General features: G+C 45.8%; 45 protein-coding genes (1 of these 45 running past the window's edge). 21 read left to right on the forward strand and 24 right to left on the reverse strand.

Annotation, left to right across the window (positions count from 1 at the left end):
* Positions 1-1015 carry the 5' portion of an acetamidase/formamidase family protein gene (locus tag LEPBO_RS0104370; protein ID WP_017286316.1) on the reverse strand. Its footprint begins 314 nt before the window's first position, so 1015 of the gene's 1329 nt are visible here — the first part of the coding sequence; it begins with the start codon at positions 1013-1015; its stop codon lies off the left edge, out of view.
* 253 nt (positions 1016-1268) lie between these two features.
* Between LEPBO_RS0104370 and msrB the strand changes: the two genes are divergently transcribed.
* A complete protein-coding gene (gene msrB, locus LEPBO_RS0104375) occupies positions 1269-1685 on the forward strand; it encodes a peptide-methionine (R)-S-oxide reductase MsrB (protein WP_017286317.1) in 417 nt (138 codons plus the stop codon).
* 87 nt (positions 1686-1772) lie between these two features.
* Here the strand turns inward: msrB and LEPBO_RS0104380 are convergent, their stop codons facing one another.
* Positions 1773-4463 (reverse strand): beta strand repeat-containing protein, encoded by a 2691-nt coding sequence (locus tag LEPBO_RS0104380; RefSeq protein WP_017286318.1) that lies wholly within the window; start codon positions 4461-4463, stop codon positions 1773-1775.
* Positions 4464-4682: 219 nt separating this feature from the next.
* On the opposite strand from LEPBO_RS0104380, the gene LEPBO_RS36135 reads away from it, so the two are divergent.
* Entirely contained in the window at positions 4683-8234 is a 3552-nt protein-coding gene (locus tag LEPBO_RS36135) for a response regulator (RefSeq protein ID WP_017286319.1), read from the forward strand.
* Between the two features lie 29 nt (positions 8235-8263).
* Here LEPBO_RS36135 and LEPBO_RS0104390 read toward each other — a convergent pair whose 3' ends face one another.
* On the reverse strand, positions 8264-10093 hold the full coding sequence (locus tag LEPBO_RS0104390) for an ABC transporter ATP-binding protein (RefSeq protein ID WP_017286320.1): 1830 nt from the start codon (positions 10091-10093) through the stop codon (positions 8264-8266).
* Positions 10094-10112: 19 nt separating this feature from the next.
* Here LEPBO_RS0104390 and LEPBO_RS0104395 point away from each other — a divergent pair, with 19 nt between their 5' ends.
* The 9 genes from LEPBO_RS0104395 to LEPBO_RS36150 all read left to right on the forward strand — a co-directional run bounded on the left by LEPBO_RS0104395 (position 10113) and on the right by LEPBO_RS36150 (position 19912).
* On the forward strand, positions 10113-10940 hold the full coding sequence (locus LEPBO_RS0104395; protein ID WP_017286321.1) for an ABC transporter permease: 828 nt from the start codon (positions 10113-10115) through the stop codon (positions 10938-10940).
* A gap of 9 nt (positions 10941-10949) precedes the next feature.
* Positions 10950-12206 (forward strand): ABC transporter ATP-binding protein, encoded by a 1257-nt coding sequence (locus tag LEPBO_RS0104400; protein WP_017286322.1) that lies wholly within the window; start codon positions 10950-10952, stop codon positions 12204-12206.
* Positions 12207-12266: 60 nt separating this feature from the next.
* Positions 12267-12974: an FkbM family methyltransferase gene (locus LEPBO_RS0104405; RefSeq protein WP_172410474.1), complete on the forward strand. Its 708-nt coding sequence runs from the start codon at positions 12267-12269 to the stop codon at positions 12972-12974.
* Positions 12971-13744, forward strand: coding sequence for a glycosyltransferase (locus LEPBO_RS0104410; protein ID WP_017286324.1), 774 nt, complete (start codon positions 12971-12973; stop codon positions 13742-13744). Before LEPBO_RS0104405 ends, LEPBO_RS0104410 begins: the two co-directional genes overlap by 4 nt.
* Complete coding sequence (locus LEPBO_RS0104415; RefSeq protein WP_017286325.1) at positions 13741-14727, forward strand: glycosyltransferase family 2 protein; 987 nt, start codon at positions 13741-13743, stop codon at positions 14725-14727. The genes LEPBO_RS0104410 and LEPBO_RS0104415 overlap by 4 nt, the downstream gene beginning before the upstream one ends.
* Positions 14706-16307: a glycosyltransferase gene (locus LEPBO_RS36140; protein WP_017286326.1), complete on the forward strand. Its 1602-nt coding sequence runs from the start codon at positions 14706-14708 to the stop codon at positions 16305-16307. Before LEPBO_RS0104415 ends, LEPBO_RS36140 begins: the two co-directional genes overlap by 22 nt.
* Before the next feature lie 65 nt (positions 16308-16372).
* On the forward strand, positions 16373-17866 hold the full coding sequence (locus LEPBO_RS0104425) for a glycosyltransferase family 39 protein (protein WP_017286327.1): 1494 nt from the start codon (positions 16373-16375) through the stop codon (positions 17864-17866).
* The gene (locus LEPBO_RS36145; RefSeq protein ID WP_017286328.1) at positions 17863-19068 is read left to right on the forward strand and encodes a polysialyltransferase family glycosyltransferase; all 1206 of its coding nucleotides are present in this window, start codon (positions 17863-17865) and stop codon (positions 19066-19068) included. The genes LEPBO_RS0104425 and LEPBO_RS36145 overlap by 4 nt, the downstream gene beginning before the upstream one ends.
* A gap of 28 nt (positions 19069-19096) precedes the next feature.
* Positions 19097-19912, forward strand: coding sequence for a glycosyltransferase family 2 protein (locus tag LEPBO_RS36150; RefSeq protein ID WP_017286329.1), 816 nt, complete (start codon positions 19097-19099; stop codon positions 19910-19912).
* A 63-nt stretch (positions 19913-19975) separates the two neighbouring features.
* Here LEPBO_RS36150 and LEPBO_RS0104440 read toward each other — a convergent pair whose 3' ends face one another.
* Genes LEPBO_RS0104440 through LEPBO_RS0104465 form a run of 6 tightly spaced genes read right to left on the reverse strand, consistent with a single transcriptional unit; the run spans position 19976 to position 30535 of the window.
* Positions 19976-21742: a S8 family serine peptidase gene (locus LEPBO_RS0104440; protein ID WP_017286330.1), complete on the reverse strand. Its 1767-nt coding sequence runs from the start codon at positions 21740-21742 to the stop codon at positions 19976-19978.
* 57 nt (positions 21743-21799) lie between these two features.
* The gene (locus LEPBO_RS39770) at positions 21800-23899 is read right to left on the reverse strand and encodes a protein kinase domain-containing protein (RefSeq protein WP_017286331.1); all 2100 of its coding nucleotides are present in this window, start codon (positions 23897-23899) and stop codon (positions 21800-21802) included.
* A 4-nt stretch (positions 23900-23903) separates the two neighbouring features.
* On the reverse strand, positions 23904-25868 hold the full coding sequence (locus LEPBO_RS39775) for a protein kinase domain-containing protein (RefSeq protein ID WP_017286332.1): 1965 nt from the start codon (positions 25866-25868) through the stop codon (positions 23904-23906).
* A 59-nt stretch (positions 25869-25927) separates the two neighbouring features.
* A complete protein-coding gene (gene hpnH / locus LEPBO_RS0104455) occupies positions 25928-26941 on the reverse strand; it encodes an adenosyl-hopene transferase HpnH (RefSeq protein ID WP_017286333.1) in 1014 nt (337 codons plus the stop codon).
* Between the two features lie 10 nt (positions 26942-26951).
* Entirely contained in the window at positions 26952-27938 is a 987-nt protein-coding gene (gene hpnA, locus LEPBO_RS0104460) for a hopanoid-associated sugar epimerase (RefSeq protein WP_017286334.1), read from the reverse strand.
* Positions 27935-30535, reverse strand: a complete 2601-nt coding sequence (locus LEPBO_RS0104465; protein WP_036044390.1) for an efflux RND transporter permease subunit — start codon at positions 30533-30535, stop codon at positions 27935-27937. The genes hpnA and LEPBO_RS0104465 overlap by 4 nt, the downstream gene beginning before the upstream one ends.
* Before the next feature lie 71 nt (positions 30536-30606).
* On the opposite strand from LEPBO_RS0104465, the gene LEPBO_RS0104470 reads away from it, so the two are divergent.
* Positions 30607-31227 carry a nucleoside phosphorylase-I family protein gene (locus LEPBO_RS0104470; RefSeq protein WP_017286336.1) on the forward strand — a complete coding sequence of 207 codons (621 nt, stop codon included), beginning with the start codon at positions 30607-30609 and terminating at the stop codon, positions 31225-31227.
* A 17-nt stretch (positions 31228-31244) separates the two neighbouring features.
* Here LEPBO_RS0104470 and LEPBO_RS43595 read toward each other — a convergent pair whose 3' ends face one another.
* Genes LEPBO_RS43595 through LEPBO_RS0104480 form a run of 3 tightly spaced genes read right to left on the reverse strand, consistent with a single transcriptional unit; the run spans position 31245 to position 32041 of the window.
* Positions 31245-31505, reverse strand: coding sequence for a type II toxin-antitoxin system VapC family toxin (locus tag LEPBO_RS43595; RefSeq protein WP_017286337.1), 261 nt, complete (start codon positions 31503-31505; stop codon positions 31245-31247).
* Between the two features lie 27 nt (positions 31506-31532).
* Positions 31533-31670 (reverse strand): hypothetical protein, encoded by a 138-nt coding sequence (locus LEPBO_RS43600; RefSeq protein WP_017286338.1) that lies wholly within the window; start codon positions 31668-31670, stop codon positions 31533-31535.
* A complete protein-coding gene (locus tag LEPBO_RS0104480; RefSeq protein ID WP_017286339.1) occupies positions 31670-32041 on the reverse strand; it encodes a type II toxin-antitoxin system HicB family antitoxin in 372 nt (123 codons plus the stop codon). The genes LEPBO_RS43600 and LEPBO_RS0104480 overlap by 1 nt, the downstream gene beginning before the upstream one ends.
* A 218-nt stretch (positions 32042-32259) precedes the next feature.
* Between LEPBO_RS0104480 and LEPBO_RS42800 the strand changes: the two genes are divergently transcribed.
* From LEPBO_RS42800 to recJ, 3 genes are all read left to right on the forward strand, one after another.
* Entirely contained in the window at positions 32260-32421 is a 162-nt protein-coding gene (locus tag LEPBO_RS42800) for a hypothetical protein (RefSeq protein ID WP_154660822.1), read from the forward strand.
* A 225-nt stretch (positions 32422-32646) separates the two neighbouring features.
* Positions 32647-34365, forward strand: a complete 1719-nt coding sequence (locus LEPBO_RS0104495; protein ID WP_017286342.1) for a site-2 protease family protein — start codon at positions 32647-32649, stop codon at positions 34363-34365.
* Positions 34366-34447: 82 nt separating this feature from the next.
* A complete protein-coding gene (recJ, locus tag LEPBO_RS0104500) occupies positions 34448-36691 on the forward strand; it encodes a single-stranded-DNA-specific exonuclease RecJ (protein WP_017286343.1) in 2244 nt (747 codons plus the stop codon).
* Between the two features lie 165 nt (positions 36692-36856).
* Here the strand turns inward: recJ and LEPBO_RS0104505 are convergent, their stop codons facing one another.
* Both LEPBO_RS0104505 and LEPBO_RS0104510 read right to left on the reverse strand, forming a co-directional pair.
* Positions 36857-37297, reverse strand: a complete 441-nt coding sequence (locus tag LEPBO_RS0104505) for a hypothetical protein (RefSeq protein ID WP_017286344.1) — start codon at positions 37295-37297, stop codon at positions 36857-36859.
* Between the two features lie 66 nt (positions 37298-37363).
* Complete coding sequence (locus LEPBO_RS0104510) at positions 37364-39112, reverse strand: N-acetylmuramoyl-L-alanine amidase (protein ID WP_026148417.1); 1749 nt, start codon at positions 39110-39112, stop codon at positions 37364-37366.
* A gap of 173 nt (positions 39113-39285) precedes the next feature.
* Between LEPBO_RS0104510 and LEPBO_RS0104515 the strand changes: the two genes are divergently transcribed.
* The gene (locus LEPBO_RS0104515) at positions 39286-40920 is read left to right on the forward strand and encodes a CTP synthase (RefSeq protein ID WP_017286346.1); all 1635 of its coding nucleotides are present in this window, start codon (positions 39286-39288) and stop codon (positions 40918-40920) included.
* A gap of 74 nt (positions 40921-40994) precedes the next feature.
* Here LEPBO_RS0104515 and leuD read toward each other — a convergent pair whose 3' ends face one another.
* Genes leuD through LEPBO_RS0104530 form a run of 3 tightly spaced genes read right to left on the reverse strand, consistent with a single transcriptional unit; the run spans position 40995 to position 43095 of the window.
* Positions 40995-41597, reverse strand: a complete 603-nt coding sequence (leuD, locus tag LEPBO_RS0104520) for a 3-isopropylmalate dehydratase small subunit (RefSeq protein ID WP_017286347.1) — start codon at positions 41595-41597, stop codon at positions 40995-40997.
* A 24-nt stretch (positions 41598-41621) separates the two neighbouring features.
* A complete protein-coding gene (locus LEPBO_RS0104525; RefSeq protein WP_017286348.1) occupies positions 41622-42089 on the reverse strand; it encodes an ATP-binding protein in 468 nt (155 codons plus the stop codon).
* Between the two features lie 19 nt (positions 42090-42108).
* Complete coding sequence (locus LEPBO_RS0104530) at positions 42109-43095, reverse strand: exopolysaccharide biosynthesis polyprenyl glycosylphosphotransferase (protein WP_026148419.1); 987 nt, start codon at positions 43093-43095, stop codon at positions 42109-42111.
* A gap of 771 nt (positions 43096-43866) precedes the next feature.
* Here LEPBO_RS0104530 and LEPBO_RS0104545 point away from each other — a divergent pair.
* Positions 43867-44199: an STAS domain-containing protein gene (locus LEPBO_RS0104545; RefSeq protein ID WP_017286351.1), complete on the forward strand. Its 333-nt coding sequence runs from the start codon at positions 43867-43869 to the stop codon at positions 44197-44199.
* A 40-nt stretch (positions 44200-44239) separates the two neighbouring features.
* Here LEPBO_RS0104545 and LEPBO_RS0104550 read toward each other — a convergent pair whose 3' ends face one another.
* Together LEPBO_RS0104550 and LEPBO_RS36170 are read right to left on the reverse strand one after the other, a co-directional pair.
* Positions 44240-45418 carry a SpoIIE family protein phosphatase gene (locus LEPBO_RS0104550; protein WP_017286352.1) on the reverse strand — a complete coding sequence of 393 codons (1179 nt, stop codon included), beginning with the start codon at positions 45416-45418 and terminating at the stop codon, positions 44240-44242.
* Between the two features lie 134 nt (positions 45419-45552).
* Positions 45553-46254, reverse strand: coding sequence for a PTPA-CTERM sorting domain-containing protein (locus LEPBO_RS36170; protein ID WP_017286353.1), 702 nt, complete (start codon positions 46252-46254; stop codon positions 45553-45555).
* Positions 46255-46475: 221 nt separating this feature from the next.
* Between LEPBO_RS36170 and LEPBO_RS0104560 the strand changes: the two genes are divergently transcribed.
* Positions 46476-46880, forward strand: a complete 405-nt coding sequence (locus LEPBO_RS0104560; RefSeq protein WP_026148420.1) for an NIL domain-containing protein — start codon at positions 46476-46478, stop codon at positions 46878-46880.
* On the opposite strand, the gene LEPBO_RS0104565 is transcribed toward LEPBO_RS0104560, so the two are convergent.
* On the reverse strand, positions 46867-47553 hold the full coding sequence (locus LEPBO_RS0104565; RefSeq protein WP_017286355.1) for a hypothetical protein: 687 nt from the start codon (positions 47551-47553) through the stop codon (positions 46867-46869). The two genes, LEPBO_RS0104560 and LEPBO_RS0104565, sit on opposite strands and share 14 nt — an antisense overlap.
* 137 nt (positions 47554-47690) lie before the next feature.
* Positions 47691-48635: a ParA family protein gene (locus LEPBO_RS0104570; RefSeq protein ID WP_017286356.1), complete on the reverse strand. Its 945-nt coding sequence runs from the start codon at positions 48633-48635 to the stop codon at positions 47691-47693.
* A 346-nt stretch (positions 48636-48981) separates the two neighbouring features.
* On the opposite strand from LEPBO_RS0104570, the gene LEPBO_RS0104575 reads away from it, so the two are divergent.
* On the forward strand, positions 48982-50142 hold the full coding sequence (locus LEPBO_RS0104575; RefSeq protein WP_017286357.1) for a helix-turn-helix domain-containing protein: 1161 nt from the start codon (positions 48982-48984) through the stop codon (positions 50140-50142).
* A gap of 303 nt (positions 50143-50445) precedes the next feature.
* Entirely contained in the window at positions 50446-52665 is a 2220-nt protein-coding gene (gene psaB, locus LEPBO_RS0104580; protein WP_017286358.1) for a photosystem I core protein PsaB, read from the forward strand.
* Positions 52666-52826: 161 nt separating this feature from the next.
* On the opposite strand, the gene lptC is transcribed toward psaB, so the two are convergent.
* The 3 genes from lptC to metG all read right to left on the reverse strand — a co-directional run bounded on the left by lptC (position 52827) and on the right by metG (position 56355).
* Positions 52827-54050: an LPS export ABC transporter periplasmic protein LptC gene (lptC, locus tag LEPBO_RS36175; protein ID WP_071596141.1), complete on the reverse strand. Its 1224-nt coding sequence runs from the start codon at positions 54048-54050 to the stop codon at positions 52827-52829.
* Between the two features lie 14 nt (positions 54051-54064).
* On the reverse strand, positions 54065-54682 hold the full coding sequence (locus LEPBO_RS0104590; RefSeq protein ID WP_017286360.1) for a LabA-like NYN domain-containing protein: 618 nt from the start codon (positions 54680-54682) through the stop codon (positions 54065-54067).
* 74 nt (positions 54683-54756) lie between these two features.
* A complete protein-coding gene (gene metG / locus LEPBO_RS0104595) occupies positions 54757-56355 on the reverse strand; it encodes a methionine--tRNA ligase (protein WP_017286361.1) in 1599 nt (532 codons plus the stop codon).
* A 540-nt stretch (positions 56356-56895) separates the two neighbouring features.
* On the opposite strand from metG, the gene LEPBO_RS0104605 reads away from it, so the two are divergent.
* Positions 56896-57609, forward strand: coding sequence for a PEP-CTERM sorting domain-containing protein (locus LEPBO_RS0104605; protein WP_017286363.1), 714 nt, complete (start codon positions 56896-56898; stop codon positions 57607-57609).
* Positions 57610-57671: the final 62 nt, after the last annotated feature.

The raw sequence follows: 57671 nt of genomic DNA on the forward strand, positions 1-57671 counted from the left end.
CTTCAGCCACATGACACATGCCATAATCCTGCATGTACTGCCGGGCTTCCTTGCTGCTCAAGCGCTTCCACTCAGAGACAAATTTCACGGTCTCTTCTTCGAGTTTGTCGATCGCTTTGTTTAAATCGCGATCGTAGCCCATCGTGATCCAATGCGTCGGTGTCTCAATGCGAGGAAAACTCAACGGCATTTTTTTCATCACTTCAACCGTGATATTCAATTCACTAAAAGCCGTCTCGATCGCCGTTAAATTAATCTCTCCATTGCCTTGCGCTGCGTGAGAATCGCCCGACCATAACAATGCGCCATCGACAAATACAGGCAGATAAATCGTCGTGCCTTGCACAAGCTCTCGACAGTCCAAATTTCCTCCATAAGCACCTGGTGGAACCGTACTATATTGACCACTCTCAGCCCGTGCCACGCCAATAATTCCAGGAAATGGGCGGACTGGAAGTTCAATACCTGGAAGGAATTCAGTCATTCCACGACCCAAATCGAGATAGAAATGTTTGACTTGAGCTTGAGTAAACTTATCTGGAAATTGACCGAGTTTTAAATTGCCCGGTAAGTTCCAATTTGCCCCGTAGCTGCGAGGAACAATGCGGTTGATTTTAATCTTCAAAACATCGCCCGGCATTGCACCTTCAACGAAAATCGGCCCCGTAACCGAGTGAGGGCCTCGACCCGGAAAATCGACCCGAAGTTTGGTAATCGCTTCGATCGAGCTTCCTGGCAAAATCTGATTCAACGATGCCATCATCGTCTCCATCACCACCGTATCCCCGGATTTGATGCGGGCACGAGGCGGTTCTGCATTGTTAAACCAACCCCATTGCACCGTTTCAGAATTTGCTGGAAGCAGATAAACACCGCCTTGATACTGACCCACATAGCCCTGTTGTAGAGCGTTGATTTCAGGGCGTTTAGAAGATTGAGCATTCACGTGAGGAAACATCGATACAGCAGTTGCAGTTGCAGCACTACCTAACAAAAAATCGCGACGCTTTGGCATATCCAGCAATAAATCGTAGAGAAATCCGCCTTACATTATTTCCAGGATTAAGACAGAAAAAATGTATTAATAATTACTGCAACCGAGGACACAATTTCATCTTACAGACAGGCGAGCCTTTTCCAGTTCCTCCAACAGCTTGGCTCGACGTTTCTCGCTGATAGGGCGGGCATCCGTCCTGTCCAGGTTTCATGCAGAGGAACCAGATTTGCTAGACTTACAGAAGAAAAGACACGTGAATTGAGACAGCATTGTGAACACTCAAAACAACTCATTTGAGATCAACAAAACGGAAGAAGAATGGAAAGCTTCTCTGACTCCAGAGCAGTTTCGGGTGTTGAGAAAGCATGGCACAGAACGAGCAGGAACCAGTCCTTTAGATAAGGAATACGGCAAAGGAACTTTTAAGTGCGCGGGCTGTGGAACGCCGCTATTTTCGTCTGAAACTAAGTTTAATAGTGGAACGGGCTGGCCTAGCTTTTATGCGCCGCTCGAAAACGCGATCGAGGTGAGTATTGATCGATCGCTATTTATGACCCGTGTTGAGGTACATTGTGCAAAATGTGGCGGACATTTAGGACATGTATTTGAAGATGGGCCGCGCCCGACTGGACAGCGCTACTGCATGAACGGTGTCGCGTTAGAATTTGTGCCAGAAGGCGAATCTTAATGTGAGAAGTTGGAGTTTTCCAACCTCCAATTTCGGTTGGGTGGCTTATTCCTTAGTGCGATCGCAACTTCGAGATCGCACTCACACTTAATATTTCTGGGGAGTCGCAGCACAGGTAGCACTTGAAAAAGTCTTTGCAGGTTGGGTTGCGACTATTTCGACCTTTCCAGTTTTGAGATTGCGATACCAAGTTGTGGCTTCCATCAATGCGATTGGTTGAAGCATTGCCTCAGCGTTGTGCTTCGCGTTGATTGCCAGTCTTGGAAAATGAGACAAATCGCGGACATCATTCCAAGTGCGATCGTGCCTTGTATCTTGCATCGGATTGATTGGAACTCCACCCCGTCCGGTGACGACGAAGCTGCTGCCTTGATTAGCAGCACAGGTTGCTGTGATTTGCTGAGTTGGATCGAGGATATCCGTAGACAGTTGAATCAGCCCAGAATTCGGATCAACCCCCGCATTGTTGACTTGAACCGTGCCATTGATGCCAAATTTCGAGCTTGCAGTAATGTCGTTCTCCGGCGTTAAGCGATCGCGATATTGCAGTCCAAGAATGTTCTGAGTTGTGATTTGAATATTTCCGCCACGTCCTTGCTCAGCGTTTGCCACGATGTCACTATTGCCCAGACCCAAAATATTTGGGGCATTGATGGCAATATTGCCGCCTGTAGAAAGCCCTGTCGCACTCGTAATGATCTTACTATTCTGTCTGAGCAAGAGTAATTCTCTTGCCTGAAGTTGAATATTCCCTTGATTTCCCCCGTTCACTTCTGCCTGAAGATTTGCCCCATTTTTGAGCAGAATACTACCTGCACTGAGATTCAGGTTACCTGCATCTCCTGTGCCGCGATTGCTGACCGATAGTTCTGCACCGTCTACTCGGATTATGTCTGCTTGGAGATTGACTGAACCAGCAGCAGAGGAACCAGCCGCTGCAGAAGAAATTGTACTCAGTAAGATACGCCCATCAGATAAAGGTTGAGAGACCCCTTGAACATCAATGTTTTTCGCTTGGAGGATAATGCTGCCCGCAGCTCCTTGCCCTTCTGCTGCACTAGTGATTTGTCCGCCATTGAGGACTCGCAAGTTGTCTGCAGTGAGGTTGATAGTTCCACCTGATCCCACCGCACCATTGCCTAGCGACGCTGTAATACCAGTCAAACTTCTACTAAAGCCATCAATCTTGACATCGCTAACCTGCACATCCTTGGCTCGAATCGTAATACTGCCTGCTGTGCCTTGTGCCCCCGGTCTTGGTCCAAAGAATGTGTTACTCGCTCCTGCCAATTCACTAGTAATCGATCCACCATTGGCTAGGATCAAACTTCCTGTCTCGATCGTAATCTGCCCACTTTGTCCTCTTGCTCCTGCTTCGATCGAAGCGAGTACAGCACTAGTAATTCCGCCATTCGGGTTTATCCCTCGAATTTCAAGGCTCTCCGCAGCCCGAATTGAGACTTCTCCTGCAGTGCCATTCCCGCCCAACAAACTGCTACTGATGCGACTCCCATCAAGCACGCGAACTCGTTGGGCATCCACTGAAACTCGTCCACTCTGATTATTGTTTCTAGCCGTAATCAATGTGCCAATTGAATTAACGATACTTAACGAAAAAGCTGTTTCATATCCCACTAAATCGACATCAGTAGCATGAATTGAAATATCTCCCGTTCTAGAGTTATTACCAGAAGTCGAGGACTGAAGCCAAGCACCATTGGCTAAGCGTAAGCGTAGGGTGTCGATCTTGATATCGCCTGCTCGACCAGTCATGGGTGGTCCTGGTGGTGCCAAAAAGCTAAATTGATTGCCCACCGAGGTGTTGATGCCTGATAAAAGAAGTTGTCCAGGAGAAGACATCCCTAGAAGGTCAACAAATTCTGTCGTCTGAATCGTGATGCCCTTACCTTGTCCAGCCGAGGTTGTGGAACTCATATTCGACCCATCCTGTAAGGTCAATCCCCGACCTCGAACATGGATTGCTCCACCATTTACTCCTCCTGCATCAATGCGTGAACTTTGCCGCAACGAAATATTGCCCCAGTTCGCCTCTGCTGTAGAACTGTTCAGTTGCCAGGGTTGCTTGTTCATAGCAATTTGAGCATTTTGTGCTGCCCACAGTTCAACTTGTCCATCTGGAGCTTTTAATGTCGCACCCGTCAGGTCGATTTGACTCCCTGCTAGGGCAAGAGTTCGTCCAGTCTGAACCTGTAAGCCTGACGCTGGATTCTGAGGTTGTCCTTGCACTTGAATCAATCCGGCATTAGCTCCTAATTGCAATCCAACTGGCACGCTGATCGTAAGTAAAGGCGGCTCTGTTGGATTAGTCACGTGGAACTTCATCCCATCTGCAAAGAAGATGCTATCCGCTGTCGTCGCAGTAAAAGAGCCACTGATATTCAGGGAAGCGTTAGAACCAAAGAGAATTCCGGCAGGATTAATCAGAAATAAATTCACAGCATTGCTGTTGTTGATGGTGCGAATCACGCCATCAATATTTGAGACACTTCCCCCGGTCACGCGACTGAAGATGGTAGAAATGTTAGGCGTATTCATTAGGTCGAAAGGTGCAGAGCCACCTGTGGGAATTGAAAACTCGCGGAAGCTGTGGAAGAGATTGCTGCCTGCTGCGCTGCCGTTGGTTATGGTAAAAGCGTTGCCTGATCGATCCACCTTGCTACTCAGTGTGTTATCCGGTATAATTTGCTGGGCTTCGGCCTGATTTACGAACGTTAACCAACTGCCGAAGAGTCCAAGGAAAATCAGCAATCTCAGCATGTTTTTTCTCTCGTATGGGGATTAAGCTCAATATGCCCCCATTGAAGCTAAAATTTCTATGATTGAATTCAAAGCACGAGTGATAGTTGTACCGATTTTTTAGTGAAAACTACCATTTTTGCGACACAATCCCAACTTTTGAAATTTCTCTATCCCAGGCTAGATGCATCAACTTGAGTCATACTTGACAATTAACCAGCTTGCTCGGAAACAATTGCAATGTTGAACCGTTTGAGAATTGGGACAAAGATCGGCGCGACATTTGGGATTGGGCTAGCAATTTTTGCAGCGATCGGAGTTGTCTCATATAGTGGAACCCGACAACTGATTGACACTTCAGAATCAGTGACGAAGACCTACCGAGTTTTGACCGCCTTAGATGAAGTTTTTTCCTTGGTCAAAGATGCAGAAAGCGCAGTCCGAGGATATTTGCTCAGACCTGAACAGGAATCCCTAGAACCCTACAATCTGGCTCGTTCAACGATCGAGAATCGCATCGAATCGCTTCGCCAACTGTCCTCAGATAATCCCGCTCATCAGCAGAGCCTCGATCGATTGGAGCCGCTGATTGAGCGTCGCTTAGCGATCATGGAAAAGCGAATTGAAATCCGAAGAAGCCAAGGGCTGGAGACAGCCTTACGACCTGACGTAGTTCCAAGTGCGATTCCTGTAATGCAACAGATTCAGACTGTGATTACAGACATGAAAAAGCGGGAGCAAGTTTTGCTCGATCGCCGATCGACAGCCGCAAATCTTGCTGGACAAAATACATTGAATAGCATTGCATATGGAATTCCGCTTGGATTTGCACTGCTAGGTGTTCTGGGCTTTTTACTCAACCGGAATATCTCCAAACCGCTGACGCACGTTTCCCGCACAGCAGAGAAAATTGCAGATGGAGATTTATCGATTCAATTGCACCCATTACCGCGAGCGGATGAAGTTGGGGTTTTGATCCGCACGTTTAATCAGATGGTAGAAAATCTGAAAGCGAGCTTGGAAAAGAGCGATCGCCAAACCTGGCTACAGTCGAACCTGGCAGAATTTGGGCATTTGATTCAAGGCGAGCGAGACTTAGAAACCGTTTCGCGAATGATGCTCTCTTACATTGCTCCCTTAGTTGAGGCTCAGCAGGGCGCATTTTATGTCATGGATTCAGAACACCATGTTCTGAGATTGCTCAGTAGCTATGCTTATCACGACCGCAAGCATCTTTCTAATCAGTTTCATTTGGGAGAAGGGCTAGTTGGGCAATGTGCGCTAGAAAAACAGCGAATCTTACTCACTCAAGTGCCGAGCGATTATATTCAGATTCGGTCGGGATTAGGAGAAAGCACTCCAACGAATCTGATTGTCTTGCCTATCTTATTTGAGCAGCAGGTCGTATCCGTGCTTGAACTTGCTTCCATTCACGAATTTAGTGAGCTACATCTCACCTTACTCGATCGATTGACCCAGACAATTGGTGTCGTGTTGAGAGCGATCGAAGCAGATGCACAAACGCAGCGCTTGCTGATTGAGTCGCAAGCATTAGCCGAAGAACTCAGAGTTCGACAGCAAGAGCTTCAACATAGTAATGAAATTCTGCAAGAGCAAGCAACGGCTTTAGAAGAGTCAGAACTGAAACTGCAAGAGCAACGAGAGGAACTCAAAGTCTCGAATGAAGAATTACAGCAGCTCAATGAAGAACTAGAAGAAAAAGCAGAATTACTGGCAGTCCAAAAGCGTCAAGTCGAGCAGAAAAACGGCGAAATCGATCAAGCCCTACTAGCACTGCAAGAAAAAGCAGAGCAGTTAGAAATTTCCTCGAAATACAAGTCTGAGTTTCTTGCCAATATGTCGCATGAGTTGAGAACTCCGCTCAATAGTTTGCTGATTTTGGCAAAGATTTTGAGTGACAATGCAGAACAGAATTTAACCGATCGACAAGTTGAATATAGCCGTACCATCTATGCTGCGGGGAATGACTTACTCACACTGATTAATGATATTTTGGATCTTGCTAAGATCGAATCGGGTACCGTTGCGCTCGAAGTTGAACCTGTAAACTTAGCTGAGATTCAGGCAACGCTCGATCGCTCATTTCGGCAAATTGCGACCAGTAAAGGCTTAGATTTTGCGATCGAGCTACAAAATCCAGAAGTGATCCACACCGATAGTAAACGCCTTCAGCAAATTCTCAAAAATCTGCTCGCAAATGCCTTTAAATTCACTGAACAAGGCAGCGTGAAAGTTCAAATCGGACTCACGCCAAATTCTCAGGTCTTCTTTGCGGTCAGGGATACCGGGATTGGAATTCCCCCTGAGAAGCAACAGCTTATTTTTGAAGCCTTTCAGCAAGTTGATGGCACAACTAGCCGAAAATATGGCGGGACAGGTTTAGGGCTTTCCATCAGTCGGGAATTAGCGCATCGCTTAGGCGGCTCGATTCAACTCACCAGCCAATTGGGTCAGGGCAGTACTTTTACCTTGACTCTGCCTTGCTCGTTCAATCAAGATCCTCAGCCAATTCCAGCACCGACTCCCAAGCCTGTCCCCCTTACTACACCCGTTCCGTATGCTGAAATAGAAGACGATCGTGCGGTCATTCATCCCAACGATCGCATTCTCTTAATCATCGAAGACGATGCAAACTTTGCCAAAATTCTAATTGACATGGCTAGGCAGCAGGGTTTCAAAGTGCTGTGTGCTTTGAGAAGTCAGCCAGGACTTGTACTCGCACAGCAATTCAAACCTCATGCCATTCTGCTCGATTTACATCTCCCTGATTTAGATGGCTGGACAGTCCTCGATCGCTTAAAACATGAGCCAGAACTACGCCATATTCCGGTTCACATTTTATCGAGTGATGATCAGCGACAGCGAGGCTTACAACTCGGCGCGATCGCTTACTTACAAAAGCCTGTGTCCTCTGAAGAGTTAGACACCCTGTTTAACGAGATTCAAGTGTTTATTGAGCGGCGCGTCAAGAATTTGCTCGTGATTGAAGATGATCAAGTTCAAGCTCAAAGCATCATGGATCTGATCGGGAATGGAGATGTCAAAAGTATTGCTGCATCTACTGCTCAGGAAGCTCTCGCCACATTACAGGCGCAGCAAATTGACTGTATTGTGATGGATTTAGGCTTACCGGATATGAGCGGGTTTGATTTGATCGAGCAGATCAAGCACGACGAAGCTTTGTCTAAAATTCCCATCATCATCTATACCGGAAAAGAACTGTCTCGCCAGCAAGAAACGCAACTCAAACGCCTAGCTGAGACGATTATTATCAAAGATGTGCGATCGCCAGAACGGCTATTGGATGAGACCGCATTGTTCTTACACCGAGTTCAAGCGAACTTACCTAAGCCGAAGCGTCAGATCCTCGAAGAGCTATATCAAGCCGATCCCGTCTTAGGGGGTAAGAAAATTTTGATTGTCGATGACGATGTGCGTAATATTTTCGCGCTCACCAGTCTGCTCGAACAGCATCAGATGGAAGTTCTGTATGCTGAAAACGGACGCGAAGGTGTTGAGACTCTGCAAGCGAATCCAGAAATTGATATTGTGCTCATGGACATCATGATGCCAGAAATGGACGGATACGAGACGACTCGCGTGATTCGAGAGCAATCAGAGTTTCGATCGCTGCCAATTATTGCGTTAACCGCAAAAGCAATGCAGGGCGATCGAGAAAAATGCATCGAAGCAGGAGCATCAGACTATATTACTAAGCCTGTTGATACTGAACAGTTGCTTTCTTTGTTGCGGGTTTGGTTGTATCGGTAGTTGTTCATTTTGGGAAATGGGGAATCGTCCTATTGATACCCCGCTGCCTGAATTGCAAACAGATGGGCATATCGTCCGCCTAATTCAATCAACTGTTCATGGCTTCCTTGTTCCAGCACTGTTCCAGCAGACATGACGAGAATTCGATCCGCCATGCGAACCGTTGAAAATCGGTGCGAGATCAAGATTGCCATTTGATCGGGAGTCATTTCTCGAAAGCGATCGAAGATTTGCACCTCTGATTCGGCATCCATTGCGGAAGTTGGCTCATCGAGAACGAGCAAATCAGCACTCGATCGCATAAATGCCCGTGACAATGCAATCCGCTGCCATTGTCCACCCGATAGCTCTCGTCCTGTTTTAAACCATCGACCCAATCGAGTATCAAAGGATTCGGGCAGATCTTTAATAAATGAAATCGCATTGCCTTTATCAGAAGCGACTTGCCAGCGATCGCGATCGTCTAAATTCAGCACATCGCCCACGCCAATATTTTCGCCAACGCTGAATTGATATTTCATGAAATTCTGGAAGATCACCCCAATTCGACGTTGCAGGGCTTCGAGATCCCAGGCTTGTAAATCTAACCCATCAAGTAAAATCCGACCTTCAGTTGGCGTATACAATCGCGTCAGTAATTTGATCAGCGTGGTTTTTCCAGAGCCATTTTCACCGACAATTGCTAACTTTTCTCCGGGCTGTAAATGGAATGAAACGTCTTTTAGTGCAGGCTTATCAGCTTCGGGATAGTAGAACGTCACATGCTCAAATCGTAAGCCATCACCCGGCAAACTTCCGCGAGTGGCACTGCCGAGCGATCGCGGAATTTCCTGACCGAGAAACTCATACAGATTCGACAAATACAGCGAATCCTCATACATTCCACCAATTGAACTGAGAATCGAAGCAAACGCACTCTGTCCTTGTCGGAAGACCACGAGATACATGGTTAGCTCACCCAACGAGATCTGACCTGCGATCGTTTCCCAAACAATCCAGACATACGCCCCATAAAATGCAGCCGAACTGACTAAACCCAGTCCATAGCTCCAAAGTCCGCGCCGAATCGTTAAATCGCGATCCTCAGCATACAGCCGATGAAAGATCGCCCGATAGCGATCGAGCAACATGCCTCCTAACTGATACAGCCGAATCTCCATTGCCGGGGACTCATTGCCGATCAACCATTCTAGATAGTTCTGTTCTCGCGTCTCCGGGGTTCTCCAGCGGAACAATCGGAATGCTTCTCCGGCAAAGCGGGTTTCTGCCACAAAAGCTGGAACAGCTGCAATCATCAACATCACAACTGCCCAAGCCGAGAATTGAATCAACAGCCCGCCATAGGTAATCAAGGTCAGCGAATCCTGGACTAATCCAAATGTTCGACCGACTAAGCTCAAGGGGCGAGTCGAAGCTTCCCGCCGAGCGCGCGTCATCTTGTCATAAAATTCAGAATCTTCAAAATGTGCCAGATTCAGTGTGAGTGCCTTGCCGAGAATTAGTTCATTGACTTTCTGCCCAAGTAAGACTCTGAGCAACGACTGAGAAAGCACTAAGCCTTGTTTACTACCCGATTGAATCGCGACCATGACGGCTTCAAATCCGAGATAGCCGATCGCAGCCATACGATCGCTTTCCAGTCTAGTCTGAGAGGCTAAAACAACGGCATCAACAATCAATTTGCCTACATATGCCACCACCGCAGGCACAAGCCCACCGACTAGAGTAAACAAGGCGAGTCCGATCGTTAAACGGCGATTCGTTGTCCAAACGAGTGCGATCGCTCGCCCACAATAGCGGAAAATAGATAAAAATTGGGAGATGCTTCCAATGAAGCGTTGAAATCGTCGAGTTTGCATTCTTCTACAATAGCGTTTGATGAAAAAATCGAGACTGGTCATTGAAGCAGGGCAAACTGAAAAGCAATATTGGCGGGACTTGTGGCAGTATCGTGAACTGTTCTATTTCTTATCCTGGCGAGATATCCTAGTTCGTTATAAGCAAACTGCGATCGGGATTGCTTGGGCACTGATTCGCCCGTTTCTGACGATGATTGTGTTCACGGTTCTGTTTAGCAATCTGGCGAACTTGCCGACACAAGAAGATACGCCTTATCCGATTTTGGTTTTAGCTGCCTTACTGCCTTGGCAATTTTTTGCAGCGTCCTTGGGACAGACGAGCCAGAGTTTGGTCAGTAATGCGAATTTGATCTCGAAGATTTACTTTCCGCGATTGCTGGTTCCAGCGAGTGCGATCGCAGTGAATTTCGTTGATCTCTTAGTGTCTGGAATGTTGCTATTGGGAGTGATGATTTGGTATCAATACATTCCAACTTGGCGAATTTTAACCCTGCCATTTTTTGTCTCGATCGCAGCATTGGCGGCGTTTGGAGTTGGCTTGTGGTTTGCTGCAATTTATGTCCGGTTTCGCGATGTGGCGCAGGTAATTCCGTTTCTGATTCAGCTTGGGCAGTATGTTTCTCCGGTTGGTTATAGTGTTGAAATTATTCCGGCACAATGGCGATTGTTGTATTCACTCAATCCGATGGTTGGTGTGATTGATGGCTTTCGCTGGGCAATTCTTAAGGGTGAACCGTCGTTTTATCTGCCGGGGTTTGTTTTAGCCTTGGGGGTAGTGGTACTGTTGGTGTGGACGGGAATTCGCTATTTCCGAAGTGTTGAGCGAACCTTTGCGGACATTATCTAGGAGTGTGATGTGTCAAATTTAGTACTTCAGGTTGAGAATCTGAGTAAGTGCTATCAGATTGCACATCAGTCGAATGCGCCTAATTTTTTGCTCAGAGATGTGATTGCAAGTTCCGTCAAATCGTTGTTCAATCGGAACGCTCAGAAGCGATCGACCGAAGATTTTTTGGCATTAGATAACGTTTCGTTTTCGCTGCAAGCAGGCGATCGCTTAGGAGTCATTGGGCGAAATGGAGCAGGAAAATCGACGCTCTTGAAGCTGCTGAGTCGAATCACCGAGCCGACTCAAGGCAGAATTGAGATGATAGGCAGAGTTACAAGTTTACTAGAAGTTGGAACTGGCTTTCATCCTGAGCTAACCGGACGGGAGAATGTGTATCTCAATGGCGCGATTTTGGGAATGAGTCGATCGGAGATTGCGCGCAAGTTTGATCAGATTGTTGATTTTGCTGAGGTTGAGCGGTTTTTAGATACACCTGTCAAACGGTATTCTTCGGGGATGTATGTGCGCTTAGCATTTGCAGTAGCAGCACATCTAGAGCCAGAAATTTTGATTGTGGATGAGGTTTTAGCCGTCGGAGATACCCAATTTCAGCAGAAGTGTCTGAATAAGATGGAAGAGGTGGGAAAAGAGGGACGAACTGTTTTGTTTGTCAGCCACAATATGCAGACGATTAGCGCTTTATGCAATCAGGCGATCGTGCTGGAGGCAGGACAGGTTGCGTTTCATGGAGAAGTACAAGCCGCGATCGACGTTTATTTAGAAAACTCTTATCAGTTGATGAGCCGGATTCCTTTGCTGGAAAGACGCGATCGTACGGGTTCAGGAAGAGTGAAAGTCTCTAGCTTTCGCGTCTTAGATGCACAAGGACAAGCTGTTGAAATTCTTCAATCTGGCTTAGATTATGAGTTTGAGTTTGGCTATGTCAACTACTCAGGTCAAGCTTTAGAGAGTGTGATTGTTAGCTTTGCCGTTTCAGACGATAAAGGACAAACTATCCTATTGCTCAGAACGAGTTTTACAGATAGTAACGTTGTTTTGAATGCGAATTCAGGCGTTGTGAGATGTCGATTAAATCAGCTACCGTTAGCAAACAGCACGTATCGCTTACCTATCTTCTTCTCTTATCGCGAATCTGAAGTACTGGATTATCTACAAGATGCAGTTTCGATTGTGGTAGAAGGCGGGGATTTCTTTGGGACTGGAAGTGCAGGATTGCCTCAGAAGTGTAAGATTTTGACAAAAGCAGAATGGCGGAGTTTTTAACCTATGGGAATTCGGTCAAAAATTCGGCAATTTCTGAAAAAAAGATGTCCCTGGAAATTTGTGCGATCGCCTTTTTTGAGGTATTTTGCATTCCAAGATCCAATTGATTGCATTTTCTATGCTCTCTCGCTAACTCAGCAGCCATTTTTTATTCAAGTTGGAGCCAATGATGGAATTAATGGCGATCCAATTTATCCGTTTATTTTGAAGTGGAATTGGTCGGGAGTTAAAGTTGAGCCTGTTCGTTATATTTTTCAGGAGTTAGAGAAGAACTTTAAAGATTTCTCCAATATTATTTTGGAAAATAGCGCGATCGCTCATACAAATAACTCCCAAAAATTCTACTATTTAAAGCAAGACAGTGCTGCACCTGAATGGTATAGCCAGCTTGGTTCATTCTCGCTCCCAACGATTCTAAAACATGCTCAATGGATTCCAGATTTAGAAGAGCGACTAATGACAAGCGATGTCCCTTGTTTGACCTTTGAAGAACTTTGTGATAAACATCATATCCATCATATTGATGTTATCCATATTGATACAGAAGGATATGATTTTGAAATTATTAAACTCATTGACTTTGAAAAATTTAGACCTGCGATCGTGCTTTATGAACATAAGCATCTAAACGTATCAGATCAGCACTTATGCCGTCAGCATCTTGAAAGTTTCGGTTATCAGTTTATTTCAACTTCAAGAGATACGTTAGCCGTTTTAGAATCGCCTCAACTTCACAAAGCTTGGAATATCGTAATAGGTACAAGATGAGTATTCGAGTTTTTATTGGTTCTGGAGAAGCCAGTTTAGTCGAGCGCAAGGTTTTAATCTATTCCTTACGGAAACACGCGCAGCAAGATTTAGATATTTACGTTTTGAACGGGACTCATAATGCGATCGAGCGAAATGATCAAGAACCGGTTCCTGCGCCGATGTCGCTCAAAATTAAATATCAAAACGTCACTGAATTTAGTTTGTATCGCTACCTTATCCCAAAAATTTGTAATTATCAGGGCAAGGCAATTTATCTCGACTCAGATACAGTTTGCCTCACCGATATTTCAGAGTTATATGAGATCGATTTAGGCATTCACCACTTTCTTGCTAAACAAGAATATGGTGGAAATTGGGGATTAAGCGTAATGCTGATGGATTGTGAAAAGTGCTATTTTGATCTCGATAGGTATTTTCTTGATATCGAAAAGCAGCGCTATACTTACACAGATTTTAATCGAATGAGTTCAGCCTTTCTGAAGCATCATCCTTTCGCGATCGCTGAACTTGACCCCAACTGGAACGTATTCGATTTTCACAATTCGGAAACGAAATTGATTCACTATACCAATCTATTTACTCAACCTTGGAAAGCTTACAATCACCCCTACGGCGAATTGTGGTTTCAATACTTTCATGAAGCGATAGATGCAGGGATTTTGACAGAACGGGATATTGAGTTAAGCGTTTTACGATCGTATATTCGCCCCGATATTCGAGAAGGAAACTTTTCTAGAAAATCTTTACTGAGCCGAATACTGCGATGAAAACTTCTGTTTTAATCAATAACTATAATTATCAGACCTATGTGATTGATGCGATCGAGAGCGTTCTCAATCAATCAGCCCAAGCCGATGAAATCATTATTGTAGATGATTGCTCAACCGATCAATCTGCCCAAGTCTTACAAGATTTTCTAAATTCAAAGTCCCCCATTCTGGGAGATTTAGGGGGCACGATTCCCTCTAATCGAAGCCCAAATATCAATCTCATCTTAAAAAAGAAAAACGAAGGACAACTTGCAGCATTTCAAGACGGATTCAACGCTGCCACAGGTGAGCTTATTTTCTTCTTAGACGCAGACGACGTATACCAAGAAACCTATATCGAAACCGTTCTAAACTTTTACCAAAATCATCCAGCTTGTGACTTTCTATTTACCAGTTCAGAACTTTTTGGTAACGAAGAAAGAATTGCAACTTGTTACACCCACACTCGTGATCTTGGCTATTCAAAAATCAGCACCCTATATCGAAGAACTTGGATTGGACATCGCACTTCCACCCTTTCGATGAAGCGGCATGTTCTCGAAGCAATCTTTCCCATTCCTTACTTAGAAGATTGGCGAATTCGAGCCGATGACTGTGTAACTTATGGAACATCGATCGCGAATGCCCACAAATTTTACCTCAATCAACCCCTCGTAAAATATCGAGTTCATGGCAATAATGGGTACTACGGACGCTTAAAAACACGATCGCCCGAATATTTTCAACAGTATGAACAAGCGATCGAGCGTTTGTTCAAATTCTGGATTAAAAAATTCAATTACTCCGAAGACATTGATCAATTTGCAGGTGAGGAGTTCCGTTCAATTCCTCACCCAACTCAACAGGAATTTGATACGTTTCAATCCATCATTCGGTGTACAAACCTGCCTAAAATTCGCAAGGGATTCATGTTAGTGTTGGCGTATCTCTATTTCCTTCGTCACCGCAATCCTTCCGAATGTTCACCCCAAAGGAACTGATACTGCGCCCGAAACCCGCTTCACTCTCAGATTTCGACCTTACTCAGCCCTCAACTCGCATCATCGCCTGTCCTGATCCTCCCATCGAAGCTGTTCGAGCAGGTCACGCGATCGCAATTCCTGACAACACTTTCAACATTCGTCCCCTCCTCAAACAGCTTCCATTCCAGCCCGATCTCGTCAGTCTGTCTGCCCGTGTCATGACCTTTCTGCCGCGCGGACTCCACACGTTGAACTGTCCAACTGTAATGAAATTGGGAGACACTTTTCACTTAGGCGATGGTGGGTTGAGTCGAATGGTGAGCTATTGCAAGCATCTCAATTGTGATTACCACTGGACATATCAAAGCCCTCAGCATCTTCACTTCTTTACTGAGGCAGGACTAAGAAATGTATTTTGGTTGCCTGGGTCGATCGTCATTGATCCATATATTCCTCAACTCTCAGAGAAGCAGTACGCCGTTATTTTTCGCGGTTCTGAATCAGAATTACACCAGTATCGAACCCATATTTTGAATGTAGTCCGAACATCTGGAATTGACATAGATGTATGCCAAAAAGACTACACTAGCTCTCTAGAAGACTATGCAAAAGCACGGATTGTTATCAATAGTAGTTTGAATGGAGATCTGAATCGGCGTGTGTTTGAAGTGCTGATGGCAGGAGGTTTTTTACTCACCGATCGCATTCGTCCGCAGTCTGGACTCTTTGAACTCTTTGAAGAAGGCAAGCATTTTGAATGCTACGGCAATGAGACAGAACTCATCGAGAAAATTCAGTTCTACCTTGCTCGTCCTCAAAAAGCGAACCAAATTGCCCAAGCTGGACATGAGCATTTTCTCACTCATTACTCTCAACCAACAGTCCAGCAACAACTATATCGATCGATTTTCAACAAGCTCGAATTTCCCAAACACGATCGACGATTGCACACCTCAACCCGGCTTCAAACTCGTCTCAAACTCTACGAACTCATTCAAGAACTTCATCGCATCTATCCTAAACTCAAGATTCTGTGTTGGCGAACTTGCTCAACGATCGTCGCAGACCTTGCAGACTTACCTCGTGCTGAACTGACTCACGTTGTTGACTCTGAGCAACTCGTACAGACCCAAACAGACTATCTACAGGCAGGGCTGCAAGTCAATGTACAAGATCTGCAGCCTGATCCAGGTGGAGAATTTCAAATTGTAGTCATGAGTGGAGTGGATCGTGCCTTAGAGCAGCAGATTCAACAGAGTACAAATCTACTTTGCGATCGCGGTTTTTTCATCATTGTTCAGCCCTTTAACTTCTTTGCAATCCCACAATTGAATCAATGGATGAGAAATCAGAACTGTATTCCAATTCAGTTATCCATTCGCTTGTTCAATCAGAACTATGATCTAGCACTTGAACAGCATGGACTACTTTATCAAAAACTTTCTGCTCAAGCTGATTCAGCAAGGTTGCAGGACAAAGCAGACTTAGTAATAACTGAGATTCGAGCCAGTAGAATAATAAAAACTCAGATCAAAACGGCTCCAATCATTCGTTGCATTCTATCTCTAATTCGGAAGCTGCGATCGCGCTTTCGCTAGTTCTGAAGTCATCGTCACACCTGTCAATGAACATAAAATCGATCCAACCCTTTAGGCTTCTTGTTGTGATCCTATTGCTGCTTGGTATTTTTTTCCGATTTGCGTCCCTCGGAGAACGACCTTACTGGCATGATGAGGCACATACGTTACTGAGATCATCGGGCTATACGCTCACAGAAATTACAACTCAAATTTTTAATACTCAAATCCTCGATCGCGATCAGGTGCTCAAATTTCAACAGCTTTCATCTGAGAAAACTGAATTTGATGTTGTACGCTCTTTAGCAACTGAAGAACCGCATCGAGCACCTCTGTTTTATACACTTTTACATTATTGGATGCGATGGTTTGGCAACGATCTCACTTCACTCAGAATATTACCAAGCCTGCTAAGCTTGCTCGTTTTTCCAGCGATCTACTGGCTCTGTCTTGAGTTATTTGGTTTGCCATCTACTGGATGGATCGCGATCGCACTGGTCAGTGTTTCGCCATTTCAGGTTTACTATGCTCAAGAAGTCAGAGAATATTCTCTGTGGGCGGCAACGACTTTGTTTACTTCCGCTGCATATCTTCATGCAATGCGATCTCCAAAAAAATTAGCTTGGAGCCTATATAGCGTTTCAATCATTCTATCGCTATATACGTCTCTGTTATCGCTTCTGATTTGGGTAGGTCATTGCATTCATGCGATCGCATCTCAGAAAGTGAAACTGACGAAACCTATGAGTGCTTTTCTCAAAGCTTCATTCCTTGGATTCCTTGGATATTTACCTTGGCTATTCTTTGTAGCCGTGAACCTGTCACAGGTCGAAAGAAGCAATGCTTGGATGTTTCAACCGACTCCGCTCCACACGTTGCTAGAGAGTTGGGTGACGAATTATCAATTTATCTTTCTGAAACGCAGTCTAGCGGGTTCTTGGAGCTTTTTATTTACAACTGCGATCGGGCTTCTCACCTTTCTTTCCGCGCGATCGCTGATTCTCCGTACCCGAAAAGCAACCTGGGTATTGATTGCACTTTTAGTTTTACCGTTACTCATTACTTTTGTTGTTCCTGACTTGATCTGGGGCGGATTACGATCGACGAATGGGCGCTACTTTGTCCCGTGCTATTTAGGGATTCAGCTTGCAGTTGCACATCTGTTTGCAACTCAGCTAAAAAATGGCTCAAATCTTCTACAGAAAGCATTTTGGCGGTTCGCATTGGTCAGTATTCTTACCGCAGGTGTGCTTTCATGTACGGTGCAGATGTTTCAAAATCGCCTGAGTGAAGATTTAGCGATCGCATCGATGATCAATCAAGCTGAAAATGCGATCGTCGTTAGTGCAGAAGAGTCTTATCAGGGAGGCGGCACGATCGGCGATATCCTAACATTAAGCCATCTCGTTCAGCCGAGTACAAAATTCCAGCTTGCGATTCGACATCAAGTTCCATCGCTTCCAAATCAACCGAATTTATATCTCTATAAACCTCTTACCTACCTAAAACAGAACCTCCAGCAAACCTATACACTCCAACCTATCTACAAAGATAAGCTCTTTCAACTTCTTCCCAAATGAAGCGAATTATCACCTGCCAAGGAAGTATCCAACTCATTGCTGCATTATCAGCGCTCTTGCATCGAGGGCAGTTGAGAGACTCCCAAAATTACCTCGTCATCTATGAGCTTTATGCTCCTGAACAGCAGCATTATGAGTTTGCAACCTTTATCGAGCAGATGGCGAGATCGATTTGTGAATGGGAGGAGATCGTCTATCTCACCCCTGATCAACTGAATGCAATTGGTCACAAACTCGACTCGACTCGACCCGCTCAAATTTATAGCCAAGTTCATCGCTGGCTCGGACTCGATCGAGCCGATGAAATCTATCTCTGTCGCAACTGGCAATTGACGAATCAGCTTTTACTCAATGCCTATCCCTCTGCTTATCGAGTCTGCTACGGTGACGGCATCGGGCTTTATTTCTCAGAGCATTCAGCCGTCGTTCGTCGCCCGTTTACGCCGCCTCCAACCCGTGATCAAATTTTCGATTGGACTTGGTGGAAACTACGATCGCTCTGGCATCGAATTCGTGAACGCCTGAAGTTAAAAACAAAGCTCTACTCTCTGCCTTTTGATATTGGCTACTTTGTGCTGCCTGACATTTTTGGAGAAACGCCACCCATGCCAAGCGTCAAGCTTGCGCCAGTGCAGCTCCTCAACTTGTTTGAGCAATTCACCTCATTTGTCGATGACGATCGCGTAGCTGAAATTCAATCCATCATTCAAGATTCGCCAGTTTCAATTCTACTCACTTCCAACTTTTCAGAAGGAGAACGCTTACCTCAAGCTCGTGAAATTCACGCCTACTATGAATTTCTTAGCTCACACAGCATTCCACCCGATAGTGTCTTGATCATCAAACCTCATCCTAGAGATGATCCCAATAAGATTAAAGAATTGCAGAAACTATGTTCTCATTTATATCGTGAAGTCATTCTCCTGACTGATTCAAATCTGTTCTTTTTACCCTTTGAAATTTTCTTTCTCAAAGCTTTTACTCAAAAAAAGCAGAACATTCGTATCTTTGCCGTCAGTTCTGCTTTTTTGTCCTTACAGCTTCTCTTCGATCTACCAAGCTTCATTGGATTCGGAGCAGATTTAACTACACAATCGTTTTATCCAGACTTTGTGGATGCCCGCTTAGAGCATGAACAAACCTTACATGAAGCTTGCTATCGTTTACAGTCCGCTTTGAATTCTCAACAAGACGTGCTATGAATCGAACACCAGGTTTTGTGCGATCGCTATGATTAGTATTGTGACTCCTGTTTACAATGGAGAGCAGTTCATTGAGTCCTGTCTTCAAACCGTCATTGCTCAAGCGTGCGATGAAATTGAGCATCTCATTATTGATGGCGGTTCAACAGATAGCACAGTTAGTATCATTCAAAAATATGCGAACTGCTATTCTCACATTCGCTGGATCTCTGAACCGGATCGAGGTCAATCCGATGCCATGAACAAAGGCATTCAACTTGCAAAAGGCAATGTGCTGACGTTTCTCAATGTTGATGACTACTATGAGCTAGATACTCTAAATCAAGTTAATCAGCGCTTCAAAACGCTACCTGAACCGAGCTTTATCGTGGGAAACTGTCGAATCTGGAACGATCACGGAGAAGTGATTGATATCAATAAGCCTTCTAAGTTGCGCTTGTTTGATCTCGTTCTCGGGTTGAATATCAATCCCTATCCTTGTAATCCTTGCGCTTATTTTTATCATCGATCGCTGCATGAGCGAGTTGGAAATTATGCGATCGAGGATCACTATTCGATGGATCTAGATTTCATTCTCCGCGTGGTTCAAGTGGCTCACGTTTACTATGTTGATGAAATCTGGGGGAACTATCGCAGAATTGCAGGAACGAAAACGTTTATTGATATGGAAAGTGGAGAGTGCGATCGCCGAGTTCGACAAATTCTAAGAAAATATCGACAGCATCTGACTCCAGTTGAGCAATTTCAGTGGTACATCTGGAAAATTTGGCATCAATGCCGCACGATTGTCTTTTCAGCTTTAAGACTCTGTTTTAGAACGATTAAACGGTTCTTTCGTAGATAAATAGAACATCCCCCATTGCTTCTGAGCCGAATGCAATGGGGGATTTTTGAAAAAATGCCTGAGCTATTCTCGCGCTGCCAGTAAGCCAAGACCTAGCGACAATAAAGCATTCACGCCGAGATAGCCCCGTGCGATCGCGCTGCTTCCTAGCCATTGCATTTCGGGTAGAAAGACTGCACTCACGGCTAAGCAAGCTGCAACTCCGAAAGTACACCCGATCGCAAACCATTTCAACGAAGGATGTCCTAACAAACCAGCAAGCAGCAAGAAAGGAATCAGAACACTTGCAGAGATTGGATTCAGCAGATTGGAATTGAGAATCGTGCCAACCAACTCAGGAATCGAGCTACCTGCTAAGCGGAGTGGAAACTGAGGCAGATTCGTGATAAAGATGCCTCGCAAGAAGAACAATCCGCAACTTCCGAGCACCAAGCCCCAATATAGCGAAGCGCGATTTCGAGGCATCTGAGCAATAAATACTTGCGAGAATGCGATCGCAACTCCGAACATGAGAAGCTTCAGACCGAGGTTGAAGGCACTGCCATCAAACCAAATACGACTGAAGAAACCACTCCAAAGCTTCGGAGATAACCACCAAAAGAAAGGACGGTCTTTCAAGGCTAAATTGACGGCTCCTTTTGCATCGAGTCTGCCTGAGCCATAGAAATTTTGCGGATCATCTTGAACTGCGATCGCGCTCTTTTTCAAAATTCCTTCAATCCGATCTGGGTCTTGTGTACCTAGTGAGTGAACCAAAGCTGCAACGCCTGCTACATGAGGAGCAGCCATACTGGTTCCTTGAAAGTATTCCAACACGGATTCCCCTGTAGCTGGATTAATCGTGTTCTGCAAAATTCCACCACTCTTATTTGCAGAAGATTGAATTGAACCTCCTGGTGCAGCAATATCAATTCCCGTGCCATAGTTCGAGTAGGGCGCTTTCTTCGTTGTCGAATCGTAGGCTGAAACAGCGATTACGTGAGGATACCGGGCTGGAAACTCAGCAACACTCCGTCTCGAATTGCCTGCCGCCGCAACGATCGTCACTTTTTTACTATGAGCGTACTCGATCGCTTCTCGCATCAGTTGGCTTTCTCCCCCACCGCCTAAGCTCATATTAATGACATGTGCCCCGTGATCGGCTGCCCAACGAATCGCTTCTGCAATATCTGCTGTCGTTCCTCCACCCCAGGCTGCCAGGACTTTCAAAGGCATAATGCTCGCTTCGTAAGCAACACCTGCTACCCCATAGCGATTGTTTGTAGACTGAGCGATCGTGCCTGCAACATGCGTCCCATGACCATTATCATCAGAAGCATCTGAGCGATCGTTGACGAAATCATAGCCTTCAACGAATTGAGTTTCTTTTAAGTCAAGAACTTGGCTCACCCCAGTATCAATCACAGCAACGACGGTTCCCTTGCCTCGCGTATGTTTCCAGCTTTCTTCAATATTGATGCTTTGAAAGTTCCACTGTTTGTCATAGTCGGGATCGTTCGGCTTGCCCGTCGTTTTGTAGATGTAGTTCGGTTCCACAAATTCCGTATACTTGCCGATATCGGAGTTTTTGAGTTTCCGAAGTAGTGCTGCATCGCCTTTCATCACAAAGACGTGATCAGCTTGAGAAAATTCACTGTTTAGGCGAATGTCGCTACTGTAGCCAGATTTTAGTTCGCTGAGTTCGCTAGAGAGTTCCTCACTGGTCAGCGACTCACGGAAGTCGAGAATAATTGAATCAAAAGTCCCAGGTTCAGTCGCAAAGGCTTGGAAAGATAAAACGGATAGCAAAAAGCTGAATACGCATAACCCGATCAGCAGTAAACGTCGCATAATACTGGTTGGTGGGAAAGAGAGTCTCTCTCAAGATTCCCGTTGAAACGCTTGAAATTATCCTCGATTCGGTTTGAGGTATTGCATTAAGGCTTCGGTATAGCGAGTCGTTCCGTGTTCAGTGGTTGGGGCAAGTTTTCGCGATCGTGCTAAGCAAGCCTGTGCCTCTTTGAGATTGTGCATCATTGCAAATGTCCAGGCTAATTCTGCGTAAATTTCGGCGCTGAGAGCCGGATTGTGTTTTGCCAATTTCAGCACATGTCGATAGAGATCGATCGCGGTCGTAAAGTCCCCTTTGCATTGCAGCAAATCAGCATGGCGGCAATGATTTTTTATGGCAAGTAATGCCTCATCAGGAGGGGGAGTCTCGAACTCTGCGATCGCATCTGCTAGGCTTCCGCGCCATTGATTATACAAAATTAGGGTATAGCGCTCATTGCCTGTAGTTTGATCAGATGGGCATGGGGTTCCATACATTGCGATCGCTTGTGTGAAATTGTCTTCTTGAAGCGCGATCGCGAAATTGGTTCTCGCTGCCCAATAGCTCGGAGCAATTTGTAATGCTTTCTGAAAAAAATCTGCTGATTTGGAATGCTGGTTTAGACGATGCTGAATTACACCTAAATTGTTATATGCTTCTGCACTAGCAGCATCGAAGATCAAAATTGCATGAAATAGTGTTTCAGCTTGAGCGAGTTGATCGCTCTGATAGCACCTAATTGCGCGTTGAAATAGAGCATCTAAAGTCGTGAGTCTACTATCTTGAATTTGCTCGAATCTTTCTTTGGCTCTTTGTTTTGCTGCTTGAATGAAGGTTTGAAGTTCATGAACGAGCCACCGTTGTTCAGTGGGTGAGAGGTATTGACCAAACTGATATACTTCTTGGGTGCGCATTCTGATGACACCGACACTCTCTCCTTTACGAGTTTTTTCGAGATGAATGTCTTCAATTTCCTCAAGAATGAATGAGATCTTTTGGTAGAACTCGAAGCGTTTTAGCATTCCTGCCAGTATGAGCGTGTAATCATTAACGCTCAAAACTGTGGGTTTGATTAAAGTCTGGAGATCTCTCGCAAAGCAGATTCCGGCTAGGGCTGTGACACAAGGGAAGGTAACTAAGATTAAACCGTAGTAGCCAACTTCTGACATGTTTAATCGACTGACAGCCACGATCCGAAAGAGAATGAATGCCGTGAGTAAGTACAGAAGAACAAGTCCGATTCTGATCCGGATTTTATCGGCTTTGCTCGATTGAAAGCTTTGCCCTGAAAAGTGGATGTGTAAGGCACGATCGCTCTTAATTAACGAGACTTTTGTATTGCGCGGACGTTGCGGAGAGGGACTCGATACAAATTCTTCTTTCGGATTGCGACCTTGCAAAGCCGACAGTGCTAAAGCCGCAGAATTAAATCGGTCTTCCTCTGCTGCTTCAATACAGCGCTTTAACCAACGACTAAACTCAGCAGAAATCCTCAAATTCGGCGGAATTTGTAACTGGAGATCATCTGATGTTTGTAACTGATTGGGGTCTTTGCCTGTGAGTAAATAAAGTAGGGTTGTTCCCAAAGCATAAAGGTCTGTCGCGCAAGTTGCTTTTCCGCGAAACTGTTCCGGAGCCATGTAGCCCAGTGTGCCGACAACCGTGCTGCCCCCGGTTACAGTTTGGCGATAGGTATCTTGAACGGCTCCAAAATCAACAAGATAGATATTGCCTTCTCGATCGCGCAAAATATTCTGGGGTTTGATATCTCGATGGAGAATGGGCGGTAGAAAAGTTTGCAGATAAACCAGGATATCGAGCAGTTGAAACGCGATCGCTTTCGTTGTGTCTTCGTCTGGTCGCCAACCTTTTTGAATCCATTGGGCTAGTGTTTTCCCAGGTGCGAGAGCTTGCACAATGCAGAATAAACGATCGTCTTCGGTATCAATTTCAAACGAATCGATATAGCGAGGAATGGCAGGATGATTCAGTTGCTTGAGAACTTTCACTTCTCGCTCAAACAAATCGAGTGTTTTCCAATCCGACGTTTGACGCAGTGAAACAACTTTCAGTGCAACATACTGCTGAGTGTGCAGATCCTCAGCTTTATAGGTCGTTCCAATGCCGCCTTGACCTAATGTTTCTAAGATTTTGTAGTGCGAATGAATGATATCCATAGGTTTAACGGTTTCGATTGTACTCACTGTTTCGCTGACTCGGTGCTGAGCCAATGCCCATGAGTTTGTTGCTTAGTTCTGAATCATCGCGAGGCTGACGAGGATATGCATTTTCGCTTTGCCAGTTTCTCTCAGCTTGTTCTTGCTGCCGAATCCTTTCTTCTTCTCTTCGTCGGGATGGGTTAACGCCCGCTCGTTCATTGAATGCCAGCCGGATTGCTTCTCGCATGGGTCGATTCTTGCCTCCCATGCTCGCTCGTTTCAAAGGAGTGATCCCTTGTAGATTCGACTGATGAATGTTAGCTCCAACCTGTAACAACTTCCAAATCGTCTGTACATCTTGATCAGACTCCACTCGGTCTACCAGAAAATTTAGTAAGGTATTGCCACCGCGATCGAGGGCATCCGCATAGGGTAGGAGTTCCAAAATTTCTTCAGGAGTTAGAAACTTGAGTTCATGGAAATGGATTTGATTGAGCATGTCTGGAGTGAGCTTTTGCTGTTTCGCAATCATTGAGCGAAACACACCTGCATCTGAATTTGCCACAGCTCTCTGAAAGACTTCTGAGAGATTGACATAAGTACTAACATCTCCTTCTGTAAGGCTCTGCACCAGATTGAGCCAGCCTCGTTGGCTTGCAGTTTGAATCAGAGTTTCGATGAGTTGTTGCTTCTGATCTTTAATCTGCGATCTCCGACTGATGTGTTCTACAAACAGTTGAGCATTGGCTTCAGAATTGATGTAATCGATCGCGGTTTTGCCTTTTTTATCTTTCAGGCTGATATCGATCTGATTCAGCGCGAGAATTGCTTTCAGCGCTTCTGGCTTGCGTTGTGCAGCCTCATGAAGGGGAGTTTGACCTTGATGATCGCGATACTGCAAGTTGCCGCCTTTTGCGACGATTTGTTGGATTGAGTCAGCTTCTCCTAAAGCGATCGCTTGATAGATCAAAGTTCTTCCTTCAATGTCTGTCGCATTTGGGTCTCCACCTTTACTTAAATACTCTTTGATGGATAAATCTCGATGATCGATAGAAGTATAAGCAGATTGAGTGAGTCCAACTTTATTGATAATTGCGTAGCGATAGTGATCGGTAACGACTAAAGCAATGAGCGTTAAGGCACTCATTGCCCCGATTCCGATGGAGAGCTTTGAAGATTGTTTGGGTGGAGGTTGGAGTTGAGAGATCGCGATTTCTGCTGATGCAAACCGATCTTTCGGCGCGGGTTCTAAAATCTTTTCTAACCAATCTGCAAAGTGCGGTGAGAGTTGAAGTTGCGATCGAAACTCAATTCTCAACTTTTGAACAGGTAAATCGGCAGGCGATCGACGAGTTAGTAAAAAGAGTAATGTTGTGCCTAAACCGTATAAATCAGTTGCCGCAACGACTTGACCACGAAACTGTTCAGGAGCCATATAGCCGTAAGTTCCGACGACTGTACTACCCTGCATGAATGTATTGTGATACGTACTTCCAACTGAGCCAAAATCAACTAGAAAAATTTGACCATCAGCGCGACGAATTAGATTTTGCGGCTTGATATCGCGATGAAAGACAGGTGGATTCAGGGTGTGGAGATAATTGAGAATCTCTAAGACTTGTAGCGCGATCGCTCGAATCTCTGCTTCTGTCCCGTGCCAACCTTGCTGTACCCAATCAAAAAGAGATTTGCCCTTGGCGAGTTCTTGAACGATGTAGAAATTGCGGTCACGCTCAGTCTCGACGACGAAATACTCTAAATATTTGGGAATGTTCGGATGATTGAACTGCTGAAGAATCTCAGCTTCACGTTCAAATAATTCGATGGTTTTCCAGTTAACGGCTTGTCGTAAAACAAGCGTTTTTAAGGCAACTTGTTTCTGTGTCGTCTGATCCTTTGCCAGATAGGTGATACCTGTGTTGCCTTCACCCAAGCGTCCCAAGATTTGATAACGCCGCTGAATAATATCACCAGACTGATGAACCATAGCAGAAAATTCTGGAGCATGATGTGAAATGTCACTCTCCAGAATTCCCGATTTTGCTGCTATTTACCCAATACAGAGGTCATAGCACGTCCAATATTGTGTGGTTGCATCGCGTCGATCGCAGCCGTTGGCTCATATCCGCAGTGCACCATACAGTCTGCACAATTTGGATTGCCGCTCTTGCGACCGTACTGGCTCCAGTCCGTCTTATCCAATAGCTCTTGGAAGGTTTTGTAATAGCCATCATTCAAGAGATAGCAAGGCTTCTGCCAACCCAAAACGCTATAGCTCGGACTACCCCAAGGCGTGCATTCATAATCCTTCTCGCCCATGAGAAAGTCTAGGAACAGTGGATTATGGCTAAAGTTCCACTTCTTCCCTTTTTTCATCGGTGCAAGGATTTGACGGAACAGAATATGCGTCTGTTCACGCTTCAAGAAATGGTCTTGATCAGGTGCCCATTCGTAGCTGTAGCCTGGAGAAATCTGCATTCCATCGACTCCCAGTTCGGTGAGAAAATCGAAGAATTCGTGCATTTCTTCAGGATTGGCACCCTCGAAGATGGTGGTGTTGGTATTGACCTGGAAGCCGCGTGCCTTCGCCGCTTTAATCGCTTTGACAGCCGTATCGAATACGCCTTTGCGATCGACGCATTGATCATGCCAATCGCGCATCCCATCGAGATGCACCATAAAGGTGAAATAGGGCGAGGGCTTGAACTTGTCGAGGCTCTTTTCGAGTAGGATGCCGTTGGTGCAGAGATAAATGAATTTTTTACGATCGATTAATCCCTGAACAATTTCCCCAATTTGAGGATGCAGAAGCGGTTCACCACCTGGGATCGAAACCACAGGTGCGCCACATTCTTCCGCTGCTCGGAAACAGTCTTCCGGGGAAAGATTTTGTTTGAGAATTTCAACGGGATGCTGAATTTTTCCACAGCCCGTGCAAGCGAGATTGCACCGGAACAATGGCTCTAGCATCAAAACCAAGGGAAATCGTTTTCGACCTAGTAAACGTTGTTTGACTAGGTAAGAGCCGATTCCGACGACTTGCTGTATTGGGACTCCCATCGCTATCTCCTCACTCGGTTTGAATTAAATTCTCTTGAAACCAGTCTACGGCATCTTTCAAAGCGATGTGAATGGGCGTTTGGGGAAGCCCCAATTCACGAATTGCTTTACTTGCATCGTAGTACATTGGCTGTTTGGACATTCTCACTCCATCGACTGGAATTGAAGGTTTTTTCCCAAATTTCGTGAGAATCGTTTCGTCAATCCAGGCGACAGACAGCGGAATCCAGACCGGAATCGATCGAGCCGGGGCACTCAGTCCGGTAATCTGACTTAATTCATCAAGCAATTGTTTCAAACTCAGATTTTGATTGCCGAGAATATACCGTTCTCCGGATTTGCCTTTCTGCAAGGCGAGCAAATGCCCCCAAGCGACATCTTGCACATGCACAAAGTTGAGTCCTGTTTCGACATAAGTTGGCATTCGCCGTTCTAAAAATCGCACCACAATGTCGCCTGTTGGAGTTGGTTTGATGTCATACGCCCCGATCGGTGTACTAGGATTCACAATCACAACATCTTGACCCAATTGTGCTGCTTTGACGGCTTCTTGTTCTGCCCAATACTTCGATTGTTTGTACTCTCCAATCAGTTTCTCGACCGGAGATTGATACTGTTCGGTCGTCGGTTGACCACTGGGATCAATACCGATCGCGGCGACAGAACTGGTATAAACCGATCGCCCAATTCCTGCTGCTTTTGCGGCAGCTAGGACATTGCGCGTGCCCAGGACATTACTTTGATAAAGCAAATCGCGATCGCGTTGCCACAGGGAGTAATGCGCTGCGACATGAAATAAACAATCGCAGCCTTGCATCGATCGAGCTAAATCTGGATCGTTCAAGTCTCCTGAGATGAGTTCAATTTCCAACCCGTTGAGGTTATCCAACCGGGCATTTGAGCGGGCAAGTGCTTTGACCTCATAGCCTTGTTGCAGCAGTAATCGGACAAGATTTGCGCCGACAAAGCCTGTGCCTCCAGTGACAAATGCTTTCATCGTTTTTTAGGTTTGAGATCATCGAGCAGAGTGTACACGACGGGTACAACGAACAAACTGAGTAATGTGGATGTAACTAAGCCACCCGCGATCGCAACTGCCATGGGAGAGCGGAGTTCTGATCCGGCACCAAGTCCAAGCGCGATCGGAACCATACCTAAAATCGTTGATGCAGTTGTCATCATGATCGGTCGCAGTCGAATCGGACCAGCTTCGAGAATTGCACTACTGCGATCGAGTCCTTGTCGCCGCAATTGATTGATGTAATCGACGATCAAGATGGCATTTTTATTCGTGATGCCGAGCAGAAACACAAAGCCAATCAGCGAGATCATGCCGAAATCGCTTTGAGTGATGAGCAGCGCGAGCATTGCGCCAACGAGTGCGAGTGGCAGAGAAAGCGTAACGACGATTGGGTCGATCAAGCTTTTGAACAGTAATACGAGAACAACTGCAATACAGAGTGCTGAGAGTCCCAACGTTCTACCAAAACTGTTAAAGATCTCACGACTACTTGCCGAATCTCCCCCTAAGTCGAGTGTGACATTTGCAGGTAAAACAGTTTTAGATTCATTGACTAATTTTTCGGTTGCATCACCCAAGGATAGACCTTTACCCAAGTTTGCACTGACATAAACGACTCGCTGTCCATCGCGTCTGTCGATCTGCTGAATGCCGTTGCGATTGCTACTCCCGCTGAGCGTCACATCTGCAATGCCTGGAATGGTCTGTACGCGATTTTTCAAGTCGTTTCCAGCTTTCTCTAGCGTTGCTAAATCTTCCCCTTTAAGAGAGGCTTGCAGTGGCTTCTGGCTGCCTGCTTCGACAAAGGGAATGTCTTCAACGCTGGTAGTTACTCCGGAGATTTCCGGCAAGCGCGATCGCAGTTGATCCTGAAGCGTCGCGGTTGGCGTAGAGTGTCCGGGTTTTAGCTTGACGTAGATCAAGCCTTTATTCGGTTCGCCTTCACGCGATCCCACGGTTGTAAATACAGTTTGAACCTCAGGAGCAGTTCTCACGGAGTCTTCAAGCTGTTTTGCAACATTGAGCGAATCTTGCAATGGATTAATTTGGGGAATCTGTCCGCCTGCTGCTAAGGTTGCTGCAATCTCTTCTTGAGATGGGATTTTCGGTAAGGGAGCCGTGTATCGAACGTTAAATTCTCCGCGATCGAGCTTCGGAATAAATCCTTGCGGAATCATCGGAATGATGGCAATCCCTGCTGCAAAACTGGCAAGCGCAATCCCCACGACGATCGCTCGATGGCGTAATGACCACTGGAGTAATTTGCGGTAGTTATCAGTAAACCAAAACCCAACTCTGTCAAACCGTCCCGAACTGGGGCGATTTGATTTTCTCAGCATGTAAATCGACATCACAGGCGATAATGTCCGTGCGACTAACAGCGACATGATCATCGCGGCTGAAACTGTGATTCCGAAGGGTTTAAAGAACTGCCCAATCACGCCTTCCATGAATCCAATCGGCAGGAACACGGCGACGGCTGTAAACGTGGCAGCGGTTACAGTTAAACCGACTTCACTGGTTGCTTTGAGGGCTGCTTGTCTGGGAGATTCCCCCTCTTCGATATGTCGGCTGATGTTTTCGACATCGACGATCGCATCATCGACGACACTTCCAATCACAAGCGCCAATGCCAGCAGGGTGATGGTTTCGAGATTAAATCCAAAAAATGCCATCACGATCGCAGTGCCGAGAAGCGAAATCGGAATGGCAAGGGCTGAAATTAAGGTTGCCTGCCAACTCCGAAGAAATGGATAGATCACAATCACCGATAAGGCGATCGCTTCAATCAATGCCTCGATCGTTGAATGGGTTGCGTTCTGAATGTATTCAGCTTGCGTGGACGCTAGTGTAATTTTCACATTGCTGAGATTTTTTCGCAGTGTGTCAATCTCTTGCTCAACTGTGTTTACGACTTCGAGTGTGTTTGCATCTCCGCGTTTCACCACTTGAATCGCGATCGCATCTTTGCCGTTAAATCGCGTCAAGGTTGCTCCACGTTCGTTGCCGCCTGCACCGAGCGTATTTACTTTCAGCACACCCGCGATTTTTTCTAAGGGCGGAACGATCTGGCTGGTTGTCAGTTGAGTCAGGTCTTGGAGATTTCGCGAATCGCTTTCGATCGCATAGCTGATCGCTGCGGTTTCATTCAAATTCAAGGCGATGACTTTGAATTGAGTTTCTTTCGGCAGCGTTACCGATTTCATCGTTTCTTCAACCGTTTGACGCGCTTGGTCTAAACTCGTCCCCACTTCAAACGATAAGCTGACAGCCGTTTGATTGGGAAACGTTGAAGATCGCAGGTCATTCACGCCTTTCAGCGATTGCATGGCTTGTTCGATCTGTTGTGTGACTTGCCGCTCGGTTTCGGAAGTTGCCGTTAATGGAGCTTCTGCACTGACCACAACGACGGGAAAGGTGATGTCAGGAAAGAGCGCATATTTTAATGAACTCAGGGCAAAAAATCCGGCGACTGTGATGGTCAGCCAGAAGGAGATGCTTAACCACGGCATCGCTATCGCGATCCGGGAAATGTTGAAACGCTCCCGTGAAGTCGGTTTGGGCAAATTCATAAACTAGGTAAGGCTAAAAAGAACGTTGAGGGGATGTTAAGGTTGCTTGAGTAAATTCATCCAGTTTTTCAATGGTTCCGGTGATTCTCGTCCCCCAAGGTGCTGAATATCAGGCTGTGTCTCAAGGCGCAAGCGATGCGATTCAAGTTGTTGCAATCCCGGCTGGAATTGCGGTTGCTGATTTTCTCGATCGCACTTTGATTCCAGATCATGCGGCACTCCTCGTCATGGGTTTATGTGGCAGTTTATCCTCTCAAGTTGGAATTGGCGAACTGGCACTTTATCATTCTTGTGTCAACTTCTCAGGAGAAGAGATTGCGTGCGATCGCTCACTGACCCAACGACTGCAAAATCATTTTAGAGTTGCCTCTGTGCGGGGATTCATCAGCGATCGTGTAATTTGCTCTGTGGCAGAAAAGCGAGCGTTAGGCGAGAAGTATCAGGCGGATGTGGTGGATATGGAAGGATTCGCGATCGCACAGCGATATTCAGTTGCGATGTTGCGAGTGGTCAGTGATGATTTGCAATTTGATATGCCCGATCTGAGTGATGCGATCGTCGATGGCAAGATTCAAGGATTGCGGATGGCAAGGGCAATGGTGAAAAAGCCGATCGCGGCGAGTCGATTGATTCGGGGATCGCTGGCGGCATTGAAGCGATTGCGGCAAATTGCGGCTGAATTGCCGATGTGAAAAGGGCAATTCAGAAATCAAATCGTCCAATCTTCAAAGCGTAAATTGGGCACTAACGAGAAGTCTCGTTGATTTCGAGTCACCACGATCGCATCCGTTGAGAGTGCGACTGCTGCAATTTTCAGGTCTTGCTGAAGGCGCTTTTTACGAAGGGATGGATTGAGAACAAGTTGCTTATACTCAGAATATGCTGCTTGATCAAAGCTAAGAATCTGAATCCCTTTCAAAAAATTCAACGTCTGTGAAAATCGCTCATACAACTGAACCATTTCTTTCATATAGTTTGGGTCGTTTATTCGCACAACTCATCCATTAAAAAGTTCTTGAGCAGTGATGACAGTTGTAACGACTGCTGTATCGTATTGCTGAATGCGTCCTGTGATCAGTGGGTGTTCTTGCAAAGCGAGTGAAACGTGTTCAGTATCTAAAATCCATCGACTCATCAGTTCGGCTCAATCCAATCGATCTCAATTTCATCGTCGTTCTCAACTTGGCGCTTTGCCCAAAGCTCATCTGCAATTTCTGCAAAATAAGGATCGTCTTTGAACAGGCCTAGGAAGGGTTTCCAGGAGGGTGCTGAAGTAGATGAGATATTTGTACGGTCTGACACTTGTACAGGAAGAACTTCAACTGTGGATAAGCTCTCTAACAGAAGTTGCTGAATGGCTTCCATTGCTTCTTCTTTAGTTGCTCGCTCGACTGAGCAATTCGGCAAAGTCGGCACAGTTGCCCAAAAATGACCATTTGCTTGCTGCTCTAATAGAATGTGCAGGGTGATGTCAGATGAAGATTGGGAAGTGACATGTAGATTCATAGAGCAGTTCAAATTCCATAGTTTGATTTTAGCTGACGGCATGGGTTTACTGCGATCGACGATGGAAAACTCAAAGTAGTATTGATGGCTTAGACGATGAATGGTAAAAAAGCCGATCGCAGCGAGTCGATTGATTTGGGGGTCGCTGACGGGATTGAAGCGATTGCGACAAGTTGCGGCGGAGTTGAGTGATCTTGAATTGGGTTCAGCGTTCTGAGATGAGTTGTCAGCGAATTCAAGCCTCGGTGAGTCATGGGCTTCAGTGGCCGTTTCTTAAGCTTGAACAGCAAACTGTGACGATCGACCTTTTCGTTTATCTGCTTCCTCCGGTTGGGCAAATTCTCAGCTTCTTCGTTTGGATGATGCGAAATGGCGGTTAAGTGCGATCGAGTTTTTCTAAAGCACCTTCAAATGCAGCGTCTGAAATTAGCGTGAAACCAACGACTATCGCTTTGGCTCTATAGAGGCAAGAGCACAGTGTCACATCGTTCTAGCACAGTGTCAATAATTAAAGAAGCGGTAAGCAGTATCGCAATTCGCTTATCAGCAATACGTACTGTCATTTGAGCTTCTTGAAATTCTCTTCTAGTACAAGCGAGCACCCTATGTCTCAATCTTCTAGCCAAACAGAACCCACCTCAAAACAGAGTTTCTGGATGCAATGGATTTTTGTTAATAGTTTAGGACATGGAATTGGTCTAGCACTGCCTATTCTGTTCGCTGATCTGTTCTCAGTCCAAGACTACAAGAGCTATGGTGTGCTTGCCTATTTGTCTTTTGGAATCTGGGTTGGTTTACCTCAATGGCTTGTCTTGCGCCAGATCATTCCCATCTCATCACTGTGGATTTGGGTTGTTGTGCTATCTCCTTTATTGTCCTTGCTGCTCATCCTCCCGGTCGCGCTCTCCCTGGCACCTTTAGTTTTTTTCATCTATCCATTACTCCTGAGCTGCGGTCAATGGCTAGTTTTACGACAGAAATTACAGAAGACATCAGCATGGATAGTCAATAATGCGATATTTGTGACGATGAGCGGGTTGGTTGGCGGGGGGTTTGGAGTAGCACGCATTCTACCAAACTATCTTGGAATCTCTATTTTACTTGGAGGACTCTGCGGAGGATTCGTTTATGGTTTGATGAGTGGAATGGAGTTACGTCGCCTCATTCGACAATCGCCCCAATCGCTGAGAAACCAACGACAGTCTAACCTTGACACGCCTCCAAACTTCAGTGTTTGGAGATTCCAAGTCTTCTCGTTTCTTCTCTTGGCTGTACTATTTGGAATTTGGCTGCATGTTATTTTGTCTATTTCCCCTACCAGTAATAGATTAATTCCTGTTTGGCTTGGGCTTATCATTCTTTATGTTTATAGCTTTCTCTCAATCTTGGTGCATGAATTGGGGCATTTGCTCTTTGCCTTGTCAAATGGGTTTGATCTCAAGTACTTTGCAGTTGGTCGATGGATCTTAGTCCGTCAGAACAAAGGCTTTAAGTTGCGTCGAATGCGTCGTCGAGTTGCAGGCGGGTTTGTACTTCCTGTCTCTAAATCTCTAGAATCCTTGGATAGACGATTATTCATGATGATATTAGGAGGACCTGTCGCTTCTTTCCTATTATTTTTTGTAGGAGCACTTCCTATATTATTGTTTCCAAAGTTAGTAAGCGATAATGACACGATTCGATGTATCACCTTTATTTCTGTTCTAAGCTTACACGCTGCAATTTTGAATGCGATTCCTTTGAAGTTCGGCTACTGGAATACAGATGGACGGATTATGTTGAATCTGATTCAAAATAATTCCCAGGGTCAGAGATTCGCTGCGCTTTATGGTGTGAGTGCTAGGCTAAGACAAGGAATTCGTCCGCGAGATATTGATCCTGATTTGGTTAGGTGGGTACTAGCGATGCCTGACAAATCAGTGGAACATATTTCAGGGTTGTTAATCGGGTATTATGTTGCATTAGATCAGGGAGGATATGAACAAGCTGGCAATTATCTCGATCAAGCCCTTGATATGCATTTGTATTATCCTGAGCTTTTTCGTGCATCTTTGCTGATAGAAGGTACTTACTTTGAAGCTCATATTCGTCATCGGGTTGACCATGCTCGTCAATGGTTTGAGAAGATTCAGGAGACAGTGCTTGTTGAACCCTACACGTTGCTAAGAGCAGAAGCAGCGCTACTTTTGGCACAGGGTGAAAAAGCATCTGCTCGACTCAAGGCTGAACAAGGGTTGGCTAGTATTCAACGCGATCGCTCTGTGCTTCAAGGCGCGATCGCCGAAAATGACTGGCTACATTCGTTACTTCAAAAAGCAACTTAAATGCTTTTGCGATCGCTAACAAATCTTCCGAATTTGGATAAAAAATCTTATAGTATTCATGTATCTCTTTACCTCATAACTCATGCCCGATCCCGTTCCTCAATGGCAAATTCATCAAGCTGAGATTCCAGACGTATTCGTTCAGGCTGTGAAGCAGCAGGCTCCAGGAATTGAGGGACGCTACTTGCCGCAATTGCTCTGGCAGCGAGGCATTCGAGATATCGAACAATTAGCCGGATTTCTAAATGCCGCCCATTATCAGCCCATGAGTTCGGTTGAGTTTGGGCAAGAAATGCAGTGGGCAGTGCAGCGATTAGTTCAAGCGATCGAACGAGAAGAAGCGATCGCAATTTGGGGCGATTTTGATGCAGATGGAGTAACTTCAACAGCGGTACTGTGGGACGGATTAGGACAGTTCTTTCCCCAGAATCAAAAGCTGTTTTACTACATTCCCAATCGCTTTACTGAATCGCATGGACTCTCTAAGACCGGAATTGACCAACTCCAGCATGTTCAGGTCATCGTGACGTGCGATACGGGCAGTACAAATTTAGATGAGATTCAATATGCTCAGAGCCTAGGCATTGATGTAATCGTGACTGATCATCACACATTGCCAGAATCCCGTCCGCCTGTGATTGCGATCGTCAATCCGCGATCGCTCGAAAAAGACCATCCCTTTGCTTCATTGTCTGGCGTTGCAGTGGCGTATAAGCTCGTTGAAGCGATGTATGAGGCTTTGCCGGATGTGCCAGAAAAGCCGATTGAGAATTTACTCGATTTAGTCGCGATCGGCTTGATTGCAGATTTAGTCGAACTCAAAGGCGATTGCCGTTATCTCGCGCAAAAAGGCATCGAGCAGCTTCAGAAACAATCCACCAAAGCAGCAACTCGTCCAGGCATTACGAGATTGTTAGAACTCTGTAAGCGATCGGGCGATCGACCCACTGATATTTCTTTTGGATTAGGGCCTCGAATCAATGCAGTCAGCCGGATTCAAGGCGATGCACACTTCTGTGTCGAGCTATTAACGAGCCAAGATGTCCAACGCTGTAAAGAGCTAGCGGACGAAACAGAACTGGCAAACACTCGCCGCAAAGCTCTGCAAAAAGATGTCTTACAGCAAGCAAAAGCAAAACTCGCACAACTGGATCTCTCAACGACGGGTGTGATTGTGCTGTGGGATGAACAATGGAGTGGCGGGGTTCTGGGATTAGTTGCAGGTCAGATTGCTCAAGAATATGGCAAACCAACGATTTTACTAACAGTAGATGAGGAATTTGCTCGTGGCTCGGCTCGATCGACAAATCAAATCGATCTCTATCAACTCGTCAAAGATCAGGCTCATCTCTTACATCGCTTTGGTGGGCATCCATTTGCCGCCGGATTGAGTTTAGCGATCGACAATCTCCCTCTATTTGCCCAAGCAATCAATCAGCGATTACTCCAACAAAGTGATCCCCCTACTCCAACGATTCAAGCGGATCTTTGCGTCACGGTGAGCGAACTCAATCTCGAACTCTACAAAGAACTGCGATTGATTGAACCTTGCGGAATGGGGAATCCAATTCCAAAATTATTGATTCAAAACTGCTGGTTTCAAGCGGGTAGAAATACCAAAATTCAAGACCTCTACGGACGCAAAGTTGAATACATTCGCACCCCGTTTATGATTTGCGATGAATCAGCCGCACAAGGCTTTCCGGGCATATGGTGGGGGCATTATGCCTATGAACTTCCAACCGGACGCTGTGATGCCATTGTGGAACTTGAGAACAATACTTTTCGCAAGCGATACGAAGTTCGATTAGTTGCAGTGCGATCGTGCGAAGAAATCAAACCGGCTCAAACGCAATGGCTTTTAGATTGGAGAACTCAACGCACTGAAGAAAAAGCAATTGAGCTAAAAACTGTTCCGACTAGTTGGAATGAATTAAAAATCTGGTACAGACGAGCGTTGACTGAACAATGCCCTTTAGCGATCGCCTATCCTCCCCCAACCTTGCTTCCTGCTGCTGAGATCTGGCAAACCTTCGTGGGCATTGCAAAATATCTCAGTCGCACCGGAAAGACTGCGACTCGGCAGCAATTGTACGATCGATTGATGATTGGTGATATTGCATTAAAAGCTGGAATTCAAACCTTAGAATCACTTGGCTTTCATGTCACGTATTCAGATCAGGGCTTCAGCTTCAGCTTCAAGGAACAGGCAGCTTCTAATCTGATGCTTGAACCTTTTTTCGCTGCGATTCGAGAAGAACAATTCTATCGACAGTACTTTGCCCAAGTTCCATTGACTACGATTCAAGCGATCGTAGTCAATTAGTGAAGATCGCGAATCGAGAACTAGATGCTGCCGCTGCGCCAGGTAGCACAGAAGTTAGAGGATGTTTCAAAGGTATCAACCGTTTCCTCGCTCCGTTCTAGCTCGCCCCGGATTGGAAATCTAGGGGCGGGTGAATGCGATGAACGATACGTTTCAAACATCTTCTTAGGAAGGTTTAAATATCGCTAACTTCCAGTTACTCGGCTCCTCTAACTGATTTAACTGCCCTTTTGAGATGACCCATAACGTTGTTCGAGTTCTAAATAGCCCGAAAACTTTGCGATCGCCTTTGGAGGTCGGAGTCGATCGGGTCACAGTCCCACAATAAGGATTTGAACCCTTGAGCGTGACAACAAAAAACTGGTTCGCTTCGTAGCCCTCAGGAATTTTGAAAGTGGCAAAAACATTGTGTCGCCCCTGCCAAGGTTCAACCACAACTTTTTCTGGATGAATCAAATTCTCTGAAGTTTCAGTTTGCGATAGCACCCAATCTGGGCAACCAGAAGCAACACTGGGTCTGCGCGATTCCAGTTTTTCTGCCCCCAATATCACGATCGGCAAACTCATCAAGGCAATTAAGATTAAACCAGCCCGCTTAGTCAACATCCTTACACTTGGTTAGAAATATCACGTGAATCTAGGGTAGATCATTCATCTTCAGTTTGACAAAAATCACTGCAATTGGCTTTGAGCAAACCATTCTGTTACTCCATCTGCCAGGGTCGCTGCAAGTCTCTTTTGTTCTACGGGGTTCGTGATCCACTCAAATTCATCGGGATTAATCATAAATCCCAGTTCTAAAAGCACAGTCGGCGCGACGGTGGGGCGAGTCAGAGCAAGATTGTTCCAGTACACACCATAAGAAGGTCGATCGAGCTTTTTCACTAGATAGTCATGCAAGAATACGGCTAAATCATGAGCCTGAGGCTGATACCAGAAGGTAGCAACGCCTTTTGTATTGATGGCATCACCATCATCTGGCAGCGCATTGTAATGAATCGAAAGCGCGATCGTTGGTTCAGTCTCATTGATTTGCTTCACTCGCGGAGCTAAATCGAGATCAATATCTGCCTCACGAGTCATCACGACTCTTGCACCTCGCTTGACTAATTCCTCGCGCAGCAATTTGCTGGTGATTAAGGCAACTTCTTTCTCTGGATATCCGGTTCCCCCTCTTGAACCTAAATCTTCGCTGCCACCATGTCCTGGATCAAGAAGAATTTTCATACCAGACAACGAATTCTTCCGCATTCGTGGCGGGTGCTTCAGCGATAACACTAATGTTGTGCCTTCATATCGCAATTTATAACCCCACTGTTGATTCGATTTGAGATTGAAGCGATATTCGATCTTTTCAGGTGCAACTTGTTGCCAATCTAATCGAGCGATCGCGGGATCAGTACTTAATCGAATCGTATCGGTTTGCGCTGTTGTGTTGTAAAGCGTCAGAATGAACCGATTTTGATCTTGAGCAACCGTAATCGGTACAGGAATTTGCAGCGGAAAACGGACTTCTGTCCAATCTTTCACAGTGCGAGATGTGATGCCACGAATCAGCGATCGTACTGGAGTGGCTCCCGGAATGATTTTGACATCGCTCGATCGAATCCATCCCCCATACTCCAATCGCAACCAATCGCCTTCGCGCGCGGTAATTGTTGCTCTTGTTCCTCTCGGCAAGGGCGTTAAGCGAGAAAAATCTGTACTGGCTCCGGTTCTTGCAGTTCCTTGCTCAGCGGTTACTTCTGCGATTTCTAATCGAGCCGGATCGAGGATCGAAATTTTTCCAGGCGCTTCTTGACTCACATTTCCCAACAGATAAGTGACTTTTCCTAAATCTCCGCTCGTTTTCGGAGTCACACAGCCTGCATACTGAGTCGATTGCGTTGGGGTCGGTTCAGTTAACCCGGTCAACACGCCCGAATTGGCAGGCAATGTTGCGATCGCACTTTGCGCTACCAACGGCAACATCTGATCTGCAACTTTGACATTGACGATCGAATTGGGAGGTGCGATCGCGCTGAGACAAATCGCTTCTCCCGGCAGTCGAGCTACATCGACCGTAGGAGTCAGCGAACCTTCTGCAAACGATTGTCCAACTGGAGCAGGTGGCTGATTCGATTTGCGCGTGACTTTAATTTTAAGTTCCTCTTCCCCATAGCGAACCGAGAACTGATTCTCGCCCATTTGCAGAGGGAAACTGGGCGCAAAATGTCCTCCACGACTACGCTGAATGCGTTTGCCATTGACAAGCACTTCTCCTTGAGGGGGAGCCGAACCGATGAGAAAGATTTGTTTTGCGATCGTTTCATGTTCGCCCGGTGGATACACCACAGTTAAGGCAGGCTTTGACCAAGCGATCGAAATCGTCAAAATCACAGTCAAGACGGCTAACATTAACGCGCTGAGAAATCGCTTCATTGCTGCTGGAACCGAAATAAGGCATACCGTATCACATCCCGCCTTCGTTGACGTGAGAGTTTAGCTCACAGTTGCCGAATTCCTTGAGAAACTCCGGATATTCTCCCCCTGGGCGATCGCAGTTGTGGCAGAATAGACCGGATAAGTTTTGGTAGATATCGGCACAGAGCATTATGACGAAATTTGTATTCGTTACGGGTGGCGTTGTTTCTAGCATTGGGAAAGGGATTGTAGCCGCGAGTCTCGGACGATTACTCAAGTCGCGGGATTACTCAGTGTCGATTCTCAAGCTTGATCCCTATATCAATGTTGACCCTGGGACAATGAGTCCGTTTCAGCACGGCGAAGTATTTGTGACCGAAGATGGCGCAGAAACGGATCTCGATTTGGGTCACTATGAGCGGTTTACCGATACCTCAATGTCACGGCTCAATAGCGTGACAACGGGATCGATTTATCAAGCAGTGATTAATAAAGAGCGTCGAGGCGACTACAACGGTGGCACGGTGCAGGTGATTCCCCATATCACGAATGAGATCAAAGAGCGAATTCTCAGAGTCGCTCAAAATACGAATCCTGATGTTGTGATCACTGAAATTGGCGGAACGGTTGGGGACATTGAATCGCTGCCGTTCTTAGAAGCGATTCGCCAGTTTCGTAAAGAAGTAGGACGGCAAAACGTCATGTATATGCACGTCACGCTGATCCCTTGGATTCCGGCTGCGGGTGAAATGAAGACGAAGCCGACTCAGCATTCGGTCAAAGAACTGCGATCGATTGGGATTCAGCCCGATATTCTGGTTTGCCGCAGCGATCGCGCAGTACCATCTGGCATGAAAGAGAAAATGTCAGAATTCTGTGATGTCCCTGTCGAATGCGTGATTACGTGTCAGGATGCGCGCAGCATTTATGAAGTGCCGCTGCGATTGGAAAAAGAAGGACTCGCAACTCAAGCGATCGATTTACTCAACCTCGAACAGCGTCAGCCCAATCTCAGCCAATGGCAGACCCTCGTTGAGCGGCTGTATCAACCAACTCAAACGCTGGAAATTGCGATCGTTGGGAAATATGTGCGCTTATCAGATGCGTATCTCTCGGTTGTCGAAGCCCTCAAACATGCTGGAATTGCGACCGGAAGCGCGCTGAATCTTCGCTGGATCAATTCAGAAGAAATCGAAGAAAAAGGAGCCGCACACTATCTCGCGGATGTCGATGGCATCGTGGTTCCCGGCGGATTTGGAATTCGCGGGGTCGATGGAAAAATTGCCGCGATCGCGTATGCCCGTGAGCATCAGATTCCGTTCTTAGGCTTGTGTCTAGGAATGCAATGTTCGGTGATCGAATGGGCGCGAAATGTAGCTCGTTTGGAAAATGCTCATAGTGCAGAGTTTGTTCCAGAGGCGAAGAACGCCGTCATTAACTTACTGCCTGAGCAGCAAGATGTAGTCGATTTGGGTGGAACCATGCGGTTAGGGCTGTATCCCTGTCGTTTGACTCCGAATACGCTCACGTTGGCGCTGTATGGAGAAGAAGTGATCTACGAACGGCATCGGCATCGCTATGAATTTAACAATGCGTACCGGAATCTATTTTTAGAGTCTGGTTATGTGGTGAGTGGAACTTCGCCGGATGGTCGATTGGTTGAGATCATTGAGCTTCCAGGGCATCCATTCTTTATTGCCACGCAGTTCCATCCAGAGTTTCAATCTCGTCCAAGTAGCCCTCATCCGTTGTTTAAGGGATTTGTGCAAGCGGCACTCAGCCGAGAAACTGAACTCTCGCAGAATAAAGTTGCAATTGAGGCGTAGAGCGCCTTTTACACGTTTAACCCTTGACGATTAGCCTAACGAACCCGATTCGTTAGGCTAAATCTTATCTTCTGCTAGCTCGCCTGTCCCCAAGCGACATAAGGCAAATTTGCCGCTGTTGCCCGAATCTGTTCTGCCTGTGCGACTAACTGCCCACACGCATCCCAAGTTCCACAAGTCAGCATTTGTCGTGCTCCTTCTGGCATCGAAATCGCGCCTGTAAACTCACCGCATCGCACCTGCATCTGATCCAAATCTACCGTCACCTGAAGCTGTGGATTCTCTGCTAACAAGGCTTGAAGCTGGCTAGTGACACTCGGCTCAGCCGTCACACAAGGAATCCCGATCGCGACGCAATTGCCAAAAAAGATTTCGGCAAAGCTCTCACCCACGATCGCGCTAATTCCCCACTTTGCGATCGCTTGGGGAGCATGTTCTCGGCTCGATCCGCAACCGAAATTGCCATTGACCACTAAAACTTTTGCACCTTGATATTGCGGCAAATCAAACGGGTGCTGACCATTTAACTGTTTACGATCGTCCGCAAAAACTTGCGCTCCCAATCCATCAAACGTCACACAGCGCAAAAAACGAGCCGGAATAATGCGATCGGTATCAATATCATTGCCTACCAATGGAATACCGCCACCTGCGATCGTTCTAACTTCGCTCACCATACTGTCTTAACCTTGCAACGAATCCTAGCTATTGTCGCATTTTTTGACTAAGCAGAGACAGTTCACTCTTTCTCGGACGCAGTGGTATTCAATCTCCCATTGATGCTGATCGCGCAGCTTCTTGAACAAAGTCCCGCCCCAATGCTCGCTATGCTCTAAAGGATTCGGATACTCTTGTTCAACTTGATCGAGCAGGTCTTCTAGATCAAATGGTGAACCTTGATCCCAAATCCGAATCTCCAAGTGATCCGGATACAACCCGGCTTCTAGTTGAATGAGCGTATGGAGCGGCAGAGCAGTATGGGCATGACGCACCGCATTCGTAAAGCCTTCAACTAAAGCAATCTGACCTTGCAGCCAAGCTGCTTGAGAAAGCGGCGGTCGTCGGAATTGTTCAAACCAGCGGAGAATTTGAGCAATCGCAGTTAAATCGCTTTGCATCATCAATCGATCAAAGTAAATCGCACCCCCCATCGTCTTTAAATGCGTCATAGCTGATACCTGTTCAAGATTAAAATGCACTGCCTTTCTTTAGTAGAACAGCTACTGTTTTCAAGATCAGTTGTAAATCATATTTCAAGCTCCAGCGTTGCTGATAGCGTAGATCAAGCTGAATTACCTCCTCAAAGTTGCGGATCTGCGATCGACCATGCACCTGCCACTCACCTGTAATTCCCGGTTTCACATCAAGGCGCTGCCAATTTGGAATTTCATACCGCTCAACCTCTTCGGGTAAGGGTGGACGAGTCCCTACTAGACTCATTTCACCCCGCAACACATTCCAGAACTGCGGTAGCTCATCTAAGCTTGTTTTTCGCAAAAACTGTCCGACCTTAGTAATTCTCGGATCTTTCGCATTCTTGAAAAATGCGCCTTCATTCTCATTTTGAACTTGAGATTTTAATTGTTCTGCGTCAGTGACCATTGAACGAAACTTCCAAACGCGAAAGTGCCGTCCCAAATGTCCACAGCGAGTTTGAGAAAATAAAACCGAACCCGGACTATCTAGCTTAATCGCGATCGCAATCGGCACAAACACAAGCGCTGTAATGGTCAGCCCAACTAATGCTCCAGCAATATCAATAAGTCGTTTGGTACGAGACTGAATGGATGGATGTGTCGATTCGACCGCAGGCTGAATCAGAACAGGGTCTAAAGGAGCAGTTCCAGGCTCGATAGTAAATTGTCGATCGAGATCCGCTAAAGCGAGAATTGCTAAAATCTCAGGTCGAACGCTCCAAAGTGCCATCTCAATCTGACGGCTTTTCGTTGCTTTAAGGCACATCACTAAAGCACCGATCGCGCTACTATCAATGAAAGTCGTCTGCGCAAAATCAAGAATCAGCTTTGTGACAGTTGGATGGGCTTCGATCAATTCCCGACATTTTGTCCGGAAAGCAACTGCTTCGACAACAGTGAGCATGGACGGAAGTTTAATCAGATACGTACTATCTGTTTGGGTGACGACAAATTCAATAGGAGAGCGCTGTTGAACCATATTGACCTCAGAGATTAGGCGACGATTAGGGGACAGCAACATGGCAAGTCAAGCCAGAAATCCTGCCTCGCTAACCGATCATCCGTGTCGCAAAAACGATGATCGAATCATGCCTGTCATTGAATAGGCGACGGATCTAGAAAATCGACGATGCACCCGATTAGATGAAACCGTTTGAAAATCGACACTCAACTGATAACAGAGTGCCTGTGTTGAGCGAATCGATAACACTCTAGATATTTCTCTCGCTTGTGCGACCCCAAATCGTGCGCGATCGCGAGTTCAATTTGGGGATCATCCATATGCTTGTGGAATCGCACACTCCTTTAAAGTTCTGTCTAAATTAGCTTCGTAAGTTCCATTAAATCAATCGCCTTCTGGAATCGAAAGTTTAATGCGATCGCCAAGAGATCGGTAAACTCCAAGCTTTCAAAGGATAGAGTAGCAATCCAGATAGCAGTCATCCCGTGACTAAACTCACGTTAATAACGTTCCAAGAAGCAGGCGAGAACGTGTTTTTCATCATTGCGAGGTTCTCAGCTTGAGCATTCTTTAAGGTTTTCAAATAGATCTCTGAATTTACACCTAAAAGATAGTGGCTATTTTCTCGATCGATATAGGTTGAAATTACGGAATCGCAATCAAATCCGTCTCCGTACGCGGCAGTAAAAATCTGAAATTTTACATAAGCAGCTTCTTCAGCGATCAGGGCTATATGATCTAGGTTTTTCCTATCTGATCCATCACCTATTCAGTGAGTTAGTCATCATTATGAGTTTACCTGTCAAAGTTATTCAACTCAGTGGCATTCTGAGTCACACTCAGGCAAAACAGTTTAGACAAGAAATCGCTGATCTGATTGAAGCAGGCACGGTCGAGGTGTTGATCGATTTTGAGCAAGTGACTTTTATGGATAGTGCTGGATTGGGAGTGCTGGTCAGTATCCTGAAGCTTGTGAATGGAGCAGATGGAACCGTTTCACTCTGCTCCATTCGACAAGAGGTCAAGATGCTGCTGGACTTAGCAGATGTGGCTCAGTTCTTTGAAATTTTTCCCAATCAAGAAGCGTTTTACCAAGCCAAAGCAAACTATTCCCCAATCTGATATAGAACTCCAGAGGCTTCAAAAACTTGGAGTTCTTGCGTTACTTCAATTTGATCTGAAGCAACGAGCAATCATCATCAAAATCTTTGCTTCCTGTGAGATCTTGAACCGTCTGAATGATAGCTTCTGAGTTATCGATCGAGTCTGAGCGGTGACACTGATTCACGACATCAATAAAGCTATTGAGATTCCAGATTTCGCCATTCGGCTGCATGAATTCATAGATGCCATCACTAAAAAGGTAGAGAGTACTTTCTTGCTCTACTCTGAAGAATTGAGTTTTGTACTTAGTGTCTGGAAACATCCCGATCGGAGTTCCGGGTGTTCTGAGACGATGTACTTGATGATGAGGAGATTGCCCAGACAGCACCAGTGCAGGAGGATGCCCTGCACTCGCGTACATCAGAAGTTGCTTGGAATAGTTGTAGACTCCATACCAGATTGTGAAATAGCGCTCCGGTGTGTCAGCGTCCCAATTGTCTGCCTGCCCGGAAGCAAAAGCTTCGTTTAAGGCAGTCAGCACTAATCCGGGTTGATAGAAGTTAGTTCCAGGTAAGATTTGAGCGCGGAGAATATTCTGGATCGACACAGACACCAATGCGGCTCCTAAGCCATGTCCAGAGACATCCAGTAAGTACATTGCTAGAAAATCAGCATCGAGCCAATGATAGTCAAAGCAGTCTCCGCCAAGCTGTCGAGACGGAAGAAACTGCGATCGCGTCATGACCTTATCATTCATCGGCGTGGGTAAGAGCGATCGCACATAGTCCGCTGCTTCAGCAATTTCTGACTCTAAGCGCTCTTGCTGAACTTTTAATGCTTGAGTGAGTCTCCGCTGTTCTTGAAATGCCTGGTAAACGCGCAGCCCTGCGCGTAATCTAGCACTGAGTTCACTGATCTGGAACGGCTTTGAGAGAAAATCATTGGCTCCTTGATCGAGAGCTTTAATGTGATGTTCTGCTGATGGCTGAGCATTGAGTAGAACAACATAAATATCCGACCAATTTGGATCAGCTTTTAAGGCTCGACAGACTGAAACCCCATCAATTCCGGGTAAATCCCAGTTGCAGAGAATCAGTGCAGGACAAATCGAGGAAATGAGTGTTAACCCTTCTTCTCCACTGGTTGCCTCAAAGACTTCATAACCTTGATTTTGCAGAAGTTTTTTTAGAAGTTTACGGATTAATTGATCATCGTCAATCACTAGGATTCGGAACATATGAAAACTCAGCGGGGCGCTTCTCTTAATGCCTAGAATGCCCGAACCTAGTTCGACTTAAGCATGAGATGTGACATTGCATTCATGCGCGCGCCCGCTGATATTTTTGGCTGGAGTAATACTTTCGGCGAGTACTAGCCTAAATCGGATTTTGACCGATATTTTCGCCACATCCCTAAGCCCATGACAATCATTCCAGGAAGGAGAGCGGGAGAAGGAACCGTGGCTGAGGAAGCTCTCGCACCTCGCATCTGTGCGATCGCAAATCCATTTGCTGTCTCCGGAGCACTAATCTGAATCGACTGAATTGGATCAAGCGGATCATCGGAGTAAAAGCCGAAATACTGTGCCCCTGCGTTGCCATTGATCGACTGAGCTAGGACATCAGAAACGACCCCGCTTTGGGCGATCGCAGAAATCGTAAACGAATCCAATACGTTCGGCTCAGCATAAAAATCAAACGCGATGAGATTGGGTAACTTCAGGTTGAGCGTTGTGGTGTTATAGGCCGCATAAACTTCGCCCTGATAGCCATTACTCCAAGTGAGCCAATCTGTTGCTTGATTGGGGCCGATGGGTCGCTTAACAACACTGGGGCTAAATTCAATGTCACCGAGTGGTGAACTGATCTTGTCTAAATAAACTCCAAAGGCCTCTGCACCATTTGGGATTGAAACGAGATTGAGTCCTAAATTGGCTAGGGTATCTGTTCCATTGATCCAATTACCAGAATTATTGACCGTGACAATCGCGGCATGGGCAGGTGCGATCGTGCTTAAACTTGCAGCCGCCGTGAGAAACAGGGCAAATCCGCCTTTCTGAAGCGAGGTAGCCATTTCAACGTACTCCATGTGAGGTGGACGATAGGCTGCCCCTGATGAAGCTCAAGAGATTCGGAAATCGAATCGGATAAAAAATAGACAGAGCGTGAAGGTTGTATAAAGTTAAAGTGTTGGTAGACACGGTGCCTTAATTATTCTGCCGGAATTCCGGGATTGTACGGAGCGCTTTACAAAAAATTCATATAATTTCAGTGAAGCAACCTGGAGATCGAACTGTGAAAAAACGAGTCACCCTAACGTTTCCGAAACGGTCTGTGCAAATGCCCGTGACCTATCGATTAGCTAAAGATTTCAATGTGGCAGCGAATATTATTCGCGCTCAGGTTGCGCCGAATCAAGTGGGTAAATTAGTGGTCGAATTGTCAGGAGATATTGATCAACTCGATGCCTCGATCGATTGGATGCGATCGCAGGATATTCACGTCTCATTTGCCAGTCGCGAAATTACGATCGATGAAGATATCTGTGTACATTGCGGACTGTGTACGGGAGTTTGCCCGACAGAGGCATTAACGCTCGATCCACAGACGTTTCGATTGACCTTTACACGATCGCGCTGTATCGTCTGTGAGCAATGTATTCCCACTTGTCCAGTCCAAGCGATTTCTACAACGTTCTAACCCGTAGCATTTGATTGCCACCGCGCTGAAATTCATAAGGCACTTGCTGAATTGTGGCAGAGTAGCCTTGAGCTTGCAATGCTTGAATGATGGGATCAACAAATGGAGACATTTCACCCGTCATATTCAGTAGAAGTGGAAAAACTCTCACATCAGCAGATAGACGGCACATTTCTAAAATAGAGGCTAAATGAAATTCTAGTGACAACTGGTCAGAGTATAGAAACAGTAAATGAGAACACAACGCTAAATTAAACTGTTTCGATGCAAAAGGCAGATTCGGTAATTCGCAGGTTTGATAGCGTCCTTGCTGAAATCCAATCGGAAAGTCTTGGAGAAAATTCTGCATCGAATTCATCCGAGACTGTCCCATTTCTTTCGGCGATCGAAACGTCTTCCAAATAAAATTGTCTCGCGTTGCCTCAACCTTGCTCAGAACGACATCATAAGTTTCATCGATTCGCTGCTGAATTTCTGCCACTGAGAATTGATAAATCGGATCACAGGAAATAACCGAATGCCCCTGCTGAGTCAGTTCTGCATTGAAACTTGCAGGCCCACCGCCACAGTCTAGAATGTTGCTCTGAAGATCGGTTTCAGAAAGATCAAACATCTGAATATATTCAGTCAGCGATCGACCCCACGGTACAATCTGCTCCAGTCGTAATCCCATGCCTCACCTCGCTCAGCAATCAAGATAAAATTCTGGCTTCAGCTCCCACATCTGCGGCAATGAATTGAGTGGGAGCACCTAAGCTAGAGGAAATCGATTGAACGAATTAAGCTTTGTCTAGCGGTTTGCCAGTTTGCTTAGTCTAAAGCTGCTAACGAGAGATTTTTCGACGCTGCCTGACTTGTGCGAGTCAGAAGCGAGAGCTTTTGGAGCAATTCTTGAGCTAACATTGCAAAGGCTCTTGATCCTGAAGTTCCTGGATTATTGAGGACAACCGGAGTAAAACTATCGATCGCTTTCGAGACATTAACATCGGATGGAATTCGCGTTTTAAACAGCTTCGCCTCACTAAAATCTTCATTCAATCGCTTCATCACCTGTCCGTGATAGCGACTCGTCAATAGATTGCCAGAGAGCGAAAAGGCAATGCCGAGCAGTTCTAATTCCACTTGCTCAGTATCCGTTTTGTGAGTTTCTTTGAGCTTAGCAAGCCGACGTTCTAGAAGTTGAATTCCAATCAGAGAAAGAGGTTCTGGCTTGGCTGGAATCAGATAAAAATTACTCGCGAGTAATGCACTCCGAGTAATCAAGTTATATCCCGGCGCACAATCGAGAATGATCAAATCGTAATCTTTCGCGATCGGGTCTAGTACTTGCCGAATCAGATTCTTTTCAAATTCATTCCAGACTTGCTCAAAATCTGCTTGACCTTTCTGCACGGCCGTTTTGTGCAACATTTGAGAGACTAAAAACTCATCATAGAGATCAATATCTCCTGGCAAAAGATCAAACCCTTTTACTTGACACACATACTTGTGGATGGCATCGGGAACGATTTGGGGGAGTTTCGGATCAGACAGAATCGCACGATGAATTAAATGCCTCAAGGTACGCTTATCATTCCGTAGCTTGGCAAAATCGGCAGGAGTCATCAAACTCAAGGTCGCGCTGATCTGCGTATCCAAATCGACGAGCAACACCCGCTTCTGGTGAAACTTTGCTAAACAAGTCGCCAAATTCACAGACATCGTGGTTTTGCCCACGCCGCCCTTCATGTTGGTCATTGCGATCGTATAAGTCATTTTCTCCTCCCGCAAATTGCTTGTCAAAAATGCCACCGAAACATGCGGCACATCATACCGTACTGCGTTGCCTCAGACACACAAATCCCTAGAACAGTTCGTGGGGAGAGCTAAAGATCAAGGATAAGTATTACGCTTAAGCGAGACTCAATTCGCATGATATTTCGGATTGCGGGAACTCTAGCCTATTTCAGCGGGAATGTAAACTTTTCTGGTATTGGTCATCACAACAATGAATGTGATCTAGGCAACGTAAACGCTTCAGACATCTACATTATGGTGAATAGGCGCTCCTGCAATCGTTAGATATGCTGTTTTATATTCACGCTAGGAGGAGAGAATTCGCATGAAGACAGGGAATTTGTTAAGTCAGCAAATTCAAACAATGAACGTGAAGATTCTTGATCTATATAAAAACTCGAAACAGACTCCAACGGGTGATTTTTTCTCGATCGCCTTAAAGGAACTAGGCGTTGTCTCAGAAGAACTTGAAGTTGCTGTCGAAGAATTAAATCGTCAGAGTGAAGTCTTGGACAGCAACTATCATGACATTTATGCTGAGCGCTTACGATATCAAAATCTATTTGAATTTGCACCTGACTGCTATCTTGTTACTGATATTCAAGGCAAAATTCAAGATGTTAATTTAGCAGCCGCAGCATTGCTAAATCGACGATCGCAACATCTAATTGATAAACCGTTTTCAGTTCTCATTGCACTAGAGGATCGCCATCGATTTCGCACTGCGCTAACCGATGTTGTAGGGTGCGATCATGTTCAATTCTCAGCCAAGCTTCAATATAATGCACATCAGCAGTTTGATGCGCGAATTACTGTAGATACAATTCGCGCTCAAGGAAAGCTCTTGGCGCTACGTTGGATCATCAGTGAGCAGCGAAACTGTGAGCCGGAAGCAACGACCGATGCACTCAGTCCAACAAATTTTGAACCGCGATCGCTGCTTCAATACAATCGCGGTGAAATTATTCCTCTGGCAGCCCAATCGATTTGGTTAGTCACACAGGGAGTTGTTAAGCTTTGTAGTTTTACAGAGACCGGAGAAGAAGTTTTAGTAGGCATTGTCGCAGAAAGAATGGTCTTTGGAAAAAGTTTAACCAGTCTCCCTATCTATCAAGCTATGGCTCTTTCATCAGAAGTGAAGCTTGTCTCTGTTTCTCTCTTGGAATTGGGTCAGTCTGCAACTTTAGCACAAGCGCTTGTTCCGCTGATTACCCAACGATTACAGCAAACGGAACGGCTACTCACGCTGCATGGACAGCTTCGCGTCAGCGATCGCTTGATTGGACTGCTCACCCTATTCGCTCAAGAGATTGGTGAGCCTACTAGCGAGGGGATTCGGCTCAAAGCTAGATTGACTCACCAAGATATCGCGAATGCTTGTTCGACGACACGGGTAACTATCACTCGATTGCTCAATCGACTTCAAGAAGAAGGTACGATTCAGTATGATTCGAGCAATCACATCATCCTACGAGCAGCAACATAAAAAAACTATCGAGATTGATATCCTGGCTACATCCAGGTTTTACACAGATCTCCGTCTATCAGTAGAATGCGATCGCTGTGCAAGCCACTAAGCTCAAAGCTAATACTTAGTTGCCGTAGCCGCTTCTAGAGCCTTCCCTCCCGGAAATCTAGAAGCTTTTTCGTGCAAAATTGTATTTGCTAACACAATCTAGATTTAACGAAAGTTCCCCCCATAGACATACCAATTTAGATAGCACCACCGCTAAATTGATCAGCTAATACTACTCCGACTTTACTCATCCCATAAGAGTAGGTAGAAACTATGGCAACAAAATTTCCAAAGTTTAGCCAAGACATTGCGCAAGATCCAACGACACGCCGCATCTGGTATGGAATTGCGAGCGCGCACGATTTTGAAACGCATGATGGCATGACTGAGGAGAAGCTATATCAAAAGATATTTGCGACTCATTTTGGTCATGTTGCAATCATTTTCCTCTGGGCATCTAGTCTGTTGTTCCACGTTGCTTGGCAGGGCAACTTTCCTCAGTGGATCAAAGACCCGATCCATCTTCGCCCCATTGCTCACGCGATTTGGGATCCTCAATTTGGTAAACCTGCGGTCGAAGCGTTTAGCCAAGGTGGAGCGAGCTATCCAGTCAACATCGCCTACTCCGGCGTGTATCACTGGTGGTATACGATCGGTATGAGAACCAATGCGGATCTCTATCAGGGATCTATTTTTCTACTTTTGCTAGCAGCACTGTTTTTATTTGCAGGATGGCTGCACCTGCAACCGAAATTTCGCCCGAGCCTAGCTTGGTTCAAAAATGCGGAATCTCGCCTAAATCACCATTTAGCTGGCTTATTTGGTGTCAGTTCTCTCGCTTGGGCAGGACATCTCATTCACGTTGCTATCCCTGAATCTCGCGGTCAGCATGTGGGTTGGGACAACTTCCTCACAACCCTGCCGCACCCGGCTGGTCTTAGACCCTTCTTTACTGGAGACTGGGGCGTGTATGCTCAAGATCCAGATACAGCAGAGCATATTTTTAATAGCTCGGACGGTGCGGGAACTGCAATTCTCACATTTCTCGGAGGTTTTCATCCTCAAACCGAATCGCTGTGGCTGACCGATATGGCGCATCATCATTTAGCGATCGCCGTTATCTTTATTATTGCGGGGCATATGTACCGCACAAATTTTGGCATTGGTCATAGCATTAAGGACATTCTCAATGCTCGCGGCAAAGGAATTCAAGGACAAGGAAACCTTCCACACCAAGGACTGTACGATACTTACAATAATTCGCTGCATTTTCAGCTTGGAATCCATTTAGCTGCTTTAGGAACAGCGCTATCTGTGGTCGCACAGCATATGTATGCAATGCCACCCTATGCGTTTATCTCCAAAGACTTCACGACGCAGGCAGCACTGTATACACACCATCAGTATCTAGCAGGGTTCTTTCTCATCGGTGCATTTGCTCATGGTGCAATCTTCTGGGTTCGTGACTATGATCCAGACAACAATCAAAATAATGTACTAGCTCGATTACTAGGTCATAAAGAAGCGATCATTTCGCATTTGAGTTGGGTTTCTTTGTTCCTTGGTTTTCATACCTTAGGGCTGTATGTTCACAATGATGTACAGGTTGCCTTTGGTGTACCAGAAAAGCAGATTCTGATTGAGCCTGTGTTTGCTCAGTGGATTCAAGCGTCTCATGGTAAAGCGCTGTATGGTTTCAATACGTTACTGTCGAACGCGGATAGCTTGGCAACGACGGCTTGGCCGAATCACGGTAATGTCTGGTTACCCGGTTGGCTCGATGCGATCAACAGTGGGACAAATTCGTTGTTCTTAACGATTGGACCGGGTGACTTCTTAGTGCATCATGCGATCGCATTAGGATTACATGTGACGACGCTCATCTGTCTGAAAGGTGCGCTCGATGCTCGTGGAAGTAAGCTAATGCCAGACAAGAAAGATTTTGGCTTTAACTTCCCCTGCGATGGTCCTGGACGCGGTGGTACTTGTCAGATTGCTTCTTGGGAACAGTCTTTCTACTTAGCAACTTTCTGGATGTTGAACACGATCGGCTGGGTGACTTTCTACTGGCACTGGAAACATTTAGCGATCTGGTCAGGCAATGTCGCACAGTTTAATGAAAGCTCAACTTATCTGATGGGTTGGCTGCGCGATTATCTCTGGCAGTACTCGGCTCCGCTGATCAATGGTTATAACGTTTACGGAACGAGTAATTTGTCTGTTTGGGCTTGGATGTTCCTGTTTGGTCATTTAGTGTGGGCAACTGGCTTTATGTTTTTGATTAGCTGGCGTGGCTATTGGCAAGAGCTGATTGAAACATTAGTCTGGGCACATGAACGCACACCGCTGGCAAATTTAGTTCGATTCAAAGATAAACCTGTTGCTTTATCGATCGTTCAAGGTTGGCTGGTTGGCTTAGTTCACTTTACGGTCGGCTATATCCTGACGTATGCTGCTTTCTTGATTGCAGCGACAACCGGTAAATTTAGCTGACGAAAAAATGGGGAGCGATGGATTTGCTACTTATGCGATCGCTGTGATTAGCATCCTAATACCAAATTGATTTTTGATCGCAACAGATGCTTCGCCCAAAAAACTCCGAGTTTGTCAAAAGCTCGGAGTTTTGCAATTTTGGAAAATTATCGCCCTAACCCTTATCGCCCTGCTCCCTGAGGTGTAATTTGCAGTTCGACTCGCCCTTCTTGGCTCCCTTGAACTGCAACCTGCTGATCATCGAGTTTTCCAGATGCTTGCGGACCTGCAATGCTAAAGGGCGGATTGCTCTGTTGATAGCTCACATTGCCATTGGCTTGAAATTGCTGCGTGATCAGATACCACACGACTCGATTGGCGCTCAACCGCGATCCATTTTTCTCCCCGACCCCTTGCACATTGCCCGTTAAGGTTGCCACTTGCTGATCGATTTGCATCTCTGCTTGGTTCGCGGTCAATCTGACTTGTTGAGCCGAATTGACGATCGTTACAGGCTCACTTGCCACCAAAGTTTTTTGATCAATGTTCCAATTCAAAGCATTGCCCGTAATCTGAGTGCCAGACTGTTTGAGTGCAATCCGAGCATTCTGACGCAGATTCACGACTTTCGCTTTGAGATCGACTTCGGTTTGTTCGGCGCTGCCTTGATCCGTGAGCTGTTTATTTTCATAGCGATCGACTTGCAGAGGGCGATCGCTCTTCAATTTCTGATTCTGAATCTCCCAACTCAGTTTTTCTCCCCGCATTTGCATCGTCGGCTCTTTCACCTGAGCGACAATCTGCCCCATGACATCCACGCGACGCGCCCGAGTGAGAAATCTTCCTTCTTTGGCGGCTAACTGCACCTGTTTGTGATCTCCTGTAAAGCCGTCCCGAATGATCAACACATCTTCAGCAGGCTTCCACTCTAATTCCTTGCCTTTTAGGACAGAGCCATCTCGAACATCGGTCGCCGTGATTTGTCCTCGCATCAAGATCGATTTTCCATCTTCCTTGATTTCACTGCGCGCTGCTTCAATCTTAAAAACGGTTTGCCCATCTTGAAAAAGCTCACCTCTGGGTTTCTGAATGGTTGCCGTCTTCTTATCCTTCGCGTAAACGGCTTCCTCGGCATTCACTTTCCACAAAAGTTGTCCTTTCTCGTTCGCCTGCTCCAACGTAATATTCTTAAAGGTCAGATTACTATCAAACTTCTGAGCCTCTTTGGTTCCCTCTGCCAAACGCTCTGCCGCTCGATTACGATTTCCGCAGGCAGTCGTGCTCATTAAAAGTGTGATTAACGCTAGATTCAAAAGAATAAAACGACGCAAAATACAAGCCCTCAAGTAAAAAATCTGGGGAGCGATCGAGAATTTAGACGAATCAATCTCGATTCTGCTCCCCAAATTATCACTTAACTTTAGGATGAATGTTGATCGTCGTGTTCATCCATCAAGCCAATTCCTGACAGCGGACGATACGTGTAGCTGCGCGGTGTTTTCTGGATATCCTCTTTAATATTGTCGAGATCAATATAGCGATCCGCAACATTAATCAAACTATCGCTGGTCATCGATCGTAAGCTCACAACCTCAACTCGCACTCCACGATAGCTGACAGCGTTCACTGCATATGCCAAATCCCCATCGCCACTGACTAAGACAGCAGTATCATAAGACCCTGCCAGTGACATCATATCGACAGCAATCTCGACATCTAAGTTTGCCTTTTTCGAGCCGTCTGGCAATTGTACTAAATCTTTAGAAATGACGCGATACCCATTGCGTCGCATCCACAAGAGAAACCCCTGCTGTTTCTCGTTGGTACGATCGACCCCAGTATAGAAAAACGATCGCAGCAATCTTGATCCAGAAGTTAAGCGCACCAGCAGCTTAGTGTAGTCAATCTCAATGCCAAGCTGAAGGGCTGCATAGAACAAATTTGAGCCATCAATGAAAATGGCAACTCTCCCGCGATTTTCTAGGACTTGCTCCGGAGAAAATACCGTCTCCGGCTCATGATTCAGATGATTCAACACAATTGATATCCTCAATTTTTTATGAAAGGTTTTGAACGAAATAAAGAAGCGACATTCAACAGAGACTTAGAAAACTAAGATGAACCTTCAATCGGAAGTTCAAGTTTTTGAAAGACAGGTTGAGGTTTCTGAAGTTGTTGTTTAGCTCGAAGTATTCCCCATCTTGCTTGATTGGGGAAGGAGGTTGACACATCAATTAAGCTACTGTTATTAAAATCAATACTAAAACCTAATTGTTGATAAACCGCAGTACTCGTGTGTGGAACAATAGGGGCGAGCAAATACGCTGCAAGCCTGACTGATTCCAATACTGCATAAAGAACTTGCTCTGCTTCTTGGGGTTTCCCCTGTTTGTACAATGACCAAGGAGCTTGTTCATTGATATATTTGTTACCTGCTCGTAAAAGAGTTAAGGTTTCTTCACAGGCTGTATCAAACCTCAAGGCTTCGTAAGCTTGTGCAACTCGGTCTTCTAATCCTTCTGCAATCGATCGCAAAGGATGATCGATCGCAATCTCCGCCTCAGGAACCACTCCCCCACTGTTTTTGTGAATCAGTCCCAAAGCGCGATTGAGTAAGTTTCCGAAGTTATCCGCCAGGTCGGCGTTGCACAAATCGACAAAGCGAACTTCATCAAAGACTCCATCGCGTCCGAATTCGATACCTTTTAGAAAATAGTATCGAAAGGCATCGACTCCGTAGCGCTCAACCAAAGCGACCGGATCAATCGCATTCCCCGCGCTCTTGCCCATCTTGACACCATCTTGCACCAAGAATCCGTGACCAAAGATTCGATCGGGCAGTGGCAATCCGGCAGACATGAGCATGGCTGGAAAATAGACCGCATGAAAGCGCAGAATATCTTTGCCAATGATGTGAACGTTGAAGGGATACCACTCAGAAATGGCATTTTCTAAAGTTGGCGCTTGATCCGGCTCCAATAATGCTGTGATGTAACCGAGTAGCGCATCGAACCATACATATATTGTATGGTTCGGATCATTCGGAACCGGAAAACCCCAATCAAAATTAACGCGAGAAATTGAGAAATCCCGCAAGCCTTGACTGACAAAGCTCAGGACTTCATTGCGCCGAATGTCCGGCTGAATAAATTCAGGCACCTCGGCATAAAGCTTTTCTAATTTCTCTTGATACTTAGAAAGTCTGAAGAAGTAGTTCTCTTCATCGCGCCATTCCACTGGTTTATTCACGTGGATCGGACAGTGCTTGTTCTCTAACAAGTCGCGCTCTTCTTTAAACTCTTCGCAGGCAACGCAATACCAGCCTTTCTGCTGACTCAGATAAATGTCGCCGTTTTCCCACACTCGCTGAAAAAATTCTTTGACGATCGCAGCATGTGGCTCATCGGTGGTGCGAATAAAGCGATCGTATTTCACATCTAACTGCGCCCACAGCTTTTTGAAGCTTTCAACGACCAGATCACAGTGCTCCTTAGGAGTGCGTCCTAAGGCTTCTGCGGTGCGCTGAATCTTCTGTCCATGTTCATCACTCCCGGTCACAAATCGCACGGATCGACCTCGAAGCCTTTGAAATCGCGCTAAAGCGTCCGCCGCAATTGTTGGATATGCACTGCCAATATGCGGTGAATCATTCACATAATAGAGTGGAGTGGTGAGCGAGAAAGTAGATTTTTCTGTGGGTTGAAAATTCATAGATTATCTGGAAATAAGCCTTGTAAGTGATCCGGGCAAGGCTTGGATTGAATTGGCTAAACAACAATAATAGAAAAAGCGTACATCGAGTAAAAGCACTTTCCAATTCTAACCAGCAACGTTGTGCAAGATGTGCTGTCAAATCTTAAATCTTGCCAGGGCAATTCAGGGAATGTTGGGCACTTCTAACTTTGCCTCAGTGACTCTCACTATAAAACCATCTCTGGAAATCTGCGCAGATTTCCGGAATTTATCTGCACTGTTTACCTTTCCCGCTTCGTGGGGATACGAATTCTCATATGAAGGTCAGCATAAACTTCTTTAAGTTGCTGAAAAAAATCAGTAAAACTGGGGAAACAGTCTTCAAAAATTCATGCTCGCTGCCGAGAACTTTTACGGATCTGTGTCGCGGTTCTTAATTCAAGGTTTACAAATCTCGGCAGATCACGTTCTCGCAAAACTTCAGTACATTCTCTCAAAGCTTCCATCTTGAGTCGGACAAATAATGGTCGCATAGAGTTAGTGCGTGAAATCGAGTCTATGAAATTTGTCAAAGGTTTACTCTCGGTTACGGCTTTGTCGGCGATCGCAATTATCAGTCACACGGGATCGGCTCAAGCGATCAGCTTCAGCATTACCCACGGTGCTCCTGGAGCGGGCGGTGTTACCAATCAAGGTGCATACTCTGACTTGCAACTTCCAGGAACGAAAACTGTAGATTTCAACTCTGGCAGTGTGCCGACGACGGGATTTGCAAAATACAGCTTTCAGAAAAACAATGGGTCTAGCAGCGTCCGTTCTGATGTCTGGGCGCCCGCAGGTGTCAGTGGACAAGTAAATACGAGCAAATACCTCGCTGTATTTGCTGGTAACGATGTCACGATCGATTTAGCCAACCATTTGGATTACTTCGGAATCAACTGGGGCGCAATGAGTCCTGGCAACGTGTTCTCGTTCTTCGATGGCAATCGTCTGATTCAGACGATTGGCTACAACGATGTGAATCCGCTTGCGGAAGTGCGGGCATCCCAACATGGCAATGAAGGAAATGGTTTCGTCCATTTCACCGCTACCCAGAAGAATCAGTACTTCAACCGGATTGTGATTTCGCAAATCGGGGGCGGCGGTTTTGAGTCGGACAACCACTCGTTCCGCATGGCTTCGGTTCCTGAACCAACTGCAATTTTGGGCTTGACCGCGGTCGGTGGCGCGTTGCTGCTGAAGCGCAAAAAACAAACTCAAATTGAAGAGTAAGTTCGATCGCCTTGCTTGTGAGTTGGATTACATCTAAAAGTGTTTAACGAGTTTCACCCCTC

Source organism: Leptolyngbya boryana PCC 6306, assembly GCF_000353285.1.
In the GTDB taxonomy this organism is placed as follows: Bacteria; Cyanobacteriota; Cyanobacteriia; order Leptolyngbyales; family Leptolyngbyaceae; genus Leptolyngbya; species Leptolyngbya boryana.

Excerpts from the sequence above, each read along its gene's own strand:
- LEPBO_RS0104550 (WP_017286352.1), bottom strand. The coding sequence starts at position 45,418 with ATGTTCCGAATCCTAGTGATTGACGATGATCAATTAATCCGTAAACTT.
- LEPBO_RS0104495 (WP_017286342.1), top strand. The coding sequence starts at position 32,647 with ATGTCTCAATCTTCTAGCCAAACAGAACCCACCTCAAAACAGAGTTTC.
- LEPBO_RS39775 (WP_017286332.1), bottom strand. The coding sequence starts at position 25,868 with ATGGTTCATCAGTCTGGTGATATTATTCAGCGGCGTTATCAAATCTTG.
- LEPBO_RS36145 (WP_017286328.1), top strand. The coding sequence starts at position 17,863 with ATGAAGCGAATTATCACCTGCCAAGGAAGTATCCAACTCATTGCTGCA.
- LEPBO_RS0104470 (WP_017286336.1), top strand. The coding sequence starts at position 30,607 with ATGGTTCCGGTGATTCTCGTCCCCCAAGGTGCTGAATATCAGGCTGTG.
- LEPBO_RS0104390 (WP_017286320.1), bottom strand. The coding sequence starts at position 10,093 with ATGCAAACTCGACGATTTCAACGCTTCATTGGAAGCATCTCCCAATTT.
- LEPBO_RS0104530 (WP_026148419.1), bottom strand. The coding sequence starts at position 43,095 with ATGGTTCAACAGCGCTCTCCTATTGAATTTGTCGTCACCCAAACAGAT.
- LEPBO_RS42800 (WP_154660822.1), top strand. The coding sequence starts at position 32,260 with ATGAGTTGTCAGCGAATTCAAGCCTCGGTGAGTCATGGGCTTCAGTGG.
- LEPBO_RS0104380 (WP_017286318.1), bottom strand. The coding sequence starts at position 4,463 with ATGCTGAGATTGCTGATTTTCCTTGGACTCTTCGGCAGTTGGTTAACG.
- LEPBO_RS0104575 (WP_017286357.1), top strand. The coding sequence starts at position 48,982 with ATGAAGACAGGGAATTTGTTAAGTCAGCAAATTCAAACAATGAACGTG.
- LEPBO_RS36135 (WP_017286319.1), top strand. The coding sequence starts at position 4,683 with ATGTTGAACCGTTTGAGAATTGGGACAAAGATCGGCGCGACATTTGGG.
- hpnA (WP_017286334.1), bottom strand. The coding sequence starts at position 27,938 with ATGAAAGCATTTGTCACTGGAGGCACAGGCTTTGTCGGCGCAAATCTT.
- LEPBO_RS0104465 (WP_036044390.1), bottom strand. The coding sequence starts at position 30,535 with ATGAATTTGCCCAAACCGACTTCACGGGAGCGTTTCAACATTTCCCGG.
- LEPBO_RS0104515 (WP_017286346.1), top strand. The coding sequence starts at position 39,286 with ATGACGAAATTTGTATTCGTTACGGGTGGCGTTGTTTCTAGCATTGGG.
- LEPBO_RS0104605 (WP_017286363.1), top strand. The coding sequence starts at position 56,896 with ATGAAATTTGTCAAAGGTTTACTCTCGGTTACGGCTTTGTCGGCGATC.
- metG (WP_017286361.1), bottom strand. The coding sequence starts at position 56,355 with ATGAATTTTCAACCCACAGAAAAATCTACTTTCTCGCTCACCACTCCA.
- hpnH (WP_017286333.1), bottom strand. The coding sequence starts at position 26,941 with ATGGGAGTCCCAATACAGCAAGTCGTCGGAATCGGCTCTTACCTAGTC.
- LEPBO_RS43595 (WP_017286337.1), bottom strand. The coding sequence starts at position 31,505 with ATGAAAGAAATGGTTCAGTTGTATGAGCGATTTTCACAGACGTTGAAT.
- LEPBO_RS0104395 (WP_017286321.1), top strand. The coding sequence starts at position 10,113 with ATGAAAAAATCGAGACTGGTCATTGAAGCAGGGCAAACTGAAAAGCAA.
- LEPBO_RS0104545 (WP_017286351.1), top strand. The coding sequence starts at position 43,867 with ATGAGTTTACCTGTCAAAGTTATTCAACTCAGTGGCATTCTGAGTCAC.
- LEPBO_RS0104410 (WP_017286324.1), top strand. The coding sequence starts at position 12,971 with ATGAGTATTCGAGTTTTTATTGGTTCTGGAGAAGCCAGTTTAGTCGAG.
- LEPBO_RS0104570 (WP_017286356.1), bottom strand. The coding sequence starts at position 48,635 with ATGACTTATACGATCGCAATGACCAACATGAAGGGCGGCGTGGGCAAA.
- LEPBO_RS0104510 (WP_026148417.1), bottom strand. The coding sequence starts at position 39,112 with ATGAAGCGATTTCTCAGCGCGTTAATGTTAGCCGTCTTGACTGTGATT.
- LEPBO_RS36150 (WP_017286329.1), top strand. The coding sequence starts at position 19,097 with ATGATTAGTATTGTGACTCCTGTTTACAATGGAGAGCAGTTCATTGAG.
- psaB (WP_017286358.1), top strand. The coding sequence starts at position 50,446 with ATGGCAACAAAATTTCCAAAGTTTAGCCAAGACATTGCGCAAGATCCA.
- leuD (WP_017286347.1), bottom strand. The coding sequence starts at position 41,597 with ATGGTGAGCGAAGTTAGAACGATCGCAGGTGGCGGTATTCCATTGGTA.
- recJ (WP_017286343.1), top strand. The coding sequence starts at position 34,448 with ATGCCCGATCCCGTTCCTCAATGGCAAATTCATCAAGCTGAGATTCCA.
- LEPBO_RS0104565 (WP_017286355.1), bottom strand. The coding sequence starts at position 47,553 with ATGGGATTACGACTGGAGCAGATTGTACCGTGGGGTCGATCGCTGACT.
- LEPBO_RS0104415 (WP_017286325.1), top strand. The coding sequence starts at position 13,741 with ATGAAAACTTCTGTTTTAATCAATAACTATAATTATCAGACCTATGTG.
- LEPBO_RS39770 (WP_017286331.1), bottom strand. The coding sequence starts at position 23,899 with ATGGATATCATTCATTCGCACTACAAAATCTTAGAAACATTAGGTCAA.
- LEPBO_RS36170 (WP_017286353.1), bottom strand. The coding sequence starts at position 46,254 with ATGGCTACCTCGCTTCAGAAAGGCGGATTTGCCCTGTTTCTCACGGCG.
- LEPBO_RS0104480 (WP_017286339.1), bottom strand. The coding sequence starts at position 32,041 with ATGAATCTACATGTCACTTCCCAATCTTCATCTGACATCACCCTGCAC.
- LEPBO_RS0104525 (WP_017286348.1), bottom strand. The coding sequence starts at position 42,089 with ATGACGCATTTAAAGACGATGGGGGGTGCGATTTACTTTGATCGATTG.
- LEPBO_RS0104440 (WP_017286330.1), bottom strand. The coding sequence starts at position 21,742 with ATGCGACGTTTACTGCTGATCGGGTTATGCGTATTCAGCTTTTTGCTA.
- LEPBO_RS43600 (WP_017286338.1), bottom strand. The coding sequence starts at position 31,670 with ATGAGTCGATGGATTTTAGATACTGAACACGTTTCACTCGCTTTGCAA.
- LEPBO_RS36140 (WP_017286326.1), top strand. The coding sequence starts at position 14,706 with ATGTTCACCCCAAAGGAACTGATACTGCGCCCGAAACCCGCTTCACTC.
- LEPBO_RS0104505 (WP_017286344.1), bottom strand. The coding sequence starts at position 37,297 with ATGTTGACTAAGCGGGCTGGTTTAATCTTAATTGCCTTGATGAGTTTG.